The 54,255-nt window shown below is 67.0% G+C and carries 57 protein-coding genes, 1 tRNA gene and 1 pseudogene (1 of these 59 only partly in view); 37 read left to right on the top strand and 22 right to left on the bottom strand.

Annotated elements, in window-relative coordinates; all coding sequences use genetic code 11:
- Positions 1–222: 222 nt before the first annotated feature.
- Both DA1_RS24525 and DA1_RS24530 read right to left on the bottom strand, forming a co-directional pair.
- A complete protein-coding gene (locus tag DA1_RS24525) occupies positions 223–1,113 on the bottom strand; it encodes a LysR substrate-binding domain-containing protein (protein WP_016450106.1) in 891 nt (296 codons plus the stop codon).
- Positions 1,114–1,177: 64 nt separating this feature from the next.
- Positions 1,178–1,576, bottom strand: coding sequence for a hypothetical protein (locus DA1_RS24530; RefSeq protein ID WP_034390837.1), 399 nt, complete (start codon positions 1,574–1,576; stop codon positions 1,178–1,180).
- A 716-nt stretch (positions 1,577–2,292) separates the two neighbouring features.
- Here DA1_RS24530 and DA1_RS24535 point away from each other — a divergent pair.
- A complete protein-coding gene (locus tag DA1_RS24535; protein WP_034390839.1) occupies positions 2,293–4,371 on the top strand; it encodes a bifunctional 2',3'-cyclic-nucleotide 2'-phosphodiesterase/3'-nucleotidase in 2,079 nt (692 codons plus the stop codon).
- 109 nt (positions 4,372–4,480) lie between these two features.
- On the opposite strand, the gene DA1_RS24540 is transcribed toward DA1_RS24535, so the two are convergent.
- The gene (locus DA1_RS24540) at positions 4,481–5,101 is read right to left on the bottom strand and encodes a PaaI family thioesterase (RefSeq protein WP_034390840.1); all 621 of its coding nucleotides are present in this window, start codon (positions 5,099–5,101) and stop codon (positions 4,481–4,483) included.
- A gap of 105 nt (positions 5,102–5,206) precedes the next feature.
- On the opposite strand from DA1_RS24540, the gene DA1_RS24545 reads away from it, so the two are divergent.
- Positions 5,207–5,713: a MarR family winged helix-turn-helix transcriptional regulator gene (locus tag DA1_RS24545; protein ID WP_034390841.1), complete on the top strand. Its 507-nt coding sequence runs from the start codon at positions 5,207–5,209 to the stop codon at positions 5,711–5,713.
- 36 nt (positions 5,714–5,749) lie between these two features.
- Positions 5,750–7,033, top strand: a complete 1,284-nt coding sequence (locus DA1_RS24550) for an MFS transporter (RefSeq protein ID WP_012203827.1) — start codon at positions 5,750–5,752, stop codon at positions 7,031–7,033.
- 30 nt (positions 7,034–7,063) lie between these two features.
- Here DA1_RS24550 and DA1_RS24555 read toward each other — a convergent pair whose 3' ends face one another.
- From DA1_RS24555 to radC, 5 genes are all read right to left on the bottom strand, one after another.
- A complete protein-coding gene (locus DA1_RS24555) occupies positions 7,064–7,723 on the bottom strand; it encodes a Smr/MutS family protein (protein ID WP_013803859.1) in 660 nt (219 codons plus the stop codon).
- 68 nt (positions 7,724–7,791) lie between these two features.
- Positions 7,792–10,362 carry a TonB-dependent siderophore receptor gene (locus DA1_RS24560; RefSeq protein WP_051940546.1) on the bottom strand — a complete coding sequence of 857 codons (2,571 nt, stop codon included), beginning with the start codon at positions 10,360–10,362 and terminating at the stop codon, positions 7,792–7,794.
- A gap of 98 nt (positions 10,363–10,460) precedes the next feature.
- Positions 10,461–11,453: a FecR family protein gene (locus tag DA1_RS24565; RefSeq protein WP_034390843.1), complete on the bottom strand. Its 993-nt coding sequence runs from the start codon at positions 11,451–11,453 to the stop codon at positions 10,461–10,463.
- Between the two features lie 8 nt (positions 11,454–11,461).
- Positions 11,462–11,974, bottom strand: a complete 513-nt coding sequence (locus tag DA1_RS24570) for a sigma-70 family RNA polymerase sigma factor (protein ID WP_034390845.1) — start codon at positions 11,972–11,974, stop codon at positions 11,462–11,464.
- 49 nt (positions 11,975–12,023) lie between these two features.
- The gene (radC, locus tag DA1_RS24575) at positions 12,024–12,704 is read right to left on the bottom strand and encodes a RadC family protein (RefSeq protein WP_034390847.1); all 681 of its coding nucleotides are present in this window, start codon (positions 12,702–12,704) and stop codon (positions 12,024–12,026) included.
- Positions 12,705–12,800: 96 nt separating this feature from the next.
- Between radC and DA1_RS24580 the strand changes: the two genes are divergently transcribed.
- Positions 12,801–13,271, top strand: a complete 471-nt coding sequence (locus DA1_RS24580; protein WP_012203830.1) for an FKBP-type peptidyl-prolyl cis-trans isomerase — start codon at positions 12,801–12,803, stop codon at positions 13,269–13,271.
- A gap of 1 nt (position 13,272) precedes the next feature.
- The gene (ispH, locus tag DA1_RS24585) at positions 13,273–14,271 is read left to right on the top strand and encodes a 4-hydroxy-3-methylbut-2-enyl diphosphate reductase (protein WP_012203831.1); all 999 of its coding nucleotides are present in this window, start codon (positions 13,273–13,275) and stop codon (positions 14,269–14,271) included.
- 76 nt (positions 14,272–14,347) lie between these two features.
- Here the strand turns inward: ispH and DA1_RS24590 are convergent, their stop codons facing one another.
- The gene (locus DA1_RS24590) at positions 14,348–15,046 is read right to left on the bottom strand and encodes a CBS domain-containing protein (RefSeq protein ID WP_034390850.1); all 699 of its coding nucleotides are present in this window, start codon (positions 15,044–15,046) and stop codon (positions 14,348–14,350) included.
- A gap of 137 nt (positions 15,047–15,183) precedes the next feature.
- Here DA1_RS24590 and serS point away from each other — a divergent pair, with 137 nt between their 5' ends.
- The 5 genes from serS to DA1_RS24615 all read left to right on the top strand — a co-directional run bounded on the left by serS (position 15,184) and on the right by DA1_RS24615 (position 18,295).
- Entirely contained in the window at positions 15,184–16,500 is a 1,317-nt protein-coding gene (gene serS, locus DA1_RS24595; RefSeq protein ID WP_034390852.1) for a serine--tRNA ligase, read from the top strand.
- A 33-nt stretch (positions 16,501–16,533) separates the two neighbouring features.
- Positions 16,534–16,623: transfer RNA gene (locus tag DA1_RS24600), tRNA-Ser, on the top strand.
- A 261-nt stretch (positions 16,624–16,884) separates the two neighbouring features.
- Positions 16,885–17,223 carry a hypothetical protein gene (locus tag DA1_RS24605; protein WP_155294178.1) on the top strand — a complete coding sequence of 113 codons (339 nt, stop codon included), beginning with the start codon at positions 16,885–16,887 and terminating at the stop codon, positions 17,221–17,223.
- 240 nt (positions 17,224–17,463) lie between these two features.
- Positions 17,464–17,898: a PIN domain-containing protein gene (locus DA1_RS24610; RefSeq protein WP_012203891.1), complete on the top strand. Its 435-nt coding sequence runs from the start codon at positions 17,464–17,466 to the stop codon at positions 17,896–17,898.
- Between the two features lie 106 nt (positions 17,899–18,004).
- Positions 18,005–18,295 (top strand): hypothetical protein, encoded by a 291-nt coding sequence (locus DA1_RS24615; RefSeq protein WP_034390857.1) that lies wholly within the window; start codon positions 18,005–18,007, stop codon positions 18,293–18,295.
- Between the two features lie 253 nt (positions 18,296–18,548).
- Here DA1_RS24615 and DA1_RS24620 read toward each other — a convergent pair whose 3' ends face one another.
- From DA1_RS24620 to DA1_RS24635, 4 genes are all read right to left on the bottom strand, one after another.
- Positions 18,549–18,830: an H-NS histone family protein gene (locus tag DA1_RS24620; RefSeq protein ID WP_012203893.1), complete on the bottom strand. Its 282-nt coding sequence runs from the start codon at positions 18,828–18,830 to the stop codon at positions 18,549–18,551.
- A gap of 134 nt (positions 18,831–18,964) precedes the next feature.
- Entirely contained in the window at positions 18,965–19,324 is a 360-nt protein-coding gene (locus tag DA1_RS24625) for a hypothetical protein (protein ID WP_012203894.1), read from the bottom strand.
- A 151-nt stretch (positions 19,325–19,475) separates the two neighbouring features.
- On the bottom strand, positions 19,476–19,826 hold the full coding sequence (locus DA1_RS24630) for a four-helix bundle copper-binding protein (RefSeq protein ID WP_034390859.1): 351 nt from the start codon (positions 19,824–19,826) through the stop codon (positions 19,476–19,478).
- Between the two features lie 129 nt (positions 19,827–19,955).
- Complete coding sequence (locus tag DA1_RS24635) at positions 19,956–20,312, bottom strand: PRC-barrel domain-containing protein (RefSeq protein WP_013803850.1); 357 nt, start codon at positions 20,310–20,312, stop codon at positions 19,956–19,958.
- A 402-nt stretch (positions 20,313–20,714) separates the two neighbouring features.
- Here DA1_RS24635 and DA1_RS24640 point away from each other — a divergent pair, with 402 nt between their 5' ends.
- Complete coding sequence (locus DA1_RS24640) at positions 20,715–21,092, top strand: hypothetical protein (RefSeq protein ID WP_012203897.1); 378 nt, start codon at positions 20,715–20,717, stop codon at positions 21,090–21,092.
- Positions 21,093–21,192: 100 nt separating this feature from the next.
- Positions 21,193–21,543 carry a DUF1304 domain-containing protein gene (locus DA1_RS24645; protein ID WP_012203898.1) on the top strand — a complete coding sequence of 117 codons (351 nt, stop codon included), beginning with the start codon at positions 21,193–21,195 and terminating at the stop codon, positions 21,541–21,543.
- A gap of 33 nt (positions 21,544–21,576) precedes the next feature.
- Here the strand turns inward: DA1_RS24645 and DA1_RS24650 are convergent, their stop codons facing one another.
- The 8 genes and pseudogenes from DA1_RS24650 to pdxA form a co-directional block, all read right to left on the bottom strand.
- Positions 21,577–22,218 (bottom strand): hypothetical protein, encoded by a 642-nt coding sequence (locus DA1_RS24650; RefSeq protein ID WP_034390862.1) that lies wholly within the window; start codon positions 22,216–22,218, stop codon positions 21,577–21,579.
- Positions 22,218–23,024 (bottom strand): fimbrial biogenesis chaperone, encoded by an 807-nt coding sequence (locus DA1_RS24655; protein WP_034390864.1) that lies wholly within the window; start codon positions 23,022–23,024, stop codon positions 22,218–22,220. Before DA1_RS24655 ends, DA1_RS24650 begins: the two co-directional genes overlap by 1 nt.
- On the bottom strand, positions 23,021–23,476 hold the full coding sequence (locus DA1_RS24660; protein ID WP_230590718.1) for a hypothetical protein: 456 nt from the start codon (positions 23,474–23,476) through the stop codon (positions 23,021–23,023). The genes DA1_RS24655 and DA1_RS24660 overlap by 4 nt, the downstream gene beginning before the upstream one ends.
- Before the next feature lie 26 nt (positions 23,477–23,502).
- Positions 23,503–24,123: a hypothetical protein gene (locus DA1_RS24665; RefSeq protein ID WP_034390868.1), complete on the bottom strand. Its 621-nt coding sequence runs from the start codon at positions 24,121–24,123 to the stop codon at positions 23,503–23,505.
- Positions 24,123–24,734: a hypothetical protein gene (locus tag DA1_RS24670; RefSeq protein WP_034390869.1), complete on the bottom strand. Its 612-nt coding sequence runs from the start codon at positions 24,732–24,734 to the stop codon at positions 24,123–24,125. The genes DA1_RS24665 and DA1_RS24670 overlap by 1 nt, the downstream gene beginning before the upstream one ends.
- 69 nt (positions 24,735–24,803) lie before the next feature.
- Positions 24,804–26,999 carry an SdrD B-like domain-containing protein gene (locus DA1_RS24675; RefSeq protein ID WP_230590719.1) on the bottom strand — a complete coding sequence of 732 codons (2,196 nt, stop codon included), beginning with the start codon at positions 26,997–26,999 and terminating at the stop codon, positions 24,804–24,806.
- A 1,137-nt stretch (positions 27,000–28,136) separates the two neighbouring features.
- Complete coding sequence (locus DA1_RS31575; RefSeq protein ID WP_373861125.1) at positions 28,137–28,847, bottom strand: nitronate monooxygenase; 711 nt, start codon at positions 28,845–28,847, stop codon at positions 28,137–28,139.
- A pseudogene (gene pdxA, locus DA1_RS31580) lies at positions 28,845–29,843 on the bottom strand (4-hydroxythreonine-4-phosphate dehydrogenase PdxA); the annotation flags it as partial. The gene DA1_RS31575 and the pseudogene pdxA, both read right to left, overlap by 3 nt.
- Positions 29,844–30,005: 162 nt before the next feature.
- Here pdxA and DA1_RS24685 point away from each other — a divergent pair.
- Complete coding sequence (locus tag DA1_RS24685; protein WP_034398241.1) at positions 30,006–30,908, top strand: LysR family transcriptional regulator; 903 nt, start codon at positions 30,006–30,008, stop codon at positions 30,906–30,908.
- Between the two features lie 17 nt (positions 30,909–30,925).
- Here the strand turns inward: DA1_RS24685 and DA1_RS24690 are convergent, their stop codons facing one another.
- Positions 30,926–31,837 carry a LysR family transcriptional regulator gene (locus DA1_RS24690; protein ID WP_034390875.1) on the bottom strand — a complete coding sequence of 304 codons (912 nt, stop codon included), beginning with the start codon at positions 31,835–31,837 and terminating at the stop codon, positions 30,926–30,928.
- A 141-nt stretch (positions 31,838–31,978) separates the two neighbouring features.
- Here DA1_RS24690 and DA1_RS24695 point away from each other — a divergent pair, with 141 nt between their 5' ends.
- From DA1_RS24695 to DA1_RS24815, 24 genes are all read left to right on the top strand, one after another.
- Entirely contained in the window at positions 31,979–32,185 is a 207-nt protein-coding gene (locus tag DA1_RS24695) for a DUF3311 domain-containing protein (protein ID WP_034390877.1), read from the top strand.
- A 13-nt stretch (positions 32,186–32,198) separates the two neighbouring features.
- Positions 32,199–33,581, top strand: a complete 1,383-nt coding sequence (locus DA1_RS24700; RefSeq protein ID WP_013803838.1) for a sodium:solute symporter family protein — start codon at positions 32,199–32,201, stop codon at positions 33,579–33,581.
- Positions 33,582–33,594: 13 nt separating this feature from the next.
- Complete coding sequence (locus DA1_RS24705; protein WP_034390879.1) at positions 33,595–35,259, top strand: amidohydrolase; 1,665 nt, start codon at positions 33,595–33,597, stop codon at positions 35,257–35,259.
- Entirely contained in the window at positions 35,256–36,230 is a 975-nt protein-coding gene (locus tag DA1_RS24710; protein WP_034390880.1) for a CobW family GTP-binding protein, read from the top strand. The genes DA1_RS24705 and DA1_RS24710 overlap by 4 nt, the downstream gene beginning before the upstream one ends.
- Before the next feature lie 342 nt (positions 36,231–36,572).
- Positions 36,573–36,839: a flagellar biosynthetic protein FliQ gene (locus tag DA1_RS24715; RefSeq protein ID WP_034390882.1), complete on the top strand. Its 267-nt coding sequence runs from the start codon at positions 36,573–36,575 to the stop codon at positions 36,837–36,839.
- Positions 36,840–36,850: 11 nt separating this feature from the next.
- Positions 36,851–37,678, top strand: coding sequence for a flagellar biosynthetic protein FliR (locus DA1_RS24720; protein ID WP_080736801.1), 828 nt, complete (start codon positions 36,851–36,853; stop codon positions 37,676–37,678).
- Positions 37,678–38,760, top strand: a complete 1,083-nt coding sequence (locus DA1_RS24725) for an EscU/YscU/HrcU family type III secretion system export apparatus switch protein (RefSeq protein ID WP_034390885.1) — start codon at positions 37,678–37,680, stop codon at positions 38,758–38,760. Before DA1_RS24720 ends, DA1_RS24725 begins: the two co-directional genes overlap by 1 nt.
- On the top strand, positions 38,757–40,856 hold the full coding sequence (flhA, locus tag DA1_RS24730; protein ID WP_034390887.1) for a flagellar biosynthesis protein FlhA: 2,100 nt from the start codon (positions 38,757–38,759) through the stop codon (positions 40,854–40,856). The genes DA1_RS24725 and flhA overlap by 4 nt, the downstream gene beginning before the upstream one ends.
- Before the next feature lie 37 nt (positions 40,857–40,893).
- On the top strand, positions 40,894–41,682 hold the full coding sequence (locus tag DA1_RS24735; RefSeq protein WP_034390890.1) for a flagellar hook-basal body protein: 789 nt from the start codon (positions 40,894–40,896) through the stop codon (positions 41,680–41,682).
- A gap of 117 nt (positions 41,683–41,799) precedes the next feature.
- Positions 41,800–42,594 (top strand): flagellar basal-body rod protein FlgG, encoded by a 795-nt coding sequence (gene flgG / locus DA1_RS24740; RefSeq protein WP_034398242.1) that lies wholly within the window; start codon positions 41,800–41,802, stop codon positions 42,592–42,594.
- A 5-nt stretch (positions 42,595–42,599) separates the two neighbouring features.
- Positions 42,600–43,631 carry a flagella basal body P-ring formation protein FlgA gene (locus tag DA1_RS24745; protein ID WP_051940548.1) on the top strand — a complete coding sequence of 344 codons (1,032 nt, stop codon included), beginning with the start codon at positions 42,600–42,602 and terminating at the stop codon, positions 43,629–43,631.
- Complete coding sequence (locus DA1_RS24750; RefSeq protein WP_080736802.1) at positions 43,628–44,227, top strand: flagellar basal body L-ring protein FlgH; 600 nt, start codon at positions 43,628–43,630, stop codon at positions 44,225–44,227. Before DA1_RS24745 ends, DA1_RS24750 begins: the two co-directional genes overlap by 4 nt.
- Before the next feature lie 13 nt (positions 44,228–44,240).
- The gene (locus DA1_RS24755) at positions 44,241–45,365 is read left to right on the top strand and encodes a flagellar basal body P-ring protein FlgI (RefSeq protein ID WP_034390896.1); all 1,125 of its coding nucleotides are present in this window, start codon (positions 44,241–44,243) and stop codon (positions 45,363–45,365) included.
- Between the two features lie 24 nt (positions 45,366–45,389).
- A complete protein-coding gene (locus DA1_RS24760) occupies positions 45,390–45,782 on the top strand; it encodes a flagellar basal body protein (RefSeq protein WP_034390898.1) in 393 nt (130 codons plus the stop codon).
- A gap of 11 nt (positions 45,783–45,793) precedes the next feature.
- Positions 45,794–46,210, top strand: coding sequence for a flagellar basal body rod protein FlgC (flgC, locus tag DA1_RS24765; protein ID WP_034390900.1), 417 nt, complete (start codon positions 45,794–45,796; stop codon positions 46,208–46,210).
- Positions 46,207–46,545 (top strand): flagellar hook-basal body complex protein FliE, encoded by a 339-nt coding sequence (fliE, locus tag DA1_RS24770; protein ID WP_034390902.1) that lies wholly within the window; start codon positions 46,207–46,209, stop codon positions 46,543–46,545. The genes flgC and fliE overlap by 4 nt, the downstream gene beginning before the upstream one ends.
- 28 nt (positions 46,546–46,573) lie before the next feature.
- Positions 46,574–48,145, top strand: coding sequence for a flagellar basal-body MS-ring/collar protein FliF (gene fliF / locus DA1_RS24775; RefSeq protein WP_255288190.1), 1,572 nt, complete (start codon positions 46,574–46,576; stop codon positions 48,143–48,145).
- Positions 48,142–48,762, top strand: a complete 621-nt coding sequence (locus DA1_RS24780) for a hypothetical protein (protein WP_155294179.1) — start codon at positions 48,142–48,144, stop codon at positions 48,760–48,762. The genes fliF and DA1_RS24780 overlap by 4 nt, the downstream gene beginning before the upstream one ends.
- On the top strand, positions 48,762–49,658 hold the full coding sequence (locus tag DA1_RS24785) for a FliH/SctL family protein (RefSeq protein WP_034390908.1): 897 nt from the start codon (positions 48,762–48,764) through the stop codon (positions 49,656–49,658). Before DA1_RS24780 ends, DA1_RS24785 begins: the two co-directional genes overlap by 1 nt.
- A complete protein-coding gene (locus DA1_RS24790; protein WP_080736803.1) occupies positions 49,655–51,160 on the top strand; it encodes a FliI/YscN family ATPase in 1,506 nt (501 codons plus the stop codon). Before DA1_RS24785 ends, DA1_RS24790 begins: the two co-directional genes overlap by 4 nt.
- Positions 51,157–51,681 carry a hypothetical protein gene (locus DA1_RS24795; RefSeq protein WP_034390910.1) on the top strand — a complete coding sequence of 175 codons (525 nt, stop codon included), beginning with the start codon at positions 51,157–51,159 and terminating at the stop codon, positions 51,679–51,681. Before DA1_RS24790 ends, DA1_RS24795 begins: the two co-directional genes overlap by 4 nt.
- 140 nt (positions 51,682–51,821) lie before the next feature.
- A complete protein-coding gene (locus DA1_RS24805; protein ID WP_051940553.1) occupies positions 51,822–52,853 on the top strand; it encodes a hypothetical protein in 1,032 nt (343 codons plus the stop codon).
- Positions 52,850–53,248 (top strand): flagellar hook assembly protein FlgD, encoded by a 399-nt coding sequence (locus DA1_RS24810; protein WP_034390912.1) that lies wholly within the window; start codon positions 52,850–52,852, stop codon positions 53,246–53,248. The genes DA1_RS24805 and DA1_RS24810 overlap by 4 nt, the downstream gene beginning before the upstream one ends.
- 25 nt (positions 53,249–53,273) lie before the next feature.
- Positions 53,274–54,255 carry the 5' portion of a flagellar hook protein FlgE gene (locus DA1_RS24815; protein WP_034390915.1) on the top strand. The gene runs 191 nt beyond the window's last position, so only the first 982 of its 1,173 coding nucleotides appear in the window; it begins with the start codon at positions 53,274–53,276; the stop codon falls past the right edge of the window.

Raw genomic sequence — 54,255 nt, forward strand, 5'->3', positions numbered from 1 at the left:
GCGACCCCTTCGCTGCGCTGCGGGGCAACCTGCGTCGGGCCGCCTGCGGGGTTCGCCGCAGAACTCACTGCGCGCTGCGCGCTCCGTTCAGACAACTGCGGCGAGTCAGTTGACGAAGCAGTCCTGTCCTTCGGCAGGACTGCAACCCCGCAGGCGGCCCGACGCAGGCGCTGACATACGGGGGGTGGGCTCGGGCCTTTGCTGCGCTCGGCCTGGTGTTTTTTAGCGGGGCATGTTGGTTCTGGTGGCGGGGGCCAGTTGCGCCGCGAACTCGCGCGCGGCCGCACTGTAGCTGGCGCCTCGGCGCCACAGCAGGCCTGCCGTGCGGATGAGCTGGGGGGCGACCAGGTGGATGGCCACCATGTCCGTGGCCTGCTGGGCGGCGCGTTCGGGGACGATGGTGGCCATGTCGCCCCAGCGGCACAGCGCGATCAGCGATTCCACCGAGCCCATTTCCGCGCGCAGCAAGGGCGTGACGCCTGCGGTGCGCAGTCCGTCCTCGATCAGGCTGCGCGTGTAGAACGTGCGCGGCAGCAGGGCCAGGGGCACGCCGGCCAGCGACTTGACGGACAGCGTGCGGCGCCCGGCCAGTGGGTGCGATGGGTTGACCAGCAGCATCATGCGTTCGTCGAACAGCGGCAGCGCGTCCAGCTCGGCGCGCTGGGGCGGGTGAAAGCTCACGCCCAGGTCCAGGCTGCCGTCCAGCAATCCCTGCTCCACGGGCGGGGCCAGCAGCTCGATCACCACCACGTTGACCTTGGGATAGGCGCGCATGAAAGCCGCCACGGCCGGGGCGACCAGGGTGTTGAGGAAGGTGGGAATCACGCCGATGGTCAGCGTGCCGGTCTGCAGCTCGCTGAGGTCGGCCAGCGCCATGCGCCCGGCCTCCACCTCATGCAGCGCACGCTCCGCATAGTTGCGGAACACCACTCCGGCCTGCGACAGCTTCAGCCCCCGGCCAATGCGCTCGAACAGCGCCATGCCCAGCTCCTCTTCCAGTTGGCGCAGTCCATGCGAGAGCGTGGACTGCGTGACATAGAGGTTTCTGGCCGATGTCGTCAGGTGCTCGGTCTTGGCGATATCGACAAAGTAGCGCAGCTGGCGCAGTTCCATGGGTGAAGGCAAGGGGGTGTTCGGCGGGCCAGTTTCTCACAGAGATACGGGCGCGCCGTACAGTTCACTCGCCGTCGTCCTGGTCCACGAACTCCACCAGCTCCGGCAGCATCTCCAGTTGCTGGATGGCGTCCTTGAGCCGCAGGCCAAAGCGTGATTCCGGCCGCCCGAAGGCGCCCTGCGCCAGCCGCAGCGCCGCCGTTGCCTTGATCCACTCCACCTCGAAGGCATAGCGGTCCGCATGCTGCTGGACACTCATGCGCTTGATGTGCTCCAGCGCCAGTTCCACGGCGCAGTCCACATCGATTTCACTGTCGTCCCTGTCGGGATCGTCGACCATCAGATCGATCAACTGCTGCAGCGTGCTCTGCACCAGGCCCAGCGACGCATGCATGGCCTGCCGCCAGGTGGGAAGAAAAGGTGGTTGGGGAGGGGCCGCCTGAGCGGCGATGAGGGGGTGCATATCTTGGTTCCTGCGTGAATCAAGAGAACCACTCGCTACCCTACGACAGGCGACGGGTGGACGGGATGTTCGTAACACGCACGCAGACGTGCGGCCATCCTTGCGGGTAGGCCCATCCCGTCCAAAACCGATCGAAGCGAATGCGTGCTGACGCACCCGCCCCAGGTATCTGGACATGACAAAGCCCCCTTTAAGGTGGGGGCTGCACCTCTACGTGTTTGGTGTTACGACACACCAAGCCTTTCGGCTCGCCGCAAGTTTAACGGCTGCGTATCAAGAAACCGGGCCGAGCGCAGCGAAGGCCCGAGCAAGCTCCCCGTATGTCAGCGCCTGCGTCGGGCCGCCTGCGGGGTTGCAGTCCTGCCGAAGGACAGGACTGCTTCGTGATCTGACTCGCTGCGGTTGTCTGAGCGGAGTTCACGCAGTGAACGCAGCGAGTTCCGCAGCGAACCCCGCAGGTGGCCCGACGCAGGTTGCCCCGCAGCGAAGCGAAGGGGTCGCGGACATCCGGGTCGCCTTTTCTTGGCCTACGTTCTTTTGGCGAAGCAAAAGAAGGTAGGTCGGCCGCCGGGCCGAAACCCGGCCTCGAAAAACAACCCCCCGGCAGGGACAAAAAACGGCACTGGGCCAAGACCAGAACAAGCCCCCCCACCTGTCACACCCCTGTAAACCCCCACCACCACACTCACCCCCTTCACCATCCCCACAAAAACCACATGCCGCTGAGCAAACTCCCCACATTGCAATCCCTGCTCCTGTCCCGCCGCCTGGCGCTGAGCGTCCTGGCCAGCGCCGCGCTGGTGGCCGCCTGCGGTGGCAGCGACAGCAACGACAGCACGACGCCCCCGGTGGCCAGCCAGCCCGCGACGGCCACGCTGGCCGTGCTGGAGACCACGGATCTGCACTTCAATGTGCGCAGCTATGACTATTTCAAGCTGGCCGAGGATGCCTCCTACGGCTTCGAGCGCACGGCCACGCTGGTGCGTGCGGCGCGCAAGGAGTTTGCCAATACGCTGCTGGTGGACAACGGCGACACCATCCAGGGCACTGCCCTGGCCGATTACGAGGCCGAGGTGGCCAAGATCCCCTGCACGCAGCAGCTGTCCATGTACAAGGCCATGGGCGCTCTGGGCTTCGATGCGGGCACGCTGGGCAACCATGAGTTCAACTACGGCCTGCCCTTCCTGAACCAGGTGCTGGGCGGCGGCCTGGATGTGGACGGCGTGGACAAGGCGCTCAAGTGCGCGGGCAATGGCTTTCCCATGGCGCTGTCGAATGTCTACAGCAGCAAGACCAAGCAGCCGCTGGTGCAGCCCTACGTGATTCTGGAGCGCAAGATCGCTGCCAAGGACAAGGATGGCAAGGCGGTGGAGCTGCCCATCAAGATCGGCGTGATCGGCTTCACCACGCCGGGCATCATGAACTGGGACAAGCGCTATCTGGAAGGCAAGCTCTACACCGAAGGCGCCGTGGAGTCCGCCCAGAAGTACCTGCCCGAGATGCGCGCCAAGGGCGCCGATGTGGTGGTGGCCATGCTGCACGGCGGCCTGGACGGCGCGGCCTACTCGCCGACGATGGAGAACCCCGGCCTGCACCTGAGCAAGGTGGCCGGCATCGACGCCATGGTCATGGGCCACCAGCACAGCGTGTTCCCCGATGCGGCGGCCACGCCGGCGTTCACGCAGGCGGGCGTGGACAACAAGGCGGGCACCATCAACGGCGTGCAGTCGGTGATGGCCAGTTCCTGGGGCAAGGCGCTGGGCGTGATCCAGCTGGCGCTGAAGTGGGACGGCAAGCAGTGGAGCGTGGACAAGAGCGCGGGCAAGAGCGAGCTGCGCAATATCCAGACCGGCAAGGACGCTGCAGGCAAGGCCACCTACGTGGCCGTGGACCCGACGGTGGCGCCGCTGATCGAGAGCCAGCACCAGGCCGCCATCCAGTACGTGAAGACGCCCATCGGCAGCACGGATTTCCGCATGAGCACGCTGTTCGCCGATGTGGGCGACCCGGGCGCCATCCAGATCGTCAACCAGGCGCAGCGCGACTATGTGGCCGACTATGTGAAGGCCAGCCTGCCGCAGTACGCGCAGCTGCCCGTGCTGTCGGTGAGCGCGCCGTTCAAGTCGGGCTTCCAGGGCGGCGCCGACTACACCGACGTGGCCGTGGGCCCGCTGGCCATCTACAACGCGGCCGACCTGTACCTGTACCCCAATACCGTGTATGCGGTGAAGGTGAATGGCGCCGACATCAAGGACTGGCTGGAGGCCGCCGCCAAGCGCTTCAACCAGATCGACCCGGCCAAGACGGGTGAGCAGCAGCTGATCAGCACCTTCCCGGGCTACAACTTCGACATGTTCACCACGGCCGATGTGCAGTACGAGATCGACGTGACCCAGCCCGTGGGCAGCCGCATCAAGAACCTGCAGTACCTGGGCAAGGCCATCGACCCGGCGCAGGAGTTCGTGATCGCCACGAACAACTACCGCGCCACCAGCGGCAAGAGCTTCATCGCCAAGCTCGACGGCTCCAGCGCCATCTGGGCCTCGCCGGACGCCAACCGCGACGTGGTGATCGGCTACGTGCGCAAGAAGGGCAGCATCACGCGCGCTGCCAATGGCGCGGCCAAGAGCTGGCGCTTCACCAAGGTGGCCACCTCGGCCAACGTGGTGTTCAGCTCCGGCGCCAACGCGCTGCCGGTGGCGCAGGCGGCGGGCCTGGCCAACATCTCGCTGGTGGCGGCCGATGACGGCTCGGGCAAGGGCACGTCCAAGTACCGCCTGGATCTGTCGAAGTAAGCCGGACCGACCATCAAAAAGCCCCGTGCCTGGCGCACGGGGCTTTTTGCATTGGTGGCGGCTTTCTGCGTGTTGAACGTGTTGAGCGTGCTCGGCTTGTTCAGCGTGCTCACCGAGCAGGAGGCATCTCGAACACCAGGCAGGTGGTGGTGGCGTGGGCGTAGAGCGTGCCATCGGGGCCGACCAGGCGCGCCTCGGCCGTGGCCAGCTGGCGGCCGCAGTGCAGCACGCGGCCTTCGGCGCGCACGCGCGGCACGCGCGGGGTTAGGGCCTTGACCAGGTTCACCCCCAGCTCGGCCGTGGTGTAGCCCCGGCCCGGCGGCATGCAGGTGTGGACGGCGCAGCCCAGCGCCGAGTCCAGCAAGGTGGCGAACCAGCCGCCGTGCACCGTGCCCATGGGGTTGAGGTGGTTGGCGCCGGGGCGGCCCTGGAAGACGGCGCTGCCTTCGCCCACGGAGATGAGCATGAAGTCCAGCGTGCGTGCAATGGGCGCGTAGGGCAGCTCGCCGCGCAGCATGGCCTGCATCAGCTCCAGCCCGCTGCGGCCTGCGACCTGGTCGGGGCGCGATACGCCTGCGCCGGGGCCGGCGTCCAGCCGGAGGGTGACCGCCTGTTCCTCGTCCAGCCAGGCTTGCAGGGCAGGGGAGATGGCGCCGGAGGTGGCGCTGGAGATGGCGCTGGAGGTGAGGCTGTGGGCGGCCTGCTCCGGGGAGTGGGTGCGGGTGTCCATGGAATGTCTCTCTTTCATTGGGAAAAGTGCGGGCGCCAGGCTGTCTGGGATGGCGGCGTGGATATTATTGTATCTACAACAGTTGTATATGCAATAATCTGCGCCATGCCAGTGAATCCAGACATCCTCGCCGTGCCCCAGGGCTGCACCAACCACCGCGTGCGCCAGCTCATGCGCAGCGTGGGCCAGGTGTATGACGCCCATCTGAACGAGACGGGGCTGCGCATCACGCAGTACTCGCTGCTCAGCCACGTGCTGGCCGCCAGTCCGGTGCGGCCCTCGGACCTGGCGCGGCGCATGCGCATGGACGCCTCGACGCTGACGCGCAACCTCAAGCCGCTGATCGACGCCGGCTGGGTGCGCATGGGCCAGGGCGAGGACCAGCGCAGCCGCCTGGTGCACATCACCGACGCGGGCCAGGCCAAGCGCGAAGAGGCCAAGCAAAGCTGGAAGACCGCACAGAACGAGCTCAACGCCCGCGTCGGCCTGGAGCGCGTGGCGGCCCTGCATGCGCTGATCGACGAATGCCTGGTGCTGCTCGATGGCGGCAATGGCGATGGCGCTGGTGGTGGCGCTGGCGACGGCAACGCTGCAGACGGCCCGCAGGCGTAGGCCCTACCGAATTCCCAACCCCCCGAAGAGACTCCCATGCTCTCCAACTCCACGGCGCGCTGGCTGCAGCGGCGCGGCATCCACTACGGCTGGCTGGTCGCGGCCATCACTTTCCTCACCATGCTGACCATGTCGGCGGCGCTGGGCCTGCCGGGCGCCATGCTGCAGCCGCTGTCGCGCGAGTTCGGCTGGAGTACGGAGCAGATATCGAGCAGCCTGGCGCTGCGCTTTGCACTGTTCGGCCTGCTGGGGCCGTTTGCGGCCGTGATGATGGAGCGCTTCGGCCTGCGTGCCGTGATGTGCATGGGCCTGGCCCTGGTGGGCGGCGCCATGGCGATGGTGACGCAGGCCACGCAGCTGTGGCATCTGTTTTTGCTGTGGAGCCTGCTGCTGGGCATGGGCACGGGCCTGACGGCGCTGGTGCTGGGCGCCGTGGTGGCCAACCGCTGGTTTGCGGCGCGGCGCGGGCTGGTCATCGGCGTGCTCACGGCCAGTGCGGCCACGGGGCAGCTGGCCTTCCTGCCGCTGGCCGCCTGGATGATCGAGCACTGGGGCTGGCGCTCGGCCACGGTGCCGGTGTTCGTGGCCAGTGCCCTGATCGCGGTGCTGGCCCTGCTGTTCGTGCGGGACCGGCCTTCGGACCTGGGCCTGGCGCCCTTTGGCGGCGATGCATCAGCCCCGCCGCCGCCGGCCATGGCCATGAACTTCGGCACGCCCTTCAAAGTGCTGGCCGAAGCCGCGCGCAACCGCACCTTCTGGCTGCTGGCGGGCACCTTCTTCATCTGCGGCCTGTCCACCAACGGCCTGGTGCAGACGCACTTCATCTCGCTGTGCGGCGACAACGGCATGGGCGCGGTGCCCGCCGCGTCGGTGCTGGCCATGATGGGGGCCTTCGACTTCGTGGGCACCGTGCTGTCGGGCTGGCTGTCGGACCGCTACGACAACCGCAAGCTGCTGTTCTGGTACTACGGGCTGCGCGGCCTGTCGCTGTTCTGGCTGCCGCATTCGGAGTTCACCTTCTACGGCCTGGGCCTGTTCGCCATGTTCTACGGGCTGGACTGGATCGCCACGGTGCCGCCCACGGTCAAGCTCACGGCCCAGCATTTCGGGCCGCAGAAGGTGGGGCTTGTGTTCGGCTGGATCTTCGCGGCCCACCAGCTGGGCGCGGCCACCGCTGCCTGGGGCGCGGGCCTGACGCGCACGTTGCTGCTGACCTATACGCCCGCGCTGTATGCGGCCGGCCTGGCCTGCCTGGTGGCGGCGGTGATGGCGCTGGTGATAGGGCGGGCGCGCAAGGCGGCGGCGGTGGCCGCGGCCTGAGCCCCATCACCGTTCACGCCATCCGCGCCCTCAGTACAGCTGGCGCTTGCCCGGCTGCAGCAGGACGACCAGGGCGCCCGCGCCACCTTCGGCCGGGCGGGCCTGCACAAAGGCCAGCACTTCCTTTTTCTGCACCAGCCAGCGCAGCACGCGGCCCTTGAGCACGGGGGTCTTGCCCGGCGAGCCCAGGCCCTTGCCGTGCACCACGCGCACGCAGCGTATGCCGGTGCGGTGGGACAGGCGGATGAACTGGCCCAGCGCCTCGCGCGCCTCGTCCACGCGCAGGCCGTGCAGGTCCAACTGGCGCTGGATGCTCCACTGGCCGGCGCGCAGCTTGTGCGTCACGTCCAGGCCGATGCCGGGGCGCCGGAAGCTGAGCTGGTCGTCGGTGTCCAGCAGGGTGCTGACGTCGAACTCGTCGCTCATGGCCTCCTGCAGCACGCGCTGCTCGTCCAGCTCCAACTGCAGGGGCAGCGGCTCGGGGGGCTCGGGGGCATGGAGGTGGCGGGCGTGCGCGGACTTGAGCGCATGCACCGGGCCCACGGTGTTTTCGAACAGCTTTTGCTCGGCCAGGAGGCGGCGCGCCGCCTCGGCGCGCTGCTGCTGGAGCAGGGCCTCTTGGGCGGCGGCTTCGGCCAGTGCGCGGCGCACTGGCGCGAGGTCCTGCAGGCTGGTGGCTTTCAAAGTCATGGTGACGCCGGTTGTACCGCAATTTCGGCACCCCGGCGGCCATGGCGCCCTCTCAATGGCCGGCGAGCCTAGAAGCGATAGCGGGCGCTGACCTGGACGTTGCGCGGCGCGCCATACATGCCCGAATACCACCAGCCCGACATGGCCGCTATGTACTTGCGGTCGAACAGGTTGTTGACGTTCAGCGTCAGCGACAGCTGGTCGCTCACGTCATAGCGCGCCATGAGCCCGGCCACGGCGTAGGAGGCCTGGCGTGCGCTGACCTGCTTGCCGACCTGCCAGGCTTCGCCGCTGTACTCGATGCCGCTGCTCCAGTTGACGCCACCGCCCAGGGTGAGGCGGCGCCATTCGCCGGGCATGCGGTAGGTGGTCCACAGGCGGGCCATCTGGCGCGGGAAAGTGGTGTTGATGCGCTGGCCCGTGGCGTCTTCGGAGGCGCTGAAGTTGTAGGAGGCGGCAATCGACCATTGGCGGTTGATGGCGCCGTTGACTTCCAGGTCCAGGCCCCGCGTCTTGGCGCCCTTGATGGCGCGCGAGGCGGTGGTGGTGGTGCCCGGGATGAACTGGCCGGGATCGGACTCGGCCAGGTTGTCCTGGCGGATGAGGTAGACGGCGGCGCTGGTGGCCAGGCGCCCGTCCAGGAATTCGCTCTTGATGCCGGCCTCGTAGGTGTTGCCTTCCTGCGGGTCCAGGAAGGAGCCGTTGCGGTCGCGCGAGGTCTGCGGGCTGTAGATGGTGGCAAAGCTGGCGTACAGCGTGTGCTGCGGGTTCAGCGTGTAGACCAGGCCTGCGTAGGGCGTGAACACGCGGCGTTCGGACGAGGGCGAGGTCTGGTGGTATCCGTCCGTGGTGTCGGTGCGGTAGTCGCTGTCGTAGTTGAACAGCTTGCCGCCCACGATGAGCTTGAGGTCGTCGGCCAGCGCGAAGCGGCCGGCGCCGTACAGGCTGGTCTGGCGGCGCGTGCTGTCGAAGACCACGAAGCGGTCGCCGAACACCGGGCTGCCGCTGCTGTCCCACTGGTAGATGTTGACGGGCTTGTTGCGCAGGCCCGTGATGTCGAAGCTGCCGTCGGTCAGGCTCTGGAAGTCGGTGTAGTCGAAGCCCAGCACCGCCTCGTGCTCGCGCCCGCCCAGGTTGAAGGGGCCGCGCAGGTTGATGTCCACGGATTTGTTGCGCAGCCGGTAGTCACGCCGCTCGGCGTTGAGCGACAGGCCATCGCCGGTCTCCCGGTCGAACAGGCTGTTGTTGACGGCCAGGTAGACCGCGTCTTCGCGCTGGTTGGAGCGCAGGTAGTTGGCCGAGAGCTTGAGCTGCCATCGGTTGGCCAGCGCCTGCTCCAGCGTGACGAAGGCGCTGGTGGAGTCGGTGTTGAAGCGGTTGTCGCGGCTGGCCGGGTTGAAGGAGACGGGGAAGTCGGTCTGCCGCCCATCACTGCTGAACAGCGGAAAGCCCAGGTAGGCCATGGAGCCGCGCGAGCGGCCGCGCTGGTGGTCCAGCCCGGCGGTGAGCTTGAGCGTGGAGGTGAGGTCGGCCTCGATCACGCCATAGAGCACGTCTTTTTTCTTGCTGTAGAAGTCGATGTGGCTGTCGCCCTCCTGGTGCACGGCGACCAGGCGGCCGCGCACGCTGCCCGAGGCGTTGAGCGGCGAGGACAGGTCCAGCACGCCGCGCCGGTTGCCCCAGGAGCCCACGCTGGCCTCGGCCGAGCCCTGGAACTGCGCCGTGGGCTTCTTGCGCACCATGTTGACGATGCCGGACGGATCGCCCGCGCCCGTGGTCAGGCCCGAGGCGCCGCGCAGCACCTCGATGCGGTCGTACAGCGCCATGTCGGCAATGCTTTGCGTGGGCAGGGCGTCCAGGCCCAGGAATTCGGTGTGCGTGCTGACGCCGTCGAGCTGGTAGTTGGTGATGGGGTAGCCGCGCGCATTGGCGTTGCTGCGCTCGGTGCCCAGCGCCGAGGTGGAGATGCCCGGCACGCGCGCCAGCACGTCGCTGATGCTGGTGAGGTTTTCGTCCTCCATGCGCTGCTGGGTCATCACGCTGACCGACTGCGGCGTGTCGCGCACGCTCAGCGCCAGGCCCGTGGCCACGCCGCTGGGGCCGCGCGCGGTGTAGCTGCCCGTGCCTTCGGTCGTGCCTGCCCGGTCGGCCTGGGCGACCACCTTGACCTCGGCCAGCGCATGGTCCTGGGCGCGGCCCGGCGCTGCCGTGGCCGTTGACGCCGCGGGCGCGGCGGCGGAGGCCAGCACCGTGAGCGTGCCCTGGGGCGTGCGTGCCAGCCGCAGCCCGCTGTCGGCCAGCGCCAGCTGGGCGGCCTGCTCCACGCTGTAGCTGCCCCGGATGGCGGGCGCGCGCTTGCCGGCCAGCAGGGCCGGGTCGGCGCTGATGCTGCGCTGGGCCTGACGGGCGATGCGCGCCAGCGAGTCGTCCAGCGCGCCGGCGGGCAGGTCCCATTCCAGCGTGGCGGCTGCCTGCGATGTGCTGGCCGCCGCCGGCTGTGCCCAGGCCTGCGGCGGTGCGGACAGCGACCAGGCCAGCGCGGCGGCCACGGGCAGCAGCAGCGAGGGCGGGCTCAGCCTGCGGTGTGCGGGCGTGCTGCCAGGCTGCGGGATACGGAGAGGGCGGCGTGCGGAGGCCATGGAGTCGGAGGTCCTTGTCGTTGCGGTGGAAATGAAGGGCTTTCATTCCGTATGTGCGACAAGGGCGGCAAAACCCCTCACGCGGCGCAAAAAAAGACTCAAGCGGGCCGGTCTCGCACGTCGATCACCGTCAGCCAGTCCCCCCAGCGGCGCACGCTGACGGGATGGGTGTCCACCAGGTCCTGCAGCACCTGGTCGGGCCGGGCCAGCTGGAACACGCCGAAGATCCGCAGGCGCGCGGCCTCGGGGCTGATGCGGATGATGCCGGCCTGGTAGGGCCGCAGCGCGTCGATCACCTCGCCCAGCGGCTGGTCGCGCACGTCGATGACGCCGTCGGCCCAGGCGGCCGGCGCCAGGTGGGCGGTGTCCTGCGTGCGGATGCCGTCGGCGTCGATCCAGGCGCTGCGGCCCTCCTGCAGCCGGTGCTGCCGGCCGTTCAGGCTGGTGAGCAGCACGCTGTGCTCCAGCACATGCACCAGGGTGCTGCCCTCTGCCTGGCGCACCATGAAGCGCGTGCCCAGCGCCTGGGCCGTGCCCTGGGCGCTTTGCACGACAAACGGGCGCAGGGGCTGGCCCGGCGCGCTGGCAGCCACCTGCGCCAGCAGCGCGCCTTCGCGCAGGCGCACCAGGCGGCGGGTGTCGCTGTAGGCAATGTCGGCGGCCGAGCGGGCGTCCAGTTCGATCTCGCTGCCGTCCGGCAGCCGGTGGTGGCTGCGCTGGCCGGTGCCCGTGCGCAGGTCGGCGGCCAGCGTGGTCAGCGGTGTTTGCCGGTGCACCAGCCATGCCGTGGCGGTGCTGGCCAGCAGGGCGGCCAACCCACCGCGCAACAGGCTGCGCCTGCGCGCGGCCTTCGGGATGGGCGCCACCAGCGCCTGCAGGCCCAGGGCCGCCGTGCCCCCGCCCTGCCGGCGCAACTGCACAAGGGCGGGCTCCACCCCGGCGGACAGGCGTTGCTGCACCATGGCCCAGGCCTGGGCATGGCCGGGCGACTGGCGCAGCCAGTGGGCGAAGGCGCGGCGGTCGTCATCGCTGGCGTGGCCCGAGTCCAGACGCACCAGCCAGTCGATGGCCTGATCGGTGGCGGCATCCATGCAGGCGATCAGCCGGGGAAGGCCAGCGGCGAGAGGTACAGGTGCACCAGGGCCTGCTTCATGTAGCGCTCCACCGTGGCAATGGACACGGCCATGGCTTCGGCGATCTCGGCGTGCCTGAGGCCGTCGAGCCGGCGCAGCAAGAAGGCCTGCCGCACCTTCGGGGGCAGGCCGTCCAGCCATTGGTCCAGGGCCTCGATGGCTTCGCGCACCAGGGCGTAGTCCTCGGGGGAGGGCGCCACTTCCTCGGGCAGCGTGGCCAGCGCATCGAGCCAGGCCTGCTCCAGTTCGCGCCTGCGCCAGAAGTTGTAGAGTACCCGCTGGGCCAGCGTGGTCAGGTAGGCGCGCGGCTCCTGGATGGCATGGGCCTGCCGGGACGCCACCACGCGCTCGAAGGTGTCGTGCGCCAGGTCCTCGGCCTGGTGGGAATTGCCCAGCTTGCGCCGCAGCCAGCCGTGCAGCCAGTCATGGTGGGCGACGTAGAGCGTGTGCACCGGGTCGGCGGTGGACGGGGAGGGCATGGTGCAGCGGTTTTGCAAATGAGAATTTTTCTCATTTTACAGAGTCTGCCTACATCAGCCCCTCGCTGGCCATGGACAGCGAGGCACCGGGCGCCACGATCACATGGTCCAGCACCTGGATGTCCACCAGGCCCAGGGCGGCCTGCAGGCTCTGCGTGACGGCCTTGTCGGCGGCGCTGGCCTGGACCTGTCCGCTGGGATGGTTGTGGGCCAGGATGACGGCGCCCGCATGGTGGTTCAGGGCGCGCAGCACCACCTCCCGGGGGTAGACGCTGGTGCGCGTGAGCGTGCCCCGGAACATTTCTTCCAGCGCGATCAGCCGGTGCTGGCCGTCCAGGAACAGCACGGCGAAGACCTCATGCTGGCGCGCCGCCAGGTGCAGCTGCAGGTAGCGCGCCACGGCCTCGGGCGAGGCCAGGGCCGGGCGCTCGCGCAGTTGCTCGGCCATGGCGCGGCGCGCCAGTTCGAGCACGGCCAGGAGTTGTGCGCACTTGGAAGGCCCCAGCCCCTTGATGGCCTTCAGGTCGGCGTGCCCGGCCTGCAGCAGCCCGGACAGGCCGGCCCGGCCGGGCAACTGCAGCAGTTCCTGGGCCAGCTGCAGCACGCCCTTGCCGGCCATGCCGGTGCGCAGCACGATGGCCAGCAGTTCGATATCGGAAAGCGCCGAGGGGCCGCGCGCCGCGAGCTTTTCGCGCGGCTGGGCCTGGGCGGGCAGGTCTTTGAGAGCCATGGTTCAGCCAGGTGGGGGCGCCGCAGGGACACCGTTGCACGGGGCGTGGGGGCATGGATGTTTTTCTACAATACGGGCCAGTTTATCGGGACTTCCATGACCTCTAGCGCTTCTTCCTCGGCCCTCCCCACGGTCCAGACCGGCTCGTTCCTCACACTGCACTACCGCCTGTCCGGGCCTGCAGGCGATGTGATCAACACCTTCAACGACAAGCCCGCCACGCTGTCCCTGGGCGCGGGCGAGCTGTCGCCCGCCGTCGAGCAGCGCCTGCTGGGCCTGGCCGAAGGCACGCGCACCACATTCGAGATGCCGGCCGGCGAAGCCTTTGGCGAGCGCAACGGCGACATGATGCAGTGGGTGGCGCGCAAGCTGATGAACGAGCTGGGCGACCCGCACGAGCAGTACGCGCCCGGCGACGTGGTGCAGTTCCCCACGCCCGACGGCCTGGGCAGCTACGCGGGCGCCGTGGTGCAGGTGCGCGAGGACGGCGCCGTGCTGTTCGACTTCAACCACCCGCTGGCGGGCCAGCCGGTGACGTTCGAAGTGCAGATCATCGGGGTGCTCTGAGGTGCTGGATTCGACCTCGCCCCAGGAAATCCTGCTGGCCGAGCCCCGGGGCTTCTGTGCCGGCGTGGACCGCGCCATCGAGATCGTGGAGCGTGCGCTGGCCAAGTTCGGCGCGCCCATCTACGTGCGCCACGAGATCGTGCACAACACCTTCGTGGTCAACGATCTCAAGGCCAAGGGAGCGATCTTCATCGAGGAACTGGACGACGTGCCGCCCGGCTCCACCCTGGTGTTCAGCGCCCACGGCGTGAGCCGGGCGGTGCAGGAAGAGGCGCGGCGGCGCGGTTTCTCCATCTTCGACGCCACCTGTCCGCTGGTGACCAAGGTGCATGTGGAAGTGGCCAAGCTCGCCAAGGAAGGCTACGAGTTCCTGATGATCGGCCACAAGGGGCACCCCGAGGTCGAGGGCACCATGGGCCAGCTGTCCGAGGGCATCCACCTGGTCGAGGACGAGGCCGATGTGGCCCGTGTCACCCCCCGCCAGACCGAGAAGCTGGCCGTGGTCACGCAGACCACGCTGTCGGTGGACGATGCCGCCGGCATCACGGCGGCCATCCGCGCCCGTTTTCCGCAGGTGCGCGAGCCCAAGCAGCAGGACATCTGCTACGCCACGCAAAACCGCCAGGACGCCGTCAAGGTGCTGGCGCCGCAGGTGGATGTGCTCATCGTCGTGGGCAGCCCCACCAGCTCCAACAGCAACCGCCTGCGCGAGCTGGCCGCACGCCTGGGAACGCCCGCCTACATGGTGGACAACGCGGGCGAGCTGTGCGAGGAATGGTTTGCCAATGCCGGGCGCGTGGGCCTGACGGCTGGGGCCTCTGCCCCCGAGGTGCTGGTGGACGAGGTCATCCAGCGCCTGCGCCAGCTGGGCGCGCTGTCGGTGCGCAAGATGGATGGCATCGAGGAGACCGTGAAGTTCCCGCTGCCCAAGGGCCTGAAGATCGACGCGGCCACTGGGCTGGAGATCTCCGTGGGCAAGCAGCCCGAGACGGGCGGCTGAGCCGCAGGCGCAGCGGACATTGGCCAAAAAGCAAACGGGCGCCTGGCGCCCGTTTTGCATGGTGGGGCCGAAAGCCTCAGCTCCACAGATCCAGCGGCGGATCGGAGGCCACGGCGCGCAGGATGTCGGTGCGGCTGATGAAGCCGGCCAGCAGGCCCTGCTCATCGGTCACGGGCAGGCCCGGCAGGCCGGTCTCCAGCAGCACGCCGGCCACGCGGCGCAGGTCGGTGGTGGTGGCCACCGTGGGAATGGGGGAGATCATGACCTCGTTCACGGGCCGGCGCGCCAGGGCAATGGCGTCCTTGATCGCACCGGGCTCGGGCAGCAGGTCCAGCGGCGCCATGTCGGCACGCAGCAGCAGCCCGACCACGCGGCCACCGGCATCCAGCACGGGGGCCTGGGCCACGCCATGCTCGGCCAGCACGCGCCAGGCGTCGTTGACGCCGGCCTCGGGCGATACCGTCACGGCCTCGTGGCTCATCACGTCGGCCACGGTCTGCAGGGGCTGGCGTGGCTGGCTGGGGCCTTTTTCCGTGGAAAGGTAGGCATCGACCGCTCCGCGCAGCCGCGGCGCGGGCTCCGGCGCGCCGGCAGGCTGGCCCGCGAGGTCGGCCAGGATGGCGGGGAACGAGGCGGCGGCGTCGCCCGCCATCACATCGGCCGAGCGCGTGCGCAGGGCCTGCGGGCGTTGTACGCGGCGCACGGGCGCCACCTGGCCCAGCCGCTCGGCGGGACCGCGAAACATCTGTCCGTTGGGACCGAAGACAAAAAACATGGGTGCTCCCGGGTGCGCAAACCGCTGTGGGCGGCATATCGGAAGTATCGGCGCTGGCGCGGGATTTCTGTAGCGGCAAGACCCCCAACGGCCAGGGGCGGGCGCTGCCATGGAGATACCGCCTAAAATTGCCGGCTATGCTCGATATCCTTCTTCTTCGCAAAGACCTTGACTCGGCCGTCGCACGGCTGGAGACCCGCAAAAAGCCCCAGGCCTTCCTGAATGTGGAGGCCTTCCAGTCCCTGGAAGCAGAGCGCAAGTCCCTGCAGACACGGACCGAGGAGCTGCAGTCCAAGCGCAACCAGCTGTCCAAGCAGATCGGCATGCTGATGGGCAAGGGCGAGAAGGACGCTGCCGAGGCCGCCAAGGCCGAAGTCGGCAGCCTCAAGACCGAGCTGGACCAATCGGCCGCGCGCCTGGAGCAGATACAGGGCGAGCTGCAGACCATGCTGCTGGCTGTGCCCAACCTGCCGCACGACAGCGTGCCCGTCGGTGCGGACGAAAGCGGCAATGTGGAGGCGCGCCGCTGGGGCGCGCCCAAGACCTTTGATTTCGAGGTCAAGGACCATGTGGACGTGGGCCAGCCGCTGGGGCTGGACTTCGACATGGGCGTCAAGCTGTCGGGCTCGCGCTTCACCGTGATGAAGGGCCCCATCGCCCGCCTGCACCGCGCCCTGGCGCAGTTCATGATCGACCTGCAGACCGACTCGCATGGCTACACCGAGTGCTATGTGCCCTACGCCGTCAATGCCGACTCGCTCAAGGGCACGGGCCAGTTGCCCAAGTTCGAGGGCGACCTGTTCGCCGCCAAGAAGGGCGGCCAGGACGGCGAACCCGTGCCCGACAACGCGGCGCTCTACCTGATTCCCACGGCCGAGGTGCCGCTGACCAACTTCGTGCGCGACGTGGTCGTGGCCGAGGACCAGCTGCCCATCAAGCTCACGGCCCACAGCCCCTGCTTCCGTTCCGAGGCCGGCAGCTATGGCCGCGACACGCGCGGCATGATCCGCCAGCACCAGTTCGACAAGGTCGAGATGGTGCAGATCGTGCATCCGGAAAAGAGCTACGAGGCGCTGGAAGAAATGACCGGCCACGCCGAGGCCGTGCTGCAGAAGCTGGGCCTGCCCTACCGCGTGATGAGCCTGTGCACGGGCGACATGGGCTTTGGCGCGGCCAAGACCTATGACCTGGAAGTCTGGCTGCCTGCGCAGAACACCTACCGCGAGATCAGCTCGGTCTCCAACTGCGAGGCCTTCCAGGCGCGCCGCCTGCAGGCACGCTTCAAGAACGCCCAGGGCAAGAACGAGCTGGTGCACACGCTCAACGGTTCCGGCCTGGCCGTGGGCCGCACGCTGGTGGCTGTGCTGGAGAACTACCAGAACGCCGACGGCTCGGTGACCATCCCCGAGGCGCTGCGCCCGTACATGGGTGGACAGACTTTGCTGAAGGCCTGAATTTTTAGGCTATAATTTCAGCTTCGACGCTGCGGAGAGGTGGCAGAGTGGTCGATTGTACCTGACTCGAAATCAGGCGTACGTGCGAACGTACCGAGGGTTCGAATCCCTCCCTCTCCGCCAATGTGTCAGCAAACAAGCGCCTTCCGAGGCGCTTTTTTGTTGTGCCCATCAATCTACCCATCATTGGATGAAGCGATGGCAGGCTTAGCGAAACGACCTGGTTTCCATGACGACCAGGAGCGAACGACGCCCATGGGGTTGGTCCGCTACGGGTATGAGTTCTTGGAGTCTGCTTTCGTTATGTACGAGCGTGCGGCCCAGCCAAGACCTCCACTGGTTCCGTGTCCACCAATCCCAGTCTTGTATCTTTTGGGGCATGGGTTGGAGCTCACCTTCAAGGCTTTTCTACTGAGCAAGGGTGTCACTCTCAAGCACATTCGCTACGAGCTGGGCCATGATTTGGAGGGGGCATTCAGCAGCAGCAAGGAAAACGGCCTTGGCACAGTACTTCAATGGCAAGCTTCTGATGAGTCTGCGCTGACTTTGTTCAATGTGATGTACAAGGCGAAGGAGCTGGAGTACATAGTGACAGGAGCAAAGACCATCCCTTACTACCCACTGCTGCAGAACTTCTCTATCAAGCTGTTTGATGCGGTTGCTACCCCCATCGGCTTCCGGAAGCGTCTTGCCACGTGGACCTTGGATGAGTCGCCAGTTTGACGTATTGCTGAGCATCGTCAGGTGCGATGGCTGGACGTTAAAGCTTTAACAAAGAATCAAAGAATCAAAACGCCCCGAAAACCCGCATGGATGCTGGGTTTCGGGGCGTTTCTGTTTGATTAACAAAATTCAAACGGGGGAATTTTTTGCGCGTGCGGAACAGGGCGGCTTAGGCCGGCAAGGGCTGTGGACTTCGGTCCACCCACTGCCCTACGATCACCAGACACCAAGGAGGCATCGATGATTAAGGTCTACGTGGACACAGGGGGCGAGATGCCGGGTCTGAAACACCTCAGGGCGCGAGGCTTGGCGGGTTCGGTCCATTTCCCTTATGAGCAACGCCTCAAACGCATTGACACGACTGCAAAGCCATCCAATCTGTCTTGGGGCGGCAGCGCGGCGTCTCATGCCGATCTCGCAGGCATGTCTTGGTCCGACACTGGCGAGAAGCCGATGCATGCGGCGATCGCAAAGGTTATTGGCGCGCACAACGTGGCCGACGTTCAACACCTAGCCTCTGCCCATGCGGCCGGCTGCGACGCTATGCTCACCTCCGACAAAGGCGACATCTGGCGTCACCGCGACGAGCTGCACGCGCTGCTCGGCATCCGCGTCTTTCATTCCGCCAGCGAATGGCCAGATTTCGTGGTTTTCTGCGAGAACAGCGCCTCCTAGCACCCGCGCCCTCTCCCTTTGCTGGCCCGACAATGCCTCTGAGGCGCGTCAGCCAGGCTCAGGCGCTTACGATCAGGCTCCCCTATCACCGAACGATGGAGTGCAAATGGAGCAATCTCAGGACTACAGGCTTGTCCTCTCTGCCAGGATTTCAGCGCTGGAGAAGGTTGTGGAGCAATTGGCTGTCCAGCAACTATCTGGAATGGACAACGCGGCGCAGCTGGTGGCGGAGATGCGAAGGGCGGCGATTGCTTCTTTGGAGATCGCACCGATGAACACAGGCGGCGTCCATCTCACGCCTCAGCAACAAGAGTGGCTCAGAAGAGAAAACATCCAGAGCAAGCACCAGACGGAAAAGCTCTTTTCTGCAGTGGAGCGCTCTTTGAGCACCAGCTAGCCCCGAACAAGCAAAAGCCCCGCTGGGCGAGCCATGCGGGGCTTTGTTGCGTCTGGGCCTGCGGTAGTTACGCGCGCACGCCCTTGACCACTGCGAATGTCTGCGGGTAGGGGATCACCACATCAGCGCGGACGTGGCAGGCAAAGCCGATTTCGCCGGTGGATGTGAATACCTCGCGCAGTAGTTGGATTCTCACGTTCTCGCGCAGCAGGGAGTTGCAGCCATAAAAAAGGCCCGCGTTGGCGGGCCGTGCTCAGATCTCGAGGGCCTTGCGGTCCTTGCCTTCAATCCAGCGCGGCGGTTTGCCCCGGCCGGTCCAGGTGGCTCCGCTGGCGGGGTCGCGGTATTTGGCCACGCCAATGCTGGCGGACTTGGCCTTGCCGGTGCTGAAGATGTCATCCTGGGTCAGACCGAACTGCTCGACGAGTTCGCGGACCTTGGCGATGACTCCGCCTTTTTCCGCCTTCAGGGTGGCGGCGATCTTTGCCTCAAGCTCGGCCTTCTGCTGGAGGAGGGTTTTGTAATCTGCTGTCATGTATTCCTCATGGATAGTGTGCTACACAATGACGCATTCTATGGAGACAGGGCCCATGTCGCATGTGGGACATCGTTGGTGTTTGCACCTAGCCTCTGCTCCGCCTGCCCCCAGGCGCTGTGCGCGGACCGGGCCTAGGCCTCTGCAAATTCGCGCCTGGCGCTGAAGTGCAGGATTTCGGAATCCTGCGCTCCCCCCTGTCTTTGAATGACGATGGTGCCGTTGGAATGCAGATAGATGCGGATGCCCGGCAGGGTGTCCGAATCCAGATGGCAAGGGCTTTTGTCGAGGTTTTTCCAGCCATGTTCTGCGCACAGCGTGCGTTGCCGCATGCGATTGAGCAATTCCCGGCGAGCGCCAGCGCCTTCGCAGATGCGCATCCAGAGCAGCAGCAGCATGTCGTGTGCCTCCTGGCGGGATGAGCAGGGAGGCATGTGCTTCAACTGGTTCAGCAGGGTGAAGAACCGTTCCTCTGCGCTGATTTCGAGTGCCATGTTTGCCTCCTGTGTGCCTGGATATGCATCAAAGTGTAGGCAGGCCCGGTTCCGCGAAGGTGCGGCGTTTGGCGACAGCGCCGGTGGCGTTTTTTCCTGCGTGTTTGCAGGATTTCTGCCAGGGCGGCTGTCATGGCCCATGCCAGCCGTGTCAGTGCGACTGCATGCCCATGAGATTGCACGACATGGCGCATTGCTGGCAGGCTGCCGCGCAGGTCTGGCAATGGTCGTGGGAATGCTTGCTGCATTCGTCGGCGCAGGCTTGGCAGATCTGGGCGCACAGGCGGCAGATGTCCGGCGCATGCGGGCTCTGGCGCGCCATTGCGGCCACGGCCAGTTCGCAGATCTGCGCGCATTCCAGGTCCTGGGCAATGCAGGCGGCCATCATCTGGACGTCTGACTCCTCCAGGCAGGCGGCGGCGCAGGTATTGCAGGCAATGACGCAGGCCTGGCAGGCGTCCATGCAGGCCTTGTAGTCGATGGCAGGTGGGGTGGTATTCATGGCAGTTCTCCAGGAATGAGGGAGTGAAGTCGCGCAGGGCGTTCTTCCTTGGCCATTCGCTGGCAGCTATCCGCACCAAAGAAAACGCCCCGCGAACGGGGCTGTGTCAAAGACCGCAAGGGTCGGGATTTACAGGTAGGGAACGCCGTAGTAATCGTTCACGCGGCGGCCATATTCATCGGTGTATGCCGGAGCCGTATCGCGCTCGTAGCGGGGCGCGTTGTCCAGTTGCTCACGCGTCAGCGACACCACGTAGCCATTCATGTTGGGCTCGTACTTGAGGGATTCCCAGGGCAACGGATAGCGATCCGTGCCGATGCCCAGGAAGCCGCCGAATTCCATGACGGCATAGCGCACCTTGCCGGACAGCTTGTCGATCATCAGCGTGTCTATGGTCCCCAGCTTGTCGCCTGCCGGGTTGTAGACATTGGTGCCGCTGACGGTTTCAGAAGAAATGACGCTCGATGCGGTGTTGGGTGTGACCATGACGTTCTCCAGTGAGTGGGTTTGTGCTGACCCGCCAGCGCGGTGCGTCTGGCGGCTGAGCGATGCGGCTTTGAATGGGGCGCGGTAGCCGGCCTGTCAAGAAAACCTGTGCATCGCCTGGCGAAGTCGAAGCCTGTGTGCTTCTGGGTTCTAGCTTAGGACGGCATCTGCGGGCACCGGGTAGTCTGGCCGCCGCGACGGGCGTAGGAGGTGCCTTGGGCGGCGGAGGCCAGTTCCTACGAGCCCCTGTAGTCAAGGTCGGCGGGGCTGCGGGCCTTGGCTGACGCGGGGCAGCAGCCTGGGCCGGCTGCGGCGCGGCAGGGCGAGGCGTACAACAAAACGACAGGGCAATGAAGCGCAGGCAGTCCCGCATGCGTGTGGCATGCCCCGAAGGAGAGCCCCATGAATGCAAGCAACAAGCCATCCATCCAGCCCATCCAGCCGGTGTCCACGGATGCTCCCGAGGATGAAGACCTTGCCGAGCAGGCACGCCCCGGCCACGGTGTTCCTTCGCAGGACCCGGATGCATCCGCGCAGTTCGAACTGTCGCCCGAGGATGCAGAGCGCGAGTCGCGCTCGGTATTCATCGGCGGCGGCGTGCTGGCCGGAGCCGCTGCAGGCGCTGCGGCGGGTGCTGCGATTGCCGGCCCGGTGGGCGTGGTGGTCGGCGGCACGGTAGGCAGTGTGGCCGGTGCGCTGGGCGGCGCGGCCGCTGGCGCCGTGGCACCTGCGCAGGGCGCGGAAAAACCGTCGCACCCCGGCAGCAAGTCTTCCGGGTGACAGGGAAGGGGTGGTGGCGGGCCCTGTGTAGCGCAGCGGCCATGGACGGGTGTGGGTGCATCCCGTATACAGAGGCCTGTCCACTTTCTTCCCACCCCAGATGGCCAACGTACTCATCGGCATCGTCGCCGCAATCCATGTCTACATCCTCGTGCTGGAGATGTTTCTCTGGGACAAGCCGGCCGGACGCCGCGCGTTTGGCCTGACGCCCGAATTTGCCCAGCAGACCAGGACACTGGCCGCCAACCAGGGCCTGTACAACGGCTTTCTCGCCGCCGGGCTGATCTGGGGGCTGGCGCAGGGGGCCGATGGCCTGGGCTTCAAGTACTTCTTCCTGATCTGCGTGCTGGTGGCCGGCGTGTATGGCGCCGCCACGGCCAGCCGCAAGATCCTCTGGGTGCAGGCCGTGCCGGCTGCTGTGTCGCTGATTGCGCTGTACCTGGGCCTTTGAGCGCGCCCAAAGCGCCCAAAGCTCCCAAAGCGCTCAGGGCGAGCTGGCCGTGAAGGTGACCTGCCCGGTGTAGGTGCCTGCCCTGCGGGAGGCCAGGTTGGCATAGGACAGGGTCCAGTTCGCCGTGCGCTGGGTGACCAGCCCCGCAAAGGCGGTGGCCACCACGTTGACCGCTGCGCCCGTTCCCGTATTGGGTATCAGCGGCGCGGGCAGGTTGCTGTCGCTGGTGGCGATGGTGATCTCCGACAGCGGGATGGTATTGGCCCCGCTGGCCAGCGCCGTGGTGGCGGTGGCGCGCAGCGTGACCTGGCCTGCGTTGCTGCGCACCTCCACCGGCAGCACATTGCCGCTGGGCGTGATGCTGAAGCTGGGGGCCGCGCCGCTCCAGTTCACCGAGGTGTTGCTGCCCGCCACGGGCGTGGTGGGCACGCCAGGGATGGACGGGGCGAGCACAAAGGCCACGCTGCTGGTCGTGCCGCCGGGCGTGGGCCATGTGCCGTCGCCTATGCGAAAGAAGATGAACTTGTCGATGGCGATGGTGAAGTCCAGGTTCACCGAGGTGCTCAGCGGCACCAGCAGGCTGGGGCCTGTGGTGCTGGACGCCGCATGCACGGTGTGGCCCAGGCCGCCCAGCGCCATGGACAGGGCCAGCCACGCCATCGGCCTGGTTGCCATCACTTCAGTTCCACATCGATCTTGAAGCTGCCTTTTTCCCAGTCCAGGCTGCCCTTGGCCTTGACCGGATACGCGGGCTGCGGGGCGGGCTGGCCGTCTTCGCCCTTGGGCATGAGGGCCAGCGTGCGTGTCTGGCCGGGCAGTATGGGCGTGCCTTCCGGTACCAGTTCGAAGCGGCGGCCCTTGTTGTCCACGGCGTCCAGGCTTCCTTCCAGCCGGCCATGGGCATCGCCGGTGTTGCTGACGGTGACCAGGGCGCGGCGCGTCTTGCCGTCTTCGGCCATGGAAAGCTGGCGAATGTCCAGCTGGGGCGCAGCGCCTCCCAGCGTCAAGTAGACGGCCACCGCGATGCGGCCCGTGACAGGCAGGCTCAGGCTGGCGCCGCCGCTGCGTATGACGGTCTGCTGCGCGGGCTCCACGCCTTCGATGGCGATCATGAAGCGGCATTCGCCGCGCGGCGCATCGGCAGGCGGCTCCACCTGGAAACGGAAGGCCTTCTTGCTGCGGCCTGCAATCGTGACGCTGCGCCGCTCCAGCAGCACCCAGGGCCGGCAACTGCCGGGCAGCAGTTCGTCGTGGTAGGTGATGTCGCCCGTGTCGGAATAGGTCCAGTCGATGGTGCGCATGGCCACCTCGGTGGGTGCCGAGGCCAGGTTGTGGATGTCCAGCGATTGGCCCGTGCGCGCACCCGGCTTGGCCGACAGCTCGAAACGCGAGGGCGCCACGGCCAGCTCGAACGGTGCGGCGGCGGCGCCGCTGCAGGCGATCAGAAGGGCCAGTGAAACGGCGATGGGAGGAGCTTTCATGGCAGGGTCTCGATCTCGAAGTAGGACTCGAAGCTCAGTGCCGAGCCCTGGGTCAGGCGCAGCTCGGCGGGGTCGATGTGCAGCGTGAGGTCGAAAACCTCGGCCATCCAGGGCGTGCGGACCACGCCGTTCCAGACCTGGACCCGATCGCCGGGCCGGCCCGTGCCGCCCGCAAAGACGCCATTGCCGCGCCACTGCACCTGCATGCCCGCAGGTGAGCGCAGGCCCGTGACCAGGGCGGGAATCACATAGAAGATGCGCGCCGTGCGGCCGACATGGGGCGCCGTGGCCAGCCGGTATTCGATGCGTCCCATGGGCAGCTCCAGCAGCCGCTCGCCGACGACCCTGGCCCGGGCGAAGTCGCTGCGGACCTGGGACCGGGGCGAAGCCGAGTCGTCCAGCCGCGCCACTTCGGCATGCGCCGCGAGGGCCGTGGCCCAGGCCAGTGCCATGCACAGGAGCGGCCAGGCCAGCGGCCTCATACCATCGATGCCGTGAAGCGCACGGTGCCCTTGTAGTTGCCGCCCGGGTAGACCACGTCGTTGTCGTAGGTGAACTGCAGCACGGTGCCGGTCAGTTGCCGGGACTGGAAAGTCCAGCCCAACGCAGGGCAGAGGATGCCCGTGCAGAACGAAGCATTGGCGTTGTAGCTGGCGATGGTCTGGCTGGCGCTGGCGGTGAAGCGGCCGCTCTGTATGTCGCCGGAGGCGGCGGTGTCGTTGCCGGTGGCCACCCAGCTGATCTTGCTGAAGGGAATCGTCGCGCTACCGCAGCCTCCCGACTGGCATGCCAGGGCGGTGCTCGAATCGACGACCAGCGTCACGGGCCTGGAGATCGCCGTGCCCAGCATGGGGCGTGTGGGCGCCACGGAGATGCCGATGCTGGGCGTGCCCGTCACAGGGGCCGGCGTGAGGCCGACATTGGCCCCCGTGACGCTGAAGGCCACGGTATCGACCGTGGCGCCGGCCGTGCCCACGCGCAGCGTCAGGCTGTAGTTGAGGGGATCGTTGTCGGTCACGATGGTGAAGACGGCCTGCACGGGCGGCACGGCAACGGCAAGGGCCGCTGCGGCCAGCAGGCGAGGCAATGCCTTGTCCATCAGATGCCCTGGGCCGTATACGTGATGACGTTGGTATAGGTATTGGCAGCCCAGCTGGCCGGCGTACCTCCCAGCGCATACGCCCAGGTTCCCGTCGCAACCACGTTGGAGGGGAACGAGGTGGATGCGCAGGCACCCAGATTGGGCCCGGGGTGGGGCAGGTTACCGGTGGTCGTGACGGTGAAGTCCGCGTTGGCGGGGCCGCCCGTGGCATTCCAGGCGCCGACCGCGCAGTTGATGGTGCCGGCGCCGGCATTGGTCCAGGCATAGACCGTGAGCGTGGCGGCAGCCGAGGCGGTGGCCACGGTGGGCGCGGCGCCGTTCCAGTCCACGTTGGTGTTGTTGACGGAGGCCAGCGGCGTGGTGGGTACGCCGGGGATGCTCAGCGTTGAGGTCCAAGTCACCGTGTCCACCGTGGTATTGGTCGAGCCCACGCGCAGCAAGATGAGCTTGGGCACGGTCACGCTGAGGTTGACCTTGGCCTGGGCCGTGATGGTTCCGGTGCCCGATCCGTACTGGCTCTCGGCCATGGCAGGCAACGCGGTCAGGGCCAGGCCGAGGCCGCCGAGCGATGCGGCCAGCAGGCGTTGGGCGATGGGTGTTCGGTTCATGGAATCTCCTTGGATGGAACGGGTTGCCTGGGAAACCTGTGCGCCTCAATCACTCACTCAGTCAGTCATTCACTCGCCCACCTTGACCACGGCAATCGACGCCGAGGCCTGGCCGCGCAGGGGCACGTGCACGCTGCTGGTGTTGTCGCCGGAGGCGCCCCAGGGCAGCGGTACGCTTTCCTGGGTGAGCGACAGCCGGTGGTGGCCCGTGGGCACCACCGGGAATTCGAACTGACCATCGCGGTCGGTCACCGTGCGGTAGCGGCCGTCAAGCACCACCTCGACGCCGGCCACGCCCACCTCGCCCGCCTGCTGTTCGCCGTCGCGGTTGGCGTCGTAGAACACGCGGCCGGACAGGCTGCCGCCGCCCACGCCTTCACCGGGTGCGCCTGCGGCCGCATAGGCCGTGCCCGCGCTGCCTTCCCAGCGCAGGTAGACATAGGCGGTCTTCTCGTCGCTGCGGTAGAGGTTGGGCAGGGAAGAGGGCGTGGGCAGCAGCGAGGACCGGGCCTGGTTGAAGTGCGCCATGAAGCCCATGCGCCAGCCCCAGCCCAGTTCCTTCTCGGCCGACAGCGAGCCCGACAGGCCCCGGCTGGTGTAGAGGCTGCCGCTTTGCGAGGTGTAGCGCAGGTTGCCGGCCAGCTGCAGCCCGCTTTCCAGCCAGTAGCGCCATTGCAGCCCGGCCGTTGGATAGTTGCGCGACATGCCGCCGCTGCGGTCGCGCGCATAGCCCAGCGTGGTGGTGAGCTCGGACCGCAGCGTTGCCTGGCGTGCACCAGCCCAGTCCTGCTCCCACTGCACCTCCTGGCCCGTGGCGGAGGAGTCGCCCAGCACGATGAGCTCGTTGCGCCGAACGGTCAGCATGAAGCGGCTGCGCGGCCAGTCGAAAAAGCGGGTCTGGTAGAACGCGCTGCCATAAAGGCTGCGCGATTGGCCGCCGCCTGCGGTGCCCGCATCGTTGCGCGTCTGGTAGGCGCTGAAGCTGCCGCCCACGGCCGTGTGCCGGTCGAACTGGTATTGGGCATTGCCATTCGCCCCCAGGCGGCGGTAGCCCGACAGTTGAAAGCCTGCATCCTGCGCCGTGGTTTGCGGCGTGCGTTCGTAGTCCAGCCCCATGCCCCAGCTCAGGCGGGTGACATGGCGGTCCACGCGCCAATAGGCGCCGCGCGCCGCGCTGGACAGCGCGTAGTCGCCAAAGTGCAGCTGGGGCTGGGCTGCATGCAGGCCGAATTCATGGCGGTAGGCGCCCGCGCGCGCGCTGGCCTCGATGAACAGGCCCTGGGCGCTGCGGCCCTCCGTGCCGGCGGTGCCTGCCGCTGGAGAGGACAGGGGCGCGCTGGTACGGCTGCCCAGCAGCGTGGTGCGGAGCCTGAAGTCGCCATCGCGCAGCACGCCGCGCCCGTAGCCCAGCGAAGCGGCCCAGCTGGTCACGCGCTTGCTGCCCAGGCCCAGGGCGGAGCCGGGGTCGTATTGCGTGTCATCGCCGGGGTAGTGCCTGGGACTGTAGTAGGCGGGAATATCGTCGGCCTGGTCCAGCTGGAAGGCGGCAAACCAGGGGCCATCCAGCCGCACGGTGGCGCCCAGCCAGCCCAGCGTGCCCTGGTTTTTCTCGAACCCGGGGTAGGGCCCTCCCGTGAGAAGGCCGCGCTGGCCGTAGCCCGCGCGCATGTCCAGATCCGGGCGGAAGATGCGCGCCGAGGCGCCGCGCACCGTGGTCGAGCCCAGCGACAGCCGGTAGTTGCGCGCCAGGCCATCGGTCAGCTCGCTGTAGAGGTCGCCCACGGCCGTGTCGGCAAAGGTTTGCGTGGTCAGCGGAAAGCCAAGGTTGCGCAGCGTGAAGCGCTCGCTCGTGGCTTGCCGGGCATAGCCCAGGCCGCCAATACTCAAGCCGCCAGTACCCAGGCCGCCCATACCCAGGCCATTGCCAAAGTTGTCGCCGCTCAGGTGCCGGCCTTCGGCCTGCAGGGTGAACTCGCCGTAGTTCAGTGTCTCGCGGCGGTATTCGAGGCGCTGGCCGATTTCGGTGGCGCGCTGGCGGCCATGGCCGGTGGTGCGGGATTCGCCCAGGCCCAGGCGGCTTTCCACCACCCAGGCGCGAAAGCCCTCGGGCTGCTCGGCTTCGGGCTCGGCGGCAGCGGACTGTGCGATCTCGTCCGGACCCATGAAACGGTCCTGGTAGGCAGGGGCGGCCCCTTCGGAGAGTGCCTTGAGCCGGGCCTGCTCGGCCTGGTCGCGGTCCAGGGATTCGATGCGTGCCTCAGCCATGGAGGTACCGGCAACGGCCGCCGAAGAAGGTGTTTGCGCCTGTGCGCCGCATAGAAAGACGGGAGCGGCTGCCAGGCTCCACCCAAGGCACGCGAACGGCAGGCGCGACCAGACTCCAGCGGGGCCGGCAACGGTCCGCGGCAGCGTTCGAATCATCAACCAAGATCCCTGCTTTATTCATCGGATGCCAAGCCATCTGGCCAAAACAACTGATCACAAAACCGCGGAAAATGGCTGAATGCGTGCAGCCACCAATTGAGCCCTGCAAATACCGGCGCTGCACTTCAAAGACCGGCCGTTGTCAATGGTGTGCCGAATGAGAGGTATTCAGGGTGAATATCATCGTTCCCTAAATGGCATGGTTTATCCAGTAGGACGACATGCTGCCGGATGGTAGGGGAAATGGTGATGCCATTCGATGTTCATCTGTGGAGCTGCGGTGCCTGGCTGGCATTGCCCAGAGGGCGGTTGGCGGGCTTTGCTTTTTGGCCATGGATGGGTTTCAGGTTTTCTATTGATAGCAATGAATCATTTGTTTTTCATGCGGCAATAGAGGCTGCTGGGCGTTATCTCCGTATTCGGGCAATGCATCTGTTGGAAAACGAGGGTTCTCATCAGATTCCGGCTGCTGGAGAATCACGGAATGGCGCAACTGAAGTGCGCCAGGTTCTGATTGGTTTTTGGACTGGTATCAGGCCAGGTTCATTGATGCAGGCTAAAGCACCTGCACCAATGCAAGCTGCCGCAATCATTTGCCCTGTCTTCATGAACTCTCAGGCGCATCACAGGCAAGGCCAACGCAGACCCCGGGCACCCTGGAGGGCGCTCGTGGTCATGGCGTTGGCTGTCGTTGTGACCCTGGTGGCAGGCCTGTACCCCTGGAATGCCCCGCAGCATGGCAAGGCGGCAAGCCGCATGGAAGGCTTTGCAGGCGGCGCGTCCCTCATGACCAAGAAGCGCCAGTTCCATGTGGTCCAGCGGCTGAAGACCCACCGCCTGGCCGAAGCCGAGCGGCGCCAGTTGCTGGCCCATGACACCGGCGTGCGGAATGTGCGGGAGGCGTGGCAGGCACGGGAGGTGCGAGAGTTGCGTGCGTTGTCAGAGGTGCGGGAGGTGCGCGCGATGGCCGGCCCGCTCTCAGTCCACCAGCGCCTGTATGGCCTGCAACTGCGCCGCCAGCCCGGGCCGCGCGGCTGGAAAAGTCTCCTCGAAGGCGGCGGTGCCTATCGTGAAACCCGCGGCACCGCTGGCAAGCACGGCCGCGATGCGTTCGCTGCGATCAATGGAGCCGGCCACGACCACGGGTTTGTCCACCGCATCGCAGACCGCCTTGATCAGGGCCGGCACGTCGCCCCGGAAACGGTAGGCCAGCAGGTCCAGGCCATGAACGCCCTCCAGCCCCGCGATGCGGCGCGCGCTGGCCACGATGTCCTCGGCCGGCCCTGAAAGCACGCTCGGATGCCCGCTGATCCTGCCGGGAAACGGATAGTAGGCAATGCCGCTGCCGCGCAGCACGGGCAGCACCGCCTCGGGGCGCGTGCCGCCCATGAGAACGTCCACCCCGAGCTCGACCGCCGCGCGGGCCGAAGCCACCTCGCTGGCCTCGTCCAGGCTGACGACTTCCAGATAGACCCTGGCACCGCCCGCGCGGATGTCCCGGGCCAGTTCGCGCAGCTGGGGCAGGGGCAGGCCTATGTCCTTGAAGCCCACATGGCGCACGCCCTGGGCCAGCACTTCGCGCAGACGCTCGCGCGCATCGGCAATGGTCTTGTCCTGCTGCGTGAGCATGAAGATGAAGTCCGGGCGCTGCGCCTGTCCGCTGGCGCCGGAGCGGCCCGCCTGCACCATGGCCGCCGCCTGGCGCAGCGCGCAGGCCAGGCTGGCATGGTCCGCACGGCCCGTGCCGGCGATGTCGAAGGCCGTGCCGTGGTCCACCGAGGTGCGCACGAAGGGCAGGCCCACGGTAATGTTCACGCCCTGCTCGACGCCCAGGTACTTCACGGGAATCAGCCCCTGGTCATGGTATTGGGCGACCACCACGTCGAACTCGCCCCGGCGTGCCCGCATGAAGACCGTGTCGCCCGGCCAGGGGCCGTTGGCGTCTATGCCTTCGGCCCGTGCGGCTGCAATGGCGGGGATGATCACCGAGCGGTCCTCGTCCCCGAACAGCCCGTTCTCGCCGGCATGCGGATTGAGCCCCGCCACGGCCACACGGGGCCGGGCGATGCCGAACGCCCGGCAGGCCCGGTGCGCAAGGCGGATGGCACGCAGTTCGTTGTCCGGCGTGACTGCGGCAATGGCCTGCTGCAGCGGCACATGGATGGAGACCAGCAGCACCCGCAGCTCGTCATTGGCGAGCATCATGGCGAAGTCGCGTGTGCCCGAGCGCTCGGCCAGCATCTCGGTATGGCCGGGGTGGGGGCAGCCCGCGGCGCGCAGCGCCTCCTTGTGGATGGGTGCGGTCACCAGGCCTGCGACTTCGCCGGCCAGGGCCAGGTCGATGCCGCGCTGTATGTAGGCATGGCAGGCGGCCCCGGCGCGCGCATCGATGCGTCCCCAGGCCAGGTCCGCGGGCAGCCGGTCCCCGGTCTGGAGCACGAAGAGGGTGCCGGGTGGCACGGTGGCGGGAACCTGGGCCGGCGTATCGATGGCGTGGATGCGCGGCTGCACGCCCAGCATGTCGGCTGCCCGCTGCAGCCGCCCCGTGTCGCCGATGACGAAAAAAGGCGCACGGGGCCGGGCGGGGTCCATGGCCAGTTTGACGATGATCTCGGGGCCTATGCCCACGGGATCGCCCATGGTGATGGCCAGGGGTGCGGGGGCGATGGCGGGGGCTTCATTCATGGTCATTGCTGAAGGCTCAATCGATGGAGGTACTTTGCATGAAAATCGCACTGCAGAAAATCGATATGGATTCAGTATTCAGTTGATCAAAAGTCAATTGAAATTTCTCTCCACTCCCTTTCTTCGATGTGTCCGATGTGTCCGATGCCGCCCTCCAGTCCCATGGCCCCACCCACCCATATGCCGCCGCTGTCCGCCCTGCGTGCCTTCGAGGCCACGGTGCGCCACGGCAGCGTTTCCAAGGCCGCGCGCGAGCTGCACCTGACCGATGGCGCCGTGAGCCGCGCCGTGCGCGACATGGAAGAGGCGCTGGGCTTTGCGCTGTTCCAGCGCAGCAACCGCAGCATCATTGCCACCCCTACGGCGCGTGTGCTGGCCGAGGAGGTGGCCCTGGCGCTGGAGCGCCTGCGCGGCGCGCTGGGCCGTGCGCGGCAGGCCGCCGGGCCGGACCGGCCGCTGGTGCTGTCCTGCGAGCCCACCTTTCTGATGCGCTGGCTGATTCCCCGCCTGGGCGGTTTGCAGGAAGCGATCGGCACGCAGCGCGAGCTGCGCCTGGTGTCGGCCGGCGGCTCGGTGCCCTTTGCGCGCGAGGGCATCGATCTGGCCATACGCCGCGCGGATTTCGACATGGGCGCCGATGTGGTTGCCGAGCCCTTTTTGCAGGAGCACGTGGGCCCCGTCTGCAGGCCTGCACTTGCGAAGACGCTGGCACGCTCCGGGCCGCTGGGCTGCGTGCTGCTGCACACAGCATCGCGCCCGGACGCATGGCGGCATTGGAGCGAGCTGACCGGCGTGCCGCTGCAGCCCGGGCGCGAGGCCCGCTTCGAGCATTTCTACCTGAGCCTGCAGGCCGCCGTTGCCGGGGCGGGCATTGCCATCGGGCCGCTGGCGCTGGTGGCCGACGATCTGGCCAGCGGCACCCTGTGCGCGCCGCGCGGCTTTGTGGCCGACGGCTCGCACTACGTGCTCATGTCACCCAGGCCGGTGCATGACGAGGCCCGCTTCGCCCTGGTGCTGGAGTGGCTGCGCACGCAGACATTGCCGCTGGCGCGAGCCGACGCATGACTTGCGCCTGCCCGGCTTCACTGGTCGTGCTCGGACAGCTCCCGCCAGTGCGTGCGGGTGAATGCATAGACGGTTTCCAGCGCCGGTGACAGGCTGCGCGCGCCCATGCGCGCCATGCCGTAGCGGCCGCAGCGCCGGGGATCGGCGGGCAGGGGCACTTCGGCCATGGTGCCGCTGGCGCGCTCCTGGCGCGTGATGGACAGCACGCCGAACAGCAAGGTGTCCGTGGCCAGGGTCACGCTGCGCAGCAGTTCCAGGTTGTTGCAGTGCAGGGTGAACAGCTTGTCGGGCTCGGCTCCCTCGCCCCACAGCTCGGCCAGCTGCCGCGCCATGGCCGTGCTCAGCGTGGTGGTGGCCAGGGGGTAGCGGCGGATCTCGTCCATGCCGGGGTTTTGCAGCACGGGGTGGCCCGCGCGGCAGACCAGGCCGGCGGGCAACTCGCCCAGCAGCTCCATGTCCACGTCCTCGGCGGCGCGCAGCACATAGGCGTCGCCGACGATGGCGTCTATCGACTCATTGCGCAGCAGCTCCAGCAGGGCGCTGGTGGCACCCATCTCGGTGCGCACCTTGATGCGCGGATGCGCCTGCGCCATGTGGATCAGAAAGGGCTTGAGCAGCAGTGCCGCCGGGGCCGGCGCCACGCCAATGGCCAGTGCACCCTCCTGGCCGCCGCGCAGCAGCTCCAGGTCGCGTCGCAGCTGGGTTTCCTCCAGCCGCATGCGGCGCGCGCGCTCGGCCACCAGTTCGCCGAAGACCGTCAGCCGGGCGCGCCGCGCGCCCCGGTCGAACAGCTGCGCCCGGAGCTCGTCTTCCAGCGCGCGGATGCTGCGGCTCAGCGCCGGCTGGGTCAGGTGCACGGCGCGCGCCGCGTCTGAAAAAGTGCCGTGCTCGACGATGGCCAGCAAGTGCCGCAGCTTCTGGGTATCCATGCGAAGTCCTCATGGTTTGTTGGCAAATTTCTCATTTGAATTATAGGTAGGCACTTCCTAAGATCGCATCCATGGACATTGAAACGTCCTATAGAGCGGCCACAACCGCCAACTCTTTCATCGGAGCAAAGGAGACAAATCATGCTCAAGCTGTTCATCGGCATAGGCATCCCGTACATCGCGGTGATCGGCCTGCTTCCCTGGGTCGCGTCCGTCGATCGCTTCGTGTTCGGCGTGCCCTTCATCTACCTGTGGATCTTCATGTGGTTCGTGCTGACGTCGCTGTGCATGCTCGTGTGCTGGCTGATGTTCGACCGCCACGAAGCCGACGACGTGCAGTCGGCCTGAACGGAGCACCGCCATGACCACCGCAGTCTTTCTGGGCTTCATCGCACTGTCCCTGTACCTGGCCATCCGTTCCCGCACCGGCAAGGGTGCGCAAAGCGTGCATGACTTCTTCGTCGCCTCGCGCCAGTTCGGCGCCTACCTGGTGTTCTTCCTCGCCGCCGGCGAGATCTACAGCATCGGCACCATGGTCGGCTTTCCGGGCGGCATCTACGCCAAGGGGCCGACCTATGGCGTCTGGTTCCTGGGCTACATCCTGCTGGCCTATCCGCTGGGCTACTTCCTCGGCCCCATGATCTGGAAGGCCGGCCTGCGCCACAACGCCATCACCCTGCCGGACCTGTTCAAGGGCCACTTCGGCAGCCGCGCGCTGGAGCTGATCGTGGCCGGCTCGGCCATCCTCTTCCTGCTGCCCTGGGGCCAGCTGCAGTTCACGGGGCTGGTGGCGGCGCTCAAGGGGCTGGGCTGGAACTTCCAGCCGCTGCACCTGCTGCTGATCTCGGCGGGCCTGGCCTTCACCTACATCGCCATCTCGGGCGTGCGTGCCTCGGCCTATATCGCCATCCTCAAGGACATCCTCATGGTGGTGGCCATCATCGCCACGGGCGTGGCCGTGGGCTGGCATGCCGGGGTGGGTGATGTGTTCGCCGCCGCCAGTGCCAAGGTCAGCAACCACATGACCGATACGCAGCTGCGCTTTTCCATGAGCACCATGCTGTTCCAGGCGCTGGGCTTCTACATGATGCCGTTTGCCGTGCAGAACTTCTTCACGGCCAAGAGTTCGCACACCATTCGCCGCACCCAGATCGCCATGCCGCTGTACATGCTGATGTACCCGTTCCTGGTGCTGGCCTCGTACTACGCCATCAGCCAGAACCTGGAACTGGCATCGCCCAACGAGGCTTTCTTCGCCGCTGCCGTGCGCCTGCTGCCCGACTGGCTGCTGGGCCTGGTCGCCGCAGGCGCCGCGCTGTCGGGCCTGCTGGTGCTGGCGGGCATCTGCCTGGCCATCGGCCCCATCGTGGCGCGCAACCTGCTGCCCGGCCTGCCCGAGGCCAAGCAAAAGCAGGGCGCCAAGGTGGTGATCGTCATCTACCTGCTGCTGTCCATCGTGATGACGCTGCTCACCCCCAACCTGATGCTGACCCTGATCAACACCACCTACTACGGCGTGACGCAGTTCTTCCCGGGAATGATGGCCATCCTGTTTGGCTGGCGCATCCGGCCCCTGGCCATTGCCCTGGGCATCGTCTGCGGGCAGGCGCTGGCCATCGTGCTGTACCTGCAGCAACCGGACTTCGGCGGTATCAACCTGGGCTTCATCAGCCTGGCGCTGAACCTGCTGGTCACGGCCATCGTCCACTGCCTGCCGCGTGCTGCACACGTCAAGACCGCCTGAGGGAAACATCCCCATGAACCACGAAACCAGCGAGCGCGTGCGCATCTTCGCGGCGCGCACCATCCTCACCATGAACCCGGCCCAGCCGCGGGCCACCCACGTGGCCGTGCGCGGCGGCACCATCCTCGCGGTGGGCGGGGAGGCCGACATGGCCGCCTGGCCCGATGCCGAACGCATCGACCACCTGCGCGGCAGGGTCCTCATGCCCGGCCTGATCGAGGCCCACAGCCACCTGATGGAAGGCGCCATGTGGGATGCGGTCTACCTGGGCTACTTTGACCGCCGCGATCCCGACGGGCGGCTGTGGCCCGGCCTGCGCACGCTGGACGCCGTGCTGGCGCGCCTGGCCGAGGCCGAGCGTGCCCTGCCCGACGCGCAGGCCACGCTGCTGGCCTGGGGGTTCGATCCCATCCTCTTTGGCAGCAGCCGGCTGTCGGTGCGCGAGCTGGACCGCGTCTCGCGCACGCGGCCCATCGTCATCCTGCACGCCAGCGTGCACCTGATGAATGTGAACTCGGCCATGCTGGCGCTGGCCGGCATCGACGAGGACACCGATATCGACGGCATCCACAAGGACGCCGAGGGCCAGCCCACGGGCGAGCTGCAGGAGTTCGCCGCCATGTATCCGGTACAGAAGGTGATTGGCAGCGCGCTGTCGCTGGCCGCTGCCGAGCAGCGCGAGGCGATCTGGAAGTTCGGCCGCGTGGCCCAGCTCGCGGGCGTGACCACGGCCACCGACCTGGTCAGCGATCTCTCGGCCCAGGGCCTGGCTGCGCTGCGCGAAGTGACGGGCGACGCGGCCTATCCGCTGCGCATCGTCCCGGCCTTTGCGCCGCAGCGCAATCCGGAAGGCGGCGCCGCGCGCGTGCACGCCGCTGCCGCATCGTCGGCCAGCGACAAGCTGCAGTTCGGCCCCGTCAAGTTCATCGTGGACGGCTCCATCCAGGGCTTCACCGCGCGCCTGCGCGCTCCCGGCTACGCGGGCGGGCAGCCCAATGGCCTGTGGCTGATTCCGCCGTCGCAGCTGCCCGCGCTGTTCGAGCCCTTCCACCTGGCCGGGCTGCAACTGCACATCCACACCAACGGAGACGAGGCCACCGAGGTGGTGCTGGATGTGATCGAGGACCTGCTGGCCAGGCACCCGCGCGCCGACCATCGCCACACCCTGCAGCACTGCCAACTGGCCAGCAGCGCCCAGCTGCAGCGCGCCGCGCGCCTGGGAATGTGCGTCAACTTCTTCTCCAACCACCTCTATTACTGGGGCGATGCGCACGCCGGGCAGACCGTGGGTATCGAGTGGGCGTCACGCATGAATGCGGCGGGCACGGCACGGCGCCTGGGCATGGACTTTTCCATGCACTCCGATGCGCCCATCACCCCCATCAACCCCTTGTTCACCGCCTGGTGCGCCGTGCAGCGCGAAACCGCTTCAGGCCGCGTGCTGGGCGAGGCCGAGCGCCTGTCGGTGGACGATGCCCTGCATGCCATCACCATGGGCGCGGCCCGTACCCTGAAACTGGAGCAGCGCGTGGGCAGCATCGAGCCCGGCAAGCTGGCGGACTTCGCCGTGCTGGAAGACGATCCCCGCGCGGTGGCGCCCGCCGCCCTCAAGGACGTGAAGGTCTGGGGCACCGTGCTGGGCGGCCGCATCTTCCCCGCGCCCGGGTCCCAGCCATGAGCACGCCGGCCGCCGCGGCGCAGCGGGCGCCCATTCCCATGGTCGTCGTGGGCGGCTACCTGGGCGCGGGCAAGACCACCTTGCTCAACCGGCTGCTGGAGCGCGCCGATGGCCTGCGCGTGGCCGTGCTGGTCAACGACTTCGGCGAGATCAACATCGACGCCGCCCTGATCCGCACACGCAGCAGCGACGTGCTGCAGCTGGAAAACGGCTGCATCTGCTGCTCCATCGGCGGGCGGCTGGCCGAGGCCCTGGCCGCCGTGGGCGTGCGGCCCGACCGCCCGGACCTGCTGGTCATCGAGGCCAGCGGCGTCTCCGACCCCGTGCGCATCGCCCATGTCGGCATGCTCGACCCCGCACTGCAGCTCAACGCCATCCTGGTGGCGGTGGATGTCCAGGACGTCGATGAGCAACTGTGCGACCCGCTGGTCGGCGACATGGTCCGCCGCCAGATCGCCGGCGCGACGGCGCTGGTGCTGACCAAGGCGGATCTGGTGGAACCATCGAAGTTCGATAGGGCAAAAAGCCGCCTCGCCGCTCTCGCCCCCCACACCCAGGTGCTGACCGCGCAGCATGGCGACATTCCCATGGCTTTGTTCCTCGATGCAGTTCCCCGGCCGCGCCGTTCGCAGGGTTTGCTGGGAGCGGGCGGCGTCTGGCAGGGCGCCGCCAATGGCATGGCCGGCATAGGCAGCTTCTCGTACACCACGCACCGATGCTTCGACAAACAGCGGCTCAGGCAAGCGCTGCGCACCCTGCCCGTGCCCCTGCTGCGTGCCAAGGGCATCGTGCGGATGGCGGACCACTGCAGCGGCCAGGAAATCCATTGGGTGGGCGGGCGACTGCGCGTCACAAAGCTGCCTGTGGCACAGATCCGCGAATCCGCCTTGGTTTTCATTGGCTGCTTTGGCGACGAAGCGCGGCAACTTCTGTGCAAGCACTTGGACAGTGCGCTGGTAGAGGCTGATTAGGGCGCCTTATCTAAGGGCACCCAGCGGACGCGCCGTGTGCATGGCGGGGGCACGTCAGGTTGGGGGCAAGGCTGGATAAGCCCGTGTGGAAAAGAAGGGCTTTTTGAGCACCTCAAAGATAGCTTGCTACAAGAAAAATAGCTGCCGAGTCAATTAACCATTGACTTTGGACTCCACGTTCGACTGAAGCATCTAGGTGCAACAAGTGAGCGCGCCTATCAGATAGCTCCTGTTTTCCTATGTCTGCCTGGTTTTATGTTGTGTATAAATGTAGAATTTTTGAAAAATTCAATTGACCGCAGATTGTGATTGAGTCATCCAAGGCACACTGCAAGGTGAAGCATGAGTGCTGACTTGGCGTTAAAAATGATGTCGGACCTGTTCTGGACGGGTCTGATCGTATGTCTCCCGATACTGGGCCTGACCATGCTGACCGGATTGCTCATCAGCGTGGTGCAGGTGGTCACGCAAATCCAGGAAATGTCGCTGACTTTCGTTCCGAAGCTGTTCGTGGCTGCCGTCGTGCTGATCGTGTGCGGCCCCTGGATGCTGAAGAAACTGGGGCAGTTCGCAACCCAGCTCTGGACGCGCATTCCGGCGATGTTCTGAATCCCCACGATATGGATTCCCTGCCGCATCACTGGCTGCCGGCGATCGCTGGCACCTGGCTTCACGACGCGTGGTTAAAAGCTTTTCTTCCCTCGTTGCGGTTGGCTGTCGTGCTGGCAATGACCCCCGTGCTGTATGCCATGCCCATTCCCGGGCGCGTGCGTGCGCTGCTGGTGATCGGCCTGTCCTGGACGATGGGGCAATTGCTGTCGTTGCCACCGGCAGCGGCCGCACTGAGCATGGGTGGATTGCTCCAGGCGGCATGCGTGGAGGTGGCGCTGGGCATTGTGCTGGCGTTGGGCGTGCTGCTGGCATTCGCAGCCTTTTCCCTGGCGGGCAATCTTCTCGATGTGCAGATCGGGTTTGGCATTGCGCAAGTGTTCGATCCCGTGGGTAACAAGGCCGCGCCGCTGCTGGTGTCGGCATTCAACTATGTGGCCGTAGTCGGCTTCGTGCTGATCGATGGCCATCACAGCCTGCTGCGGGCCCTCGCCTACAGCTTCGAGCTGTTTCCGGCCGGTGCGAACTGGCCATTGGTTCTCGCCTCGGGCCCCGTCTTCAAGCAGGCCAGCGGGATGTTCATTCTTGGATTTGCGCTGGCCGCCCCTGTGGTGTTCTGTATTTTGCTTGTGGAGTTCGCCTTGGGCCTGGTCGCCAGAAATCTTCCGCAGATCAATATGTTGGTACTGGGCATTCCGGCCAAGATCGTTGTCGGGTTTGCCGTGATGTCGCTGTGGTTTGCAGGAATGGGCGGCGCCATGAACCGGGTCTACATGGGAATTTTCGACATGTGGGCGGCCGTCTTTCTCACTGCGTCCCATGGGGCGGGAGCGCGCTGATGGCCGAGCAGGATCTGGACCGCAATGAGACGGCCACCCCTTACAAGCTGCAAAAGGCCAGGGAAAAGGGCCAGGTTTCCAAGAGTTCCGACGTGGTGTCGGCCCTGGTGTTCACGGTTGCCGTTGCCTACCTCTCGTGGCAAGGATGGGATATGGCGCTTCGCCAGTTCCGGCTTGACCAGTTGCTGGTCATTCAAAGCTCTGCGGCCGGCCCCGGCGCTGAAATGCTGTGGCCCCTGATTGCCGGCATGCTCAAGGAAGCATTGGCCTGGCTGGCGCCGTTCGCGTGCACCGTGATGATTACCGCGGTGGTCGGCAATGCGATGCAGACGGGGCCGGTTCTCTCGGTGGAGCCCGTGGTTGCCGATTTCAACCGCCTCAATCCTGCCAATGGCATCCAGCGCGTGCTGTCCATGCGAGCCCTGTTTGACGCAGCCCGCGCCTGCGTCAAGCTGGGTTTGCTGATCGCAGTCGCCTATTTCTCTCTCAAGGACCTGGCGCCCCAGTTCTACAGCCTTTCCGGCCTGTCACCCCAGGGCTATCTCAAGACGCTGATTGCCGACCTGGGCAGCCTGGGTTTCAAGATGGCATTGCTGATGGCCATCATCGCTGCTGTTGACTGGGTGTTCACGCGCCGCGAATTCGCCAAGAAGATGCGCATGAGCAAGCGCGAAGTCAAGGATGAGCACAAGCAGCGCGAGGGCGACCCGCGGGTGAGGGCGCGACTGCGCGACTTGCAGCGTGAGGCGCGCAAGCGCAGCAAGGCCCTGCACCAGACCCGCAATGCGGACGTAGTGCTCACCAATCCCACGCATGTGGCCGTTGCGCTGCGCTATGTCCATGGAGAGATGGACTCGCCTCAGGTCGTTGCCAAGGGCGCAGGCCATCTGGCGGCGGCCATGCGGCAGATCGCCGCCAGGCACCGCATTCCTGTCGTGCGCAGTCCTGCGCTGGCTCGCCGCCTGTTCAGTGAACTCGATGTGGAGCACCACGTGCCGCCGCACCTGTTTGCCGATGTGGCCCGCATCATCGTGTGGATCTTCGCCATGCGCGAGCGCTCGGCGGCGGGGGCTGCGCCATGAAATCCCTGCAACGCTTTTTCGGCAGGCACAGCGATGTGGCCATGGTCCTGCTGGTGCTCGGTGTGCTGGTGGTGCTGTTTGCGCCCATCCCCAGCGGACTGCTGGATTTCCTGATCCTGACCAACTTCAGCTTCGCCTTCCTGATCCTTCTGCTGACCTTCTACATGGCCAGGCCGGTGGAGTTTTCCACCTTTCCGTCCCTGCTGCTGATCGCCACCTTGTTCCGGCTATCGCTCAATGTGGCGGCCACGCGGCTGATCCTGTCGGATGGAGACGCCGGACGTGTCATCGGCGCCATTGGCGCCTATGTGGTGGGGGGCAACTATGTGATCGGCCTCATCGTCTTCCTCATCCTCATCGTGGTGCAGTACGTCGTGGTCACGAACGGCGCGCAGCGCATCTCGGAAGTGGCGGCGCGATTCACGCTGGACAGCATGCCGGGGCAGCAGATGAGCATCGATGCCGACCTGAACATGGGCTTCATCGACCAGGCAGAGGCACAACGGCGCCGCAAGAACATCGAGAAGGAAGCCGGCTTCTATGGCGCCATGGATGGCGCGAGCAAATTCGTCAAGGGCGATGCCATCGCGGGCATCATCATCTTGCTGATCAACATCATCGGCGGCCTGGTCATCGGGGTGATGCAGCACAAGCTGCCATGGGCGCAGGCCCTCAAGACCTATTCACTGCTGACCATAGGCGATGGCATCGTCACCCAGGTCCCGGCGCTGATCATTGCCGTGGGCACCGGCATCATCGTGACGCGCTCGGCCTCGGACGGCAACCTGAGCCAGGAGGTGCTGCGCCAGATCACCTCCTTCCCCAAGACGCTGCTGCTGGTGGGTGCCGCGCTGACCGGCCTGCTGTTCTTTCCAGGAATTCCAGCCCTGCCGACTTTGGTGCTGATCGCTGTCGTTGCCGCAGTGGCGTGGGTGGTCTACCGCAACGCCAGCAACTCCGCCGAGGATGGCACGGCGCCGGCCGATGCGCAGGATGCCGCACAGCCAGCCGATGCGGCACAGAAAGGGGAGGATGACCCCTATGCGTCGCTGCAGGTGGAGCCCATCGAAGTCCATGTGGGCAGCGAGTGGGCGGCCCTGGTCAGCCAGCCCGGCAGTGTCCTCATGGATCGCATTGCCACCTTCCGCAAGCAGCATGCCCAGGACCTGGGCCTGGTCCTGCCGCGCGTGCGCTTCAAGGACGTTGCGCGGCTGGGGCAGGACCGGTACGAGATCCATATCGACGGCGTGGTGTGCGGGCGTGGCGAGGCGCGGGCCGACCGCCTGCTGGCCATCCATCCGACCGGCAGGACCGATGGAATGCCCGGGGAGCCCACGCGGGACCCGACCTACGGCCTGCCCGCACTCTGGATCGAGGAGCACCAGCGCGCCGCCGCCACGGTCGCCAAGTTCACGCTGGTGGACGCGCCCACTGTCTTCATGACGCATCTGACGGAAGTGCTGCGACGCGAATCGGCCACGCTGCTGACGCGGGCCGAGGTGGACCGGCTGCTCAATCGCGTGCGCCAGAACCAGGCCAGCCTGGTGGAAGAGTTGATTCCGACCGTGCTGTCCGTCAGTGACGTACAGCGTGTGCTGCAGAACCTGTTGCGCGAGAAGGTGTCGATACGGCATGTGGAAGCCATCCTGGAAACCTTGGCGGATGCCGGACGCCAGACCAAGGACGTACTGCATCTGACCGAGATGGTGCGTCTGCGCCTGGGTCACGCCATCTGCCAGGGGCTGGCGGGCGAAGGCGCCGCCCTGCATGTCATCACGCTCGACCCGGCCATAGAAAGCCAGCTGCTGCAAGGCCTGCAGTCCGCGCAGGCCGGCCTGCGCGCCGACGACGGCGCGGCCGCCCCGGCGTCCTTCGCGCTGGAGCCCAAGCTGGCTGAACAAATGATGCTCAAGCTCATGCAGCAGACCGAGCGGATGATGAAAAGCAATCTGCTTCCCGTGCTGTTGTGCGCCCCCGAGCTGCGCCGGCATGTACGCCTGCTGTCCGAGCGGATGATGCCCCACCTGCGGGTGCTGTCCATGGCCGAGGTGCCCCAGGCCATCGAGCTCAAGTCCTATGCCGTCGTGAGCCTCTAGCGGCACGCATCCTCCCATTCCCATTGCTCCCCAGACCATGCAAGAAGTACTCGCCCTCGCGCTGCAATCCATGCAGCAGGACATGCAGCGACTGGACCGGACAGGCCTGAACCTGGCCAATGCCCTGACGCCGGGCTACCAGCGCGAGGTTGTCTCGGCGCGGCCTTTGCGGCTGGGCACTCCCTCGTTTGCCGCGATGGTCGGCACGGCAGCCGCCGCCGCCGTCGCCGAGAACGCGCCGGCTGTGTCACCCCATGCGCCTGCTGCCGGTCTGCTGGTGCAGACCGACCACCGTCCCGGCACGCTTCGCTCCACGGGGCAGAACCTGGATGTCGCCCTGGCTGGCGCAGGCTATTTCGAGGTGAGCACGCCCGGTGGACCGGCCTACACGCGCCAGGGCAATTTCAGGCTCGACGCACAGGGGCGCCTGGTCACCGCCCAGGGCCATGCCGTCATGGGGCGAGGTGGCGAGATCCTCCTTCAGTCAAGCCAGGTGCGCATCGATGCCCAGGGAAACATCTTCGACGGGGATGGGGTGGGCCGCACGGACAGACCCGTCGCGCAGTTGAAGGTGGTCGAGATGCCGCAGCCCTCGCAACTGCGGCGCCTGGGCGAAGGTCTCATGTCCATCGATGGCCAGCCCGGACAGCTTGCCGATGCCGATATCCGCATACAGCAGGGCTTTGTCGAGAACTCCAACGTCAGCTCCATGCACGAGATGGTGCAACTGATGCAGACCATGCGGCATTTCGAGTCCATGCAGAAGGTGGCGCTGGGCTATGACGAGATGACCGGCCAGGCCATACGCAAGCTGGGAGAACTGTGATGGCACATCTTCGCTGCGGTTGTTCCGCCTGCTTCGGCAGCCCGGACTCCGGCAAGCATCCGTTTTGCAAGACGCGCCAGGTCATTGCACCTGGCCAATTTCTGGAGGCAGATTTCCATGTATGACGCTTTGTACATCGGCGCGACCGGCATGCAGGCGCAGCAGCTCAACGTCGAGACCATCGCCAGCAATCTGGCCAACGTCAACACGGCAGGCTACAAGCGGTCGCGGGTCAGCTTCTCCGATCTGGTCGCCCTGGATCCGGCACGCCGCACGGCGGCCCTGGCCGGGCCCGACGCGGGCCTGCTTGCGCCGGTGATGCGCATGGGCGCCGGGGTGGGCGTGGCGGGCATCTCCAAGCTCTTCGACGCAGGCGATATCAAGAAGACCGACCTGCCCATGGACATCATCGTTCAGGGTGAAGGTTTCTTCGAGGTACAGACACCCGATGGAACTCCCGCGTACACACGCGGCGGCACCTGGACGGTCAACCGGGACGGCAACCTGGCCACATCCGCAGGCCTGGCCCTGAAGCCGGCAATCGCGGTTCCAGACGATGTGCAGGCGCTGGTTGTGCAGCCCGATGGACGCGTGCAGGCACGCGTGGCCGGGCAGCAAAGCCTTGCGGACCTGGGCAAGATCGATCTGGTCCGCTTTGCCAATCCCCAGGGCCTGGCTGCGCAGGGCGACAACCTGTACCGCAGCAGTGCCGCGTCGGGCGAGGCACTGCTGGTGCGTCCGGGCGAAGAGGGCGCGGGCCACATTGCGCAGGGCTACCTGGAGGCCTCCAACGTGAAGATGGTGGACGAGATGGTCAACCTGATGCTGGCCCAGCGCACCTATGAGGCCAACACCAAGATCGTCCAGGCCGCCGACGACATGATGGGCATGGTCAACGGACTGCGGCGATGAGGCGGATGCAGGCTCTCTTGCCCGTGGCCGCGCTGGCGACTGCGTGCTGCGCTCCCGCCTGGGCGGTGCCTGCGCAGGCGTGGCTGCGCGTTGAGCTGCGTCCTCAGGTGACGGTGCAGCATTCCAGCGTGCGGCTTGCAGACATTGCGGTGCTGACCAGCTCCGACCTGGGCATGCTGCGCCGCGCGCTGGCCATACCGCTGGGACAGGCTCCGCGCCCGGGAGAAAGCGCCGTGCTGGAAAGCGAGCGGCTGGGCTACTGGCTCAGAAGCCGCACAGGACTCAGAGAGGACCAGATCGACTGGCGCGGGCCCCGCCAGACGGCCATCGTCACGGCCGTGCAGGAGATTGCGGGCGAGCAGGTGGCTGCCCAGGCGCAGGCTGCACTGGCCGAACACCTGCGGTCAATGGCCCGGCAAAAGGGCCTGGTCCTTTCACGCCTGGACATCGATCCTGTGGCCCTGCCCTTGTCCCTGGAGGTGCCTGTGCAGGGGCGGCGCCTGCAGGTGCGGCCCCTGAACGCGACACGGATGGGCCCGCGCATGCTGGTCTGGGTCGATGTGTTCTCGGGTGATCGCCATGTGCGGGCCATTCCCGTGCGATTCGAGGTGGCTGCCTTTGCCCGGCTTCCCGTCGCCTCGCATGCCATGCCGGCCGGCTCGCCCGTGCAGGCCGACGGCATGGAAATGCGCGAGATCGATGTGACCGCAATGCTAGGCCTGTCCGGCCTGTCCGCCTTGCCCGGGGGCGTTCAGGTGGATGCATCGGCTGGAGCCGATGCAGACCCGCCCGTGCTGCGCCGCGCGCTGCAGGCAGGTGACGTCGTTTCTGCAGACAGCCTGCTGGCCAGGCCTGCCGTGGTGCGGGGTGAATGGGCCAGCCTGGTGACGCGCCAGGGACCGCTGTCGCTGGAGAGCCGGGTGGAAGTCCTGCAGGACGGACAGCCCGGGCAGATCGTGCGTGCCAGGCCGGCCAATGCGACGGGGGTGCTGTCCGTCCGCGTGGTGGGCCGGGGCCAGTTGGAGTTGCAACCATGACGACGGCAATCAAGATGACGGTGAAAGCCAGGGCCGCAGTCCTGGCGTGGGCCATGGCAGCACCGCTGGGTGCGCTGCATGCCGAGAGCCTGTTCCAGGAGCAGACCTTCAGGCCCTTGATGGCCGACAACAAGGCATTTCGCGTGGGAGACGTGCTGACCGTGCAGGTGTTCGAGAACTCCAGCGCAACCACCTCGGCCGATACGGGCACGCGCCGCCGCAACGCCTTGTCTGCCGACCTTTCCCACGGCAGCGGCAGCGTGGCACAGACGGCAGCGGGCCTGGGTGGCACCTTCGACGGCGGCGGACGCACCCAGCGCACCAACCGCGTGCTGGCCACGCTCACGGTTTCCGTGCAGGAGGTGCTGGCCAACGGCGACCTGCTGGTGGGCGGGGAGCAGACGCTGACCGTGAACGAAGAGCCGCAGAAAGTGACCCTGCAGGGGCGGGTCCGCCCGCTGGACATCTCGGATGGCAACGTGGTGCTGTCCACGCGCCTGGCCGACGCGCGCATCAGCTACGTGGGCGAGGGCGATCTTGCCGAGCGCAGCCGCCGCCCCTGGTGGCGCAGCCTTCTGGACAACCTGGGGCTTTGACATGGCGTATTGCATGAAGAATTTGTGGAGCTGCGTGCTGGGCGCTGCATTGCTGGCGGGCTTGCAGATTCCCCTGAGCGCACAGGCCGAAAGCGTGCGCGTCAAGGACCTCGGAAAACTGCAGGGCTGGCGCGAGAACGCCCTGGTGGGCACGGGCATCGTCACGGGCCTGGCGGGCACGGGCGACTCCGCCTCCAGCCGGGGTGCGCGCCAGGCGCTGTCCAACGCCATGTCGCAGTTCAACCTGAATATTCCCCCGGAGCAGATCCAGAGCCGCAACGTGGCCGTCGTCATGGTCAGTGCCGCGCTGTCGCCCTTCTCCCGCGAGGGCGATACGCTGGACGTGACCGTCACCTCGGTGGGCGACGCGCGCAGCCTGGTCGGCGGCAGCCTCATGCTCATGCCGCTCAAGGCGGCCAACGGCCGCATCTACGCACTGGCCCAGGGGGCCTTGTCGGTGGGCGGCTACCGATATGACGCCAACGGCAACGTGGTCCAGAAGAACCACCCCACCGTCGGCTCCATTCCTGGCGGGGCGACGGTCGAGGTCGGCGTCACCGCACAGGTGGTATCGCAGGACAACCGCATGACCTTCGTGCTCAACGAGCCCGACTACACCACGGCCGACCGGGTCGCCGAGGCCATCAACCGCCAGTTCGGCGACTCGCTCGCCCAGGCGCGCGATGCCTCCGGCATCGACCTGTTCGTGCCCGAAGGGCAGCGGCGCCGGCTGGTGTCCTTCGTCTCGCGGCTGGAGTCGGTCTTCGTCGAACCTGACCGGCGCGCCAAGGTCGTGATCAACGAGCGCACCGGCACCGTGGTATCGGGTGGGGATGTGCAGATATCCAAGGTCGCCATCTCGCATGGAGACCTGAAGCTGTCCATTCGCAATGAGGTCACTGCCTCGCAGCCCGGCTTCATCGGCGTGGCAGGCGATGGCGTGCGCACGGCGCTGGTGACGAACACCCGCGTGGATGTGGAAGAGCGTCAGGTGCCGGGCTTCGTGTCGGGCAGCACCACGGTGGCCGACCTGGTCCAGTCCCTGGTGAGCCTCAAGACCAATACGCGCGACATCATTTCCATTCTCCGGGCCGTCAAGGCCGCCGGCGCCCTGCACGCCGAGCTGATCGTCCAGTAAACATTTTCCAGGAGGGAGCACCCAATGACCCAGGCAATCGAGGCCGTCACCGTGGCCAGCCTGTCCATGGCGCTGGATGCGGCATCGCTGCGCCACCAGGCCATCGCACGCAACATCGCCAATGCCGGCACCCAGGGCTACGTCCCGGTACAGGCGAGCTTCTCCGGGCAGATGCAGGAAGCACGGCGTCAGCTGGACCAGGGCCAGCTGTTGAGCACGGCGCAAGTCGATGCCATGGCGCAGGAGAGCCTGCGCCTGGAGCCCCGGCGCGATGCGACGGGCCTGCCAGCCAGCGTGCAGCTGGACTCCGAGGTGGCCCAGATGGCGCACAACGCCGTCCACTACCAGGCCCTGCTCAAGGGCCTGTCGCAACACATGTCGCTTTTGTCATCCGCCGTCTCTGACGGCAAGCGTTGAGGAACCTTCGCATGGACTATTCACAAGCCTTCGCCATCAGCGCCAGCGGCATGACGCTGGAGCGCACCCGTGTCGAGGTCGCGTCGCTGAACCTGGCCAATGCCAACACCGTGGCAGGCACCGACGGCAAGCTCTTCCAGCCGCTGCGCGTCGTGGCGCGCACCTCCTTCTCGGAAACCGTGGCCCAGGGGCTGGCAGCGAATCCCGTGGTCTCGCTGGAGCCTACGCAGCAGCCGGCGCGCATGGTGTATGAGCCAGGCCATCCCATGGCCGACGCGCGCGGCTTTGTCTCCTATGCCGGCGTGGATACCGCCACGGAAATGGTCACCATGATGAGTGCCATGCGCGCCTACGAGGCCAATGTGGCCGCGATGAACACGGCTCGCAGCATGGCGCAGAAGGCGCTGGCCATCGGAGGTGGCGCATGAGCACCGAAGCCCTGGGCGCGGTGTCCGCAGCCCTTTCCTCGATCGCCGAGCCTTCGCTGGCCCCTTTGCAAGGCGCCATGCATGCAGGGGACGCTGGTGCGTCCGGTACCACCGGTGCCGGCTTTTCCAGCATGGTCACGCAGGGCCTGCAGCAGGTCAACGGACAACTGCTGGCCAGCCAGGCGGACTTGCAGCAGCTGTCCGTGGGCAATGTGCAGAACCTGCACCAGGTCATGATCCGCCTCGAGGAAAGCCGGCTGGCGTTCCAGCTGACCATGCAGGTGCGAAACCGCCTGCTGGAGTCCTACCAGGACGTCATGAGGATGCAGGTGTAGCCGTCCCTGGGCAGCGCAGGCAGCAGGCTTGCGCGCGCCCCGGATCACACCGCTGAACTTCGCAACGCATCAAGAGCAAAAACACATGACTGAATTCTGGGAGGGCCTGGGCCGAGGCGCTCGCACCAGCCTGATCGCCGGGCTGATCGCCATCGTGCTGGGCACCGCCGCGCTGGCCTGGTGGCTGTTGAGAGCCGATTACCAGGTGCTGTTCTCGGATCTCAAGCCGCAGGACGCGGCTGCCATGAGCGCCGAGCTGGACAAGCTCAAGATTCCCTACCGCTTCGACGAAGCCCAGGGAGCCCTGCTGGTGGACAAGGCGCAGGTCTTGCCGACGCGGCTCAAGCTCATGGGCCAGGACATGCCGCTGCAGGGGGCCGTCGGCTTCGAGCTGTTCAACAACACCGACTTCGGCATGACCGAATTCGCGCAGAAGATCAACTACCAGCGCGCCCTGCAGGGCGAGCTGACGCGGACCATTCTGTCGCTGTCCGAGATCCGTGATGTGCGGGTGCATCTGGCGTTGCCTGAGCAGGGCCTGTTCAAGCAGGCGCAATCGCGGCCCAAGGCCGCCATCACCATCACGCTGCGGGACGGGCAGTACCTCAGGCCCGAGCAGGTCAATGGCATACAGCGCCTCGTGGCGGCCGCCACGCCGGGCATGACGGCCCAGGATGTCACCGTGGTCGACAGGCAGGGCGTGGCGCTGAGCCGTTCGAGCGAGGAAAGCGCCGATGCTGGTGCGGCTGTCGCAGGCTCGGGGCGGCTCGAACTCAAGAAGGACACGGAAGCCCAGCTGGCCCGCAAGGCAGCGGCTGTGCTCGACCGCGCCTTCGGCCCCGGCCAGGCGCTGGCCAGCGTTGATGTCACGCTGAACATGGACCAGGTCCGCATCACGACCGAGGACGTGATTCCTGCCGCCTCCCGCACGGCAGACAGCCGTGGCGTCATCGTCAAGGAGCGCGAATCCGTGCGTGACGGCGGCCAGCCGCCACTCGATGCCGCGCGTGCGGGCAGCGCCGGTGGCGCGAGCACCCAGCGCGAGGTGGACTACCAGGTTGGCCGGCGCGTGGAGCAGGTCGTCAGCCAGGCCGGATCGGTGCGCCGTATCCAGGTCGTGGCCGTGGTTCGCCAGCCGCTGGACGCTGGCCAGGAGGACAAGCTGCGCCGCCTGCTGGCAGCCGCCGTGGGCGCGAGCACGGAGCGCGGCGATACCGTCGTTGTCCAATCCATGCAGGCGCTGTTGCCTGTGAATGCAAATGCGGATGGCGCTGCCGCGCAGCAGCAGGATGAAGCGCCGCTGTCTCCAGGCCAGGCCGTGCAGTCGGTGCCATCGGTGGCGTCGCATGCCGTGCCCAAGGGCCGTGGCCTCGATATCGATCTGCCCTTGCCCGTGCAGGCTGCGGCGGCTGTGGTCCTGTGCCTGGTGGTCGCCCTGTTTGCTGTGAGCGCTGCGCGGGCGAACCGCAAGGCGCCGTCTGCCATGCCCGCAGGCCTGAGCGATGCCGAGCGTCAAGCGGCCCTGCGCAAGCTGCAGCAGTGGATGCATGCCGATGGCGCAGGCCATGCCGCGCGGCCCATGGAAGGGCAGCAGACATGAGCTTTGCCGAACTGGCTTGCGCGCCCCAGACCGATCCGAGAAGAGCGGCTTTGCTGCTGCATGCCATGGCGCCCGCCGATCGCGATTGGCTGCTGGAGCGCATGCCGGCTCCTGCGGGGCAGGCGCTGCGCGGCTTGCTGATCGAACTGGCGGAATTGGGCATACCGCCCGACACCGAATTGCTGGGCAGCGTGCTGAAGGCGCCTCGTTCGCATGAGGCGCTGGCTGCGCCGGCGGTGCACGCTGAGGTCTCCGAGGATGCGTCTTTCCTCATGGCGCTCGATGCCGGCGGCATCGACGCGCTGGTCCGGGCCTGGCAGGGCCAGCCGTCCAGGCTGGTCGCACGGGCGCTGTGCCTGAGGCCCTGGCCCTGGCGACCTCTGGCACTGGAAAAGCTGCCGCTTCCTCAGCGCCGCCGTGTGATGGACCTGATGGAGTCCATGTCGCTGGATGCTCCGGGCGACAACGCCATGGCTGTGGCGCTGATGGCCGCCATGCGCCACTGCTGCGAGCGCGCTGGCGATGCCGTCGGCGCCGTACCCACGGTCCGGCGGCCTGCCGGACGTGGCAATGAGCGTGGCCATGGCCTGCTGCGATGGCTGAAGAGAGGTCTTTGATGCCGGGCGAACCCCTGATCCTGCGCGATGCAGACTGGATGCCCGAGGCGCTGAAGATCGGCAGGCCGCGCAGCGCCGGCGTGGCCGCGTCGATGCCTGCGGCCGCCCATGCGGCTGCGCCGGTCCCGGCCGCAGCGCCTGCGCCTTCTGCCCAGTGGCTGGAGCAGCAGCGCCGCGCCGCCTATGAGGAAGGCCTGAAGGCAGGGCGCAAGGCTGCGGACGCCGAACTCGGGCAGCGCGCCCAGGCGCTGTCCCATGAGCAGGCGCAGGTGCGGGAAGCCACGGCTGCGCTGCAGCGCGAGCAAAAGGAGTTGCAGCAGCGCAGGCAAGCCGGTGAGCAGCAGATGTCGGCTCAGCGGGATTCGCTGCAAACGCTGCTCCAGCAACTGCCGGCGGCCTGGGAGGGCTTCCTGCAGGATGCCGAGGAAGACATGCTGTCGCTGGTCTTTGAGGCGGTCTGCCGCATCACAGGCGAGCAGGCCGTCAGCCGCGACGGGGCGCGTGCCATGCTGCAGCGCACGGTGCAGGCCTGGCATGGCCGTCGGCCCTTGAGCGTGCATGTGCATCCCGACGATCTGGACGCGCTGCAGTCCGATGCGCCGCTGCGCCAGATGCTTTCCGCATCGGGCTTCACCGCCGAGAGACAGACACTGCGCTGGGTCGCCGACCCCGAAGTGCAGTTGGGCGGCTGTCTGCTGCGTTCCGAAGAGGGCGCGCTGGACGCGCGCCTGGAGGTGCAACTGCAAGCCCTCAGGGCCAGCCTGGCGCAGACGCGGGAGGTGCGGCGGGAGATGCAGCGAGAGGGGCAGCGGGAGGGGCAGCGGCAAGTCCAGCACGACCAGACAACTGCTGCAGACGGCGGCCCGTTCAAGCCCGCAGGGGAGGCCGTACGATGACCGTGCCCTTGCCCTTGCCCTTGCCATTGCTTGATGTGCGCGCCATTCTCGGTGAGTACCGCAGCGCCCTGCGCCAGGCCGAGCTGTCCCGGCGACTGGGCCGCGTGCTGCAGATGCAGGGCCTGGCCATCGAGGCGCAGGGGCCTGATGCCACGGTGGGCGAGCTGTGCCGCATCCTGCCGCGCCAGCGACCGGCCGAGCGTGGCGGGAGTCGGCAGGCATCCATGTCGCCCGAGCACGGTGTTCTGGCCGAAGTCGTGGGACTGAGGGGCGACGTGATCACCCTCATGCCCTACGGCAGCATGCAGGGCGTGGCAGCAGGCTCCGAGATCGTGGCGCTGGGGCGCCAGGCGAGCTTCGGCGTCGGGCCCGCACTGCTGGGCCGCGTGATCGACGGTTTCGGGCATGCGCTGGACCAGCGGCCCGATCCCGTGGCGCCGCTGCAGCGTCCGCTGCATGCGGCGCCCATCAATCCCATGCAGCGCCCGCGCATCCACGAGGTGCTGCAGACCGGTGTGCGCTGCCTTGATGGCCTGCTGACCGTGGGCAAGGGCCAGCGCGTGGGCATCTTCGCGGGCAGCGGTGTCGGCAAGAGCACGCTGCTGGGCATGATTGCCCAGCACGTCAGCGCCGATGTCAACGTCATTGCGCTGATCGGTGAGCGTGGGCGCGAGGTACGCGAATTCATCGACAAGCAACTCGGCCCCGAAGGCCTCGCGCGGTCCGTGGTGGTGGTGGCCACATCGGACCAGCCGGCCCTGGCGCGCATACGCGCTGCGCATGCGGCCGTCACCATTGCCGAATACTTCCGCGACCAGGGGCGCCAGGTCCTGCTGACAATGGATTCGGTCACGCGCCTGGCCATGGCGCGGCGCGAGGTGGGGCTGGCCGCAGGTGAGCCGCCCACGGCACGCGGCTACACGCCGTCCGTGTTTGCCGAGCTGCCCCAGCTGTGCGAGCGCTGTGGCACGGCGCCGTCGGGAGGCTCCATCACCGCGCTGCTGACCGTGCTGGTGGAAGGGGACGACATGAACGAGCCCATTGCCGACAGCCTGCGCTCCATCCTCGACGGCCATGTGGTGCTGTCGCGGCATATCGCCCATGAAGGCCAGTACCCGGCGATCGACGTGCTGCGCAGCGCCAGCCGGCTGCTGCCCGACCTGACCACGCCGCAGGAGCGCGAACTGATTTCCGATGCGGTGCGCCATCTCGCCCTGCTGGATCGCAACCGGCAGCTGGTGGACATCGGCGCCTACGAAAAAGGCATGAACCCCGAACTGGACCAGGCCTTGCTGCTGGCTCCGGGCCTGAAGCAATGGCTCAGCCAGGCCGAGGGCGGAATCTCCCGCAGCCAGGCCATGGGCGAATTGCGCAAGCTGCTGTGGCCCGACAGGCCTGCCGTGGAGGCAGGGCCTTTGCTCGCGCCCGCCCCGGCGGCGGCACCGGCCCGGTCACCGGCCAAATTCAGCTTCTCGCTGACCCCTCAGAAAGGCAAGCGATGACCAGAGATGGACAGTCCGCATCGCAATCCGTGCCGAATGTGGACCTGCGCGGCTTTTCCTATGCGCTCACCCCCTATCTGCGCAAGCAGGAGTGGCAGATGGAACGGCTGCAGGCGCGCATGACCGGGTTGCAGCACAGTCTGGCCCAGGCCGAACACGCGTTGCAGGAGCAAGAGGCATCCTTGCAGGCACATGCCGCCCAAATGCGGCAGGCAATGCACTCGCGCCCTGATCCGCTGCTTCACCGCAGGGGGCTGGCTTTCCTGTCAGGCCTGCACGCGCGCATCGATAGCCAGAAGCAGGAAGTGCAGGCTCTGCGTGCGCAGAAGGCCGACCTCCAGGCGGAGTGCCTGGCCCAGCAGCGCAGCATTGACGGCCTGCTGGAGCACAGGACGCAGGCCCTGCATGAATATGCGCTTGAAGCCGGGCGCGCTGCAGCGGCAGAGGCAGACCGTGACTGGGTAGGCCGCTTGGCCATGCGCCAGCCACTGCGTGAATTCCGCGTGGAGCAGTCCGAATGAACAGTCTCGACATTCATTCCGCAGGCCTGCCCGCTTTGCCTGCGCTCCCTTTCGGTGAAAAAGGCGTGGGGCAGGGCGGCGGTGCACCGCAGGATCAGGCACCGACGGGACAGCGCTCGCGTCAGGCCTGGTTGCGGGAAATGGAACGGGCCCAGCTGGCAGGCTGGTTCCAGCCGTTCGGCACGGCGACAGGTGACATTGCGCAGCACAACCCCAAGACGCAGGCGCGCCCCGTGCAAGCTGGTGCGCCAGGTCCTGCTACGCCGCAGGCTGCACAGCGGCAGCCTCAGATGTCCATGCCCGGGCAGGCGCAGGCGCGCCCGGTGGCCGCGGCCGACTCCGGGATCACCCGGACTGCGTCGGCGTCGGGCGCCGCGCCGGCGTTGGCCGAGAAAGCTTCTCCCGGCCTGGCGGCGGCTGGCCGTTCGGGAACGTGGGAGTCACTGTCTCCGCGTTCGGGCCACGGCCTGTCCATGGGCGACTCCTCTGCAGCCGTGGCTGCCTATGCCGCCGCCGGTGCCGACGCGGCATCGGCTGGCGAGGGCGGTGCCCCGGGCCTGGCCAAGGCTGTGTCCGCAGCGGCGTCGCAGCAGGCATCTGCGGCATCGGCGACTGCAGCGGCCCCTGCCGCACCAGAGCACGCGGGCATTCGTCCGCCCATCCAAATGGCGGTGCAGACGGCTGCGCTCTTGTCTGCCTCGCCATCCGCCGCGCTTGCCCTGCTGGCCGTGCGCGACGCCGCGGCCCCTGCAACTGCCGTGCCTGGCGCAGATCGGCCTTCGACCCGTGCGTCGCAATCGCCGGCAAGTCCCTCGGCTGCGTCAGGCCCTGCCATTGCGCGCTGGCAGGGTGCCGCACAGGCACAAGGCATGCGCATGCATGCGCAGTGGACGGAGCGCGGCGTGCAGCTGTGGCTGGGCCTGGACGGCAGCGCCCAGCAGGTGGGGGTGCAGGCGCAGGCCGTCGTGTACTCGCTGCATCGCCTGCTGCGCGACCAGGGCCAGCAGCTCAGCCGGGTGGTCTGCAACGGGCAGGTGGTATTCGATGCTGCGACGGCCCGGGCAGGCGCGGGCCGTGCACTGCATGAGTTTTCAGACCTCTTCGACAGGTATGCCTCGGCCACGCCGGGCATGCCGGCTTTCCTTCCATCCTCCAGCAAGGAGATTTCATGAGCATCGACAGCATCGGCAGCGCCACCACGGGACTGCGCGGCAACAGCCTGGGACAGGAGGATTTCATGAAGATCCTGCTCACCCAGCTGACCTACCAGGACCCCCTCAAGCCCATGGACAACCAGCAGTTCATGGCCCAGATGGCGCAATTCACCAGCCTGGAGCAGACCCAGCAGCTCAACCAGAAGATGGCCACCCTGATCAGCAACCAGGCAGCCCTGCAGTCCGTGGGCCTCATCGGCCGCACCGTGGACATCAACACGGGAGGCTCCTCGCTGACCGGCACCGTGGCCTCGCTGTCGCTTTCGGGGGACTCGCCCTCCATCACCGTGCGCACCAGCTCCGGCGCCACGCTTCAGAACATCGCCCTGAGCCAGATCACCGCAGTGCGGTGAAGCGCTCCCATCCCGAGGACATTCCATGATCGAATCCATCTACGTCGGCATGACGGGCCTGGCCAGCTTCTCGCGCGGGCTGCGTGTCATCGCTAACAACACCACCAACCTCAATACGCCCGGCTTCAAAAGCTCCACGCTGCGCTTTGCCGATGCCTTCTATGCGGGCGGAGGCTATTCGGGCCGCCAGTTCGGCCAGATGGGCTATGGCGTGACGACCACCGGCACGGCCATGTCCTTCAAGCCCGGCGAACTGCGCCAGACCGGCAACGGGCTGGACCTGGCCATGGACGGCCAGGGACTGTTCATGCTCAAGGCCGAGGACGGCAGCATCCGCTACACGCGCGCGGGCCAGTTCCAGTTCGACAAGACCGGCGTGCTCGTCAGCGGCAGCGGAGCCAAGGTCATGGGCGTGGGCACCAACGGCGCGGCGACCGAGATCAGCATCGCCAATCTCAAGACCACCACGGGCAAGGCCACGACCTCCGCCAAATTCACGGGCAACCTGTCGAGCGCAGGCACGGACCAGACGGTCAACGGCGTGCGCGTCTATGACGCGGCGGGCGGCGAGCATCTGCTGACCCTCAAGCTCACCAACACCAATGCCACCACGGCAGGCAGCTGGAAGGTGGAGTTGATGGATGGCACCACCCTTGTCGATACCAAGCAGATCGTCTTTCAGGACGGCAAGCCCACGGCAGCCACCTCCAGGCTGTCCTTCACCTACTCGCCTGCCGGCCAGGCCGCCATGCCAGTGACGCTGGACTTCAGCACCGATGTCACCTCCTTCGCTTCGGGCACCCTGTCCACCCTGGCCTTTGCGTCCCAGGACGGCTATGCGCCGGCGGAACTCAGCTCTGTCTCCTTCGATGCGACCGGCACCCTGGTGCTGACCTATGGCAACGGGCAAACCACCAAGGGCCCCCGCCTGTCGCTGGGGCGCTTCGACACGGTCGATGCCGTGGGCACCGTGGGCAACAACGAATTCGTGGCGCTGGACGGCGGTG

This window comes from Delftia acidovorans NBRC 14950 (assembly GCF_001598795.1).
GTDB classification, from domain to species: Bacteria; Pseudomonadota; Gammaproteobacteria; order Burkholderiales; family Burkholderiaceae_C; genus Comamonas; species Comamonas acidovorans.

Excerpts from the sequence above, each read along its gene's own strand:
- DA1_RS24535 (WP_034390839.1), top strand. The coding sequence starts at position 2,293 with ATGCCGCTGAGCAAACTCCCCACATTGCAATCCCTGCTCCTGTCCCGC.
- DA1_RS24625 (WP_012203894.1), bottom strand. The coding sequence starts at position 19,324 with ATGGCACTCGAAATCAGCGCAGAGGAACGGTTCTTCACCCTGCTGAAC.
- DA1_RS24780 (WP_155294179.1), top strand. The coding sequence starts at position 48,142 with ATGAGCTTTGCCGAACTGGCTTGCGCGCCCCAGACCGATCCGAGAAGA.
- DA1_RS24565 (WP_034390843.1), bottom strand. The coding sequence starts at position 11,453 with ATGGATGCCGCCACCGATCAGGCCATCGACTGGCTGGTGCGTCTGGAC.
- DA1_RS24755 (WP_034390896.1), top strand. The coding sequence starts at position 44,241 with ATGAAGAATTTGTGGAGCTGCGTGCTGGGCGCTGCATTGCTGGCGGGC.
- DA1_RS24635 (WP_013803850.1), bottom strand. The coding sequence starts at position 20,312 with ATGGTCACACCCAACACCGCATCGAGCGTCATTTCTTCTGAAACCGTC.
- DA1_RS24525 (WP_016450106.1), bottom strand. The coding sequence starts at position 1,113 with ATGGAACTGCGCCAGCTGCGCTACTTTGTCGATATCGCCAAGACCGAG.
- serS (WP_034390852.1), top strand. The coding sequence starts at position 15,184 with ATGCTCGATATCCTTCTTCTTCGCAAAGACCTTGACTCGGCCGTCGCA.
- DA1_RS24685 (WP_034398241.1), top strand. The coding sequence starts at position 30,006 with ATGGCCCCACCCACCCATATGCCGCCGCTGTCCGCCCTGCGTGCCTTC.
- DA1_RS24555 (WP_013803859.1), bottom strand. The coding sequence starts at position 7,723 with ATGACTTTGAAAGCCACCAGCCTGCAGGACCTCGCGCCAGTGCGCCGC.
- DA1_RS24750 (WP_080736802.1), top strand. The coding sequence starts at position 43,628 with ATGACGACGGCAATCAAGATGACGGTGAAAGCCAGGGCCGCAGTCCTG.
- DA1_RS24675 (WP_230590719.1), bottom strand. The coding sequence starts at position 26,999 with ATGGCTGAGGCACGCATCGAATCCCTGGACCGCGACCAGGCCGAGCAG.
- DA1_RS24645 (WP_012203898.1), top strand. The coding sequence starts at position 21,193 with ATGGCCAACGTACTCATCGGCATCGTCGCCGCAATCCATGTCTACATC.
- DA1_RS24710 (WP_034390880.1), top strand. The coding sequence starts at position 35,256 with ATGAGCACGCCGGCCGCCGCGGCGCAGCGGGCGCCCATTCCCATGGTC.
- DA1_RS24670 (WP_034390869.1), bottom strand. The coding sequence starts at position 24,734 with ATGAACCGAACACCCATCGCCCAACGCCTGCTGGCCGCATCGCTCGGC.
- DA1_RS24810 (WP_034390912.1), top strand. The coding sequence starts at position 52,850 with ATGAGCATCGACAGCATCGGCAGCGCCACCACGGGACTGCGCGGCAAC.
- DA1_RS24630 (WP_034390859.1), bottom strand. The coding sequence starts at position 19,826 with ATGAATACCACCCCACCTGCCATCGACTACAAGGCCTGCATGGACGCC.
- DA1_RS24785 (WP_034390908.1), top strand. The coding sequence starts at position 48,762 with ATGCCGGGCGAACCCCTGATCCTGCGCGATGCAGACTGGATGCCCGAG.
- DA1_RS24655 (WP_034390864.1), bottom strand. The coding sequence starts at position 23,024 with ATGAAAGCTCCTCCCATCGCCGTTTCACTGGCCCTTCTGATCGCCTGC.
- DA1_RS24735 (WP_034390890.1), top strand. The coding sequence starts at position 40,894 with ATGCAAGAAGTACTCGCCCTCGCGCTGCAATCCATGCAGCAGGACATG.
- DA1_RS31575 (WP_373861125.1), bottom strand. The coding sequence starts at position 28,847 with ATGGTGCAGGCGGGCCGCTCCGGCGCCAGCGGACAGGCGCAGCGCCCG.
- DA1_RS24705 (WP_034390879.1), top strand. The coding sequence starts at position 33,595 with ATGAACCACGAAACCAGCGAGCGCGTGCGCATCTTCGCGGCGCGCACC.
- flhA (WP_034390887.1), top strand. The coding sequence starts at position 38,757 with ATGAAATCCCTGCAACGCTTTTTCGGCAGGCACAGCGATGTGGCCATG.
- DA1_RS24795 (WP_034390910.1), top strand. The coding sequence starts at position 51,157 with ATGACCAGAGATGGACAGTCCGCATCGCAATCCGTGCCGAATGTGGAC.
- DA1_RS24760 (WP_034390898.1), top strand. The coding sequence starts at position 45,390 with ATGACCCAGGCAATCGAGGCCGTCACCGTGGCCAGCCTGTCCATGGCG.
- flgC (WP_034390900.1), top strand. The coding sequence starts at position 45,794 with ATGGACTATTCACAAGCCTTCGCCATCAGCGCCAGCGGCATGACGCTG.
- DA1_RS24695 (WP_034390877.1), top strand. The coding sequence starts at position 31,979 with ATGCTCAAGCTGTTCATCGGCATAGGCATCCCGTACATCGCGGTGATC.
- DA1_RS24545 (WP_034390841.1), top strand. The coding sequence starts at position 5,207 with ATGCCAGTGAATCCAGACATCCTCGCCGTGCCCCAGGGCTGCACCAAC.
- DA1_RS24790 (WP_080736803.1), top strand. The coding sequence starts at position 49,655 with ATGACCGTGCCCTTGCCCTTGCCCTTGCCATTGCTTGATGTGCGCGCC.
- DA1_RS24745 (WP_051940548.1), top strand. The coding sequence starts at position 42,600 with ATGCAGGCTCTCTTGCCCGTGGCCGCGCTGGCGACTGCGTGCTGCGCT.
- DA1_RS24805 (WP_051940553.1), top strand. The coding sequence starts at position 51,822 with ATGGAACGGGCCCAGCTGGCAGGCTGGTTCCAGCCGTTCGGCACGGCG.
- DA1_RS24615 (WP_034390857.1), top strand. The coding sequence starts at position 18,005 with ATGGAGCAATCTCAGGACTACAGGCTTGTCCTCTCTGCCAGGATTTCA.
- radC (WP_034390847.1), bottom strand. The coding sequence starts at position 12,704 with ATGGCTCTCAAAGACCTGCCCGCCCAGGCCCAGCCGCGCGAAAAGCTC.
- DA1_RS24540 (WP_034390840.1), bottom strand. The coding sequence starts at position 5,101 with ATGGACACCCGCACCCACTCCCCGGAGCAGGCCGCCCACAGCCTCACC.
- DA1_RS24590 (WP_034390850.1), bottom strand. The coding sequence starts at position 15,046 with ATGTTTTTTGTCTTCGGTCCCAACGGACAGATGTTTCGCGGTCCCGCC.
- DA1_RS24650 (WP_034390862.1), bottom strand. The coding sequence starts at position 22,218 with ATGGCAACCAGGCCGATGGCGTGGCTGGCCCTGTCCATGGCGCTGGGC.
- DA1_RS24700 (WP_013803838.1), top strand. The coding sequence starts at position 32,199 with ATGACCACCGCAGTCTTTCTGGGCTTCATCGCACTGTCCCTGTACCTG.
- DA1_RS24720 (WP_080736801.1), top strand. The coding sequence starts at position 36,851 with ATGGATTCCCTGCCGCATCACTGGCTGCCGGCGATCGCTGGCACCTGG.
- DA1_RS24715 (WP_034390882.1), top strand. The coding sequence starts at position 36,573 with ATGAGTGCTGACTTGGCGTTAAAAATGATGTCGGACCTGTTCTGGACG.
- DA1_RS24725 (WP_034390885.1), top strand. The coding sequence starts at position 37,678 with ATGGCCGAGCAGGATCTGGACCGCAATGAGACGGCCACCCCTTACAAG.
- DA1_RS24560 (WP_051940546.1), bottom strand. The coding sequence starts at position 10,362 with ATGGCCTCCGCACGCCGCCCTCTCCGTATCCCGCAGCCTGGCAGCACG.
- DA1_RS24620 (WP_012203893.1), bottom strand. The coding sequence starts at position 18,830 with ATGACAGCAGATTACAAAACCCTCCTCCAGCAGAAGGCCGAGCTTGAG.
- DA1_RS24640 (WP_012203897.1), top strand. The coding sequence starts at position 20,715 with ATGAATGCAAGCAACAAGCCATCCATCCAGCCCATCCAGCCGGTGTCC.
- DA1_RS24665 (WP_034390868.1), bottom strand. The coding sequence starts at position 24,123 with ATGGACAAGGCATTGCCTCGCCTGCTGGCCGCAGCGGCCCTTGCCGTT.
- DA1_RS24610 (WP_012203891.1), top strand. The coding sequence starts at position 17,464 with ATGATTAAGGTCTACGTGGACACAGGGGGCGAGATGCCGGGTCTGAAA.
- DA1_RS24550 (WP_012203827.1), top strand. The coding sequence starts at position 5,750 with ATGCTCTCCAACTCCACGGCGCGCTGGCTGCAGCGGCGCGGCATCCAC.
- DA1_RS24660 (WP_230590718.1), bottom strand. The coding sequence starts at position 23,476 with ATGGCACTGGCCTGGGCCACGGCCCTCGCGGCGCATGCCGAAGTGGCG.
- fliE (WP_034390902.1), top strand. The coding sequence starts at position 46,207 with ATGAGCACCGAAGCCCTGGGCGCGGTGTCCGCAGCCCTTTCCTCGATC.
- flgG (WP_034398242.1), top strand. The coding sequence starts at position 41,800 with ATGTATGACGCTTTGTACATCGGCGCGACCGGCATGCAGGCGCAGCAG.
- DA1_RS24580 (WP_012203830.1), top strand. The coding sequence starts at position 12,801 with ATGACCTCTAGCGCTTCTTCCTCGGCCCTCCCCACGGTCCAGACCGGC.
- DA1_RS24690 (WP_034390875.1), bottom strand. The coding sequence starts at position 31,837 with ATGGATACCCAGAAGCTGCGGCACTTGCTGGCCATCGTCGAGCACGGC.
- DA1_RS24530 (WP_034390837.1), bottom strand. The coding sequence starts at position 1,576 with ATGCACCCCCTCATCGCCGCTCAGGCGGCCCCTCCCCAACCACCTTTT.
- DA1_RS24570 (WP_034390845.1), bottom strand. The coding sequence starts at position 11,974 with ATGCCCTCCCCGTCCACCGCCGACCCGGTGCACACGCTCTACGTCGCC.